Annotated in this window: 54 protein-coding genes, 1 tRNA gene and 1 riboswitch (2 of these 56 only partly in view); of the genes, 30 read left to right on the forward strand and 25 right to left on the reverse strand. The window is 66.1% G+C overall.

Annotated features, from left to right (window positions below):
- Positions 1-198, forward strand: partial view of a TonB-dependent receptor gene (locus HBF26_RS02365; RefSeq protein WP_167122672.1) — the 3' portion only. 2,817 nt of this gene lie to the left of the window's left edge; the window shows 198 of its 3,015 coding nt (coding positions 2,818-3,015); the start codon falls outside the window, past its left edge; the stop codon is at positions 196-198.
- Positions 199-217: 19 nt separating this feature from the next.
- A complete protein-coding gene (locus HBF26_RS02370) occupies positions 218-2,152 on the forward strand; it encodes a CocE/NonD family hydrolase (protein WP_425482962.1) in 1,935 nt (644 codons plus the stop codon).
- A 125-nt stretch (positions 2,153-2,277) separates the two neighbouring features.
- On the opposite strand, the gene HBF26_RS02375 is transcribed toward HBF26_RS02370, so the two are convergent.
- A complete protein-coding gene (locus tag HBF26_RS02375; protein WP_167122676.1) occupies positions 2,278-2,577 on the reverse strand; it encodes a hypothetical protein in 300 nt (99 codons plus the stop codon).
- Positions 2,578-2,936: 359 nt separating this feature from the next.
- On the opposite strand from HBF26_RS02375, the gene HBF26_RS02380 reads away from it, so the two are divergent.
- The gene (locus HBF26_RS02380) at positions 2,937-3,365 is read left to right on the forward strand and encodes a DUF4879 domain-containing protein (RefSeq protein ID WP_167122678.1); all 429 of its coding nucleotides are present in this window, start codon (positions 2,937-2,939) and stop codon (positions 3,363-3,365) included.
- 57 nt (positions 3,366-3,422) lie between these two features.
- Here the strand turns inward: HBF26_RS02380 and HBF26_RS02385 are convergent, their stop codons facing one another.
- The 3 genes from HBF26_RS02385 to HBF26_RS02395 all read right to left on the reverse strand — a co-directional run bounded on the left by HBF26_RS02385 (position 3,423) and on the right by HBF26_RS02395 (position 5,023).
- The gene (locus HBF26_RS02385; protein WP_167122680.1) at positions 3,423-3,983 is read right to left on the reverse strand and encodes a hypothetical protein; all 561 of its coding nucleotides are present in this window, start codon (positions 3,981-3,983) and stop codon (positions 3,423-3,425) included.
- Positions 3,984-4,053: 70 nt separating this feature from the next.
- Positions 4,054-4,281 (reverse strand): tautomerase family protein, encoded by a 228-nt coding sequence (locus HBF26_RS02390; RefSeq protein WP_167122682.1) that lies wholly within the window; start codon positions 4,279-4,281, stop codon positions 4,054-4,056.
- A 7-nt stretch (positions 4,282-4,288) separates the two neighbouring features.
- A complete protein-coding gene (locus tag HBF26_RS02395) occupies positions 4,289-5,023 on the reverse strand; it encodes an SDR family NAD(P)-dependent oxidoreductase (RefSeq protein WP_167122684.1) in 735 nt (244 codons plus the stop codon).
- 122 nt (positions 5,024-5,145) lie between these two features.
- Between HBF26_RS02395 and HBF26_RS02400 the strand changes: the two genes are divergently transcribed.
- The 3 genes from HBF26_RS02400 to HBF26_RS02410 all read left to right on the forward strand — a co-directional run bounded on the left by HBF26_RS02400 (position 5,146) and on the right by HBF26_RS02410 (position 7,565).
- The gene (locus HBF26_RS02400; RefSeq protein ID WP_167122686.1) at positions 5,146-6,063 is read left to right on the forward strand and encodes a LysR family transcriptional regulator; all 918 of its coding nucleotides are present in this window, start codon (positions 5,146-5,148) and stop codon (positions 6,061-6,063) included.
- Between the two features lie 66 nt (positions 6,064-6,129).
- The gene (gene asd / locus HBF26_RS02405) at positions 6,130-6,987 is read left to right on the forward strand and encodes an archaetidylserine decarboxylase (RefSeq protein WP_167122688.1); all 858 of its coding nucleotides are present in this window, start codon (positions 6,130-6,132) and stop codon (positions 6,985-6,987) included.
- Between the two features lie 131 nt (positions 6,988-7,118).
- The gene (locus tag HBF26_RS02410; RefSeq protein WP_193569729.1) at positions 7,119-7,565 is read left to right on the forward strand and encodes a hypothetical protein; all 447 of its coding nucleotides are present in this window, start codon (positions 7,119-7,121) and stop codon (positions 7,563-7,565) included.
- 3 nt (positions 7,566-7,568) lie between these two features.
- On the opposite strand, the gene HBF26_RS02415 is transcribed toward HBF26_RS02410, so the two are convergent.
- The gene (locus HBF26_RS02415) at positions 7,569-9,098 is read right to left on the reverse strand and encodes a transglycosylase SLT domain-containing protein (RefSeq protein ID WP_167122690.1); all 1,530 of its coding nucleotides are present in this window, start codon (positions 9,096-9,098) and stop codon (positions 7,569-7,571) included.
- 138 nt (positions 9,099-9,236) lie between these two features.
- On the opposite strand from HBF26_RS02415, the gene HBF26_RS02420 reads away from it, so the two are divergent.
- From HBF26_RS02420 to greB, 3 genes are read left to right on the forward strand one after another with little or no spacing between them, the layout of a single operon-like run.
- Positions 9,237-10,733 carry a helicase HerA-like domain-containing protein gene (locus HBF26_RS02420; RefSeq protein ID WP_167122692.1) on the forward strand — a complete coding sequence of 499 codons (1,497 nt, stop codon included), beginning with the start codon at positions 9,237-9,239 and terminating at the stop codon, positions 10,731-10,733.
- 2 nt (positions 10,734-10,735) lie between these two features.
- A complete protein-coding gene (locus HBF26_RS02425) occupies positions 10,736-11,998 on the forward strand; it encodes a tetratricopeptide repeat protein (protein ID WP_167122694.1) in 1,263 nt (420 codons plus the stop codon).
- Positions 11,995-12,495 carry a transcription elongation factor GreB gene (greB, locus tag HBF26_RS02430; RefSeq protein ID WP_167026330.1) on the forward strand — a complete coding sequence of 167 codons (501 nt, stop codon included), beginning with the start codon at positions 11,995-11,997 and terminating at the stop codon, positions 12,493-12,495. Before HBF26_RS02425 ends, greB begins: the two co-directional genes overlap by 4 nt.
- Here the strand turns inward: greB and HBF26_RS02435 are convergent.
- Positions 12,486-16,046, reverse strand: a complete 3,561-nt coding sequence (locus HBF26_RS02435; RefSeq protein ID WP_167122696.1) for an ATP-binding protein — start codon at positions 16,044-16,046, stop codon at positions 12,486-12,488. The genes greB and HBF26_RS02435 overlap by 10 nt on opposite strands.
- A gap of 85 nt (positions 16,047-16,131) precedes the next feature.
- Here HBF26_RS02435 and HBF26_RS02440 point away from each other — a divergent pair, with 85 nt between their 5' ends.
- Positions 16,132-16,767, forward strand: a complete 636-nt coding sequence (locus HBF26_RS02440; RefSeq protein WP_167122698.1) for a response regulator — start codon at positions 16,132-16,134, stop codon at positions 16,765-16,767.
- Between the two features lie 119 nt (positions 16,768-16,886).
- Here HBF26_RS02440 and HBF26_RS02445 read toward each other — a convergent pair whose 3' ends face one another.
- Positions 16,887-17,678 (reverse strand): DUF3025 domain-containing protein, encoded by a 792-nt coding sequence (locus HBF26_RS02445; protein WP_167122700.1) that lies wholly within the window; start codon positions 17,676-17,678, stop codon positions 16,887-16,889.
- Positions 17,679-17,682: 4 nt separating this feature from the next.
- Positions 17,683-19,005, reverse strand: coding sequence for a 30S ribosomal protein S12 methylthiotransferase RimO (rimO, locus tag HBF26_RS02450; RefSeq protein WP_167122702.1), 1,323 nt, complete (start codon positions 19,003-19,005; stop codon positions 17,683-17,685).
- Between the two features lie 136 nt (positions 19,006-19,141).
- On the opposite strand from rimO, the gene HBF26_RS02455 reads away from it, so the two are divergent.
- A complete protein-coding gene (locus tag HBF26_RS02455) occupies positions 19,142-19,822 on the forward strand; it encodes a dienelactone hydrolase family protein (RefSeq protein ID WP_167122704.1) in 681 nt (226 codons plus the stop codon).
- Between the two features lies 1 nt (position 19,823).
- Positions 19,824-20,237 (forward strand): HIT domain-containing protein, encoded by a 414-nt coding sequence (locus tag HBF26_RS02460; RefSeq protein ID WP_167122706.1) that lies wholly within the window; start codon positions 19,824-19,826, stop codon positions 20,235-20,237.
- A gap of 115 nt (positions 20,238-20,352) precedes the next feature.
- Here HBF26_RS02460 and HBF26_RS02465 read toward each other — a convergent pair whose 3' ends face one another.
- The 3 genes from HBF26_RS02465 to apbC form a co-directional block, all read right to left on the reverse strand.
- Positions 20,353-20,844, reverse strand: a complete 492-nt coding sequence (locus HBF26_RS02465; protein ID WP_167122708.1) for a hypothetical protein — start codon at positions 20,842-20,844, stop codon at positions 20,353-20,355.
- Positions 20,845-21,013: 169 nt separating this feature from the next.
- Positions 21,014-21,580: a dCTP deaminase gene (dcd, locus tag HBF26_RS02470; protein ID WP_089973877.1), complete on the reverse strand. Its 567-nt coding sequence runs from the start codon at positions 21,578-21,580 to the stop codon at positions 21,014-21,016.
- 67 nt (positions 21,581-21,647) lie between these two features.
- On the reverse strand, positions 21,648-22,733 hold the full coding sequence (gene apbC, locus HBF26_RS02475) for an iron-sulfur cluster carrier protein ApbC (protein ID WP_167122710.1): 1,086 nt from the start codon (positions 22,731-22,733) through the stop codon (positions 21,648-21,650).
- A 170-nt stretch (positions 22,734-22,903) separates the two neighbouring features.
- Here apbC and HBF26_RS02480 point away from each other — a divergent pair, with 170 nt between their 5' ends.
- From HBF26_RS02480 to nth, 4 genes are all read left to right on the forward strand, one after another.
- Positions 22,904-23,350, forward strand: coding sequence for a DUF2147 domain-containing protein (locus HBF26_RS02480; RefSeq protein WP_167122712.1), 447 nt, complete (start codon positions 22,904-22,906; stop codon positions 23,348-23,350).
- 273 nt (positions 23,351-23,623) lie between these two features.
- Entirely contained in the window at positions 23,624-25,723 is a 2,100-nt protein-coding gene (gene metG / locus HBF26_RS02485) for a methionine--tRNA ligase (protein WP_167122714.1), read from the forward strand.
- 23 nt (positions 25,724-25,746) lie between these two features.
- The gene (gene rsxB / locus HBF26_RS02490) at positions 25,747-26,355 is read left to right on the forward strand and encodes an electron transport complex subunit RsxB (RefSeq protein ID WP_167122716.1); all 609 of its coding nucleotides are present in this window, start codon (positions 25,747-25,749) and stop codon (positions 26,353-26,355) included.
- Positions 26,352-26,987: an endonuclease III gene (nth, locus tag HBF26_RS02495; RefSeq protein ID WP_167122719.1), complete on the forward strand. Its 636-nt coding sequence runs from the start codon at positions 26,352-26,354 to the stop codon at positions 26,985-26,987. The genes rsxB and nth overlap by 4 nt, the downstream gene beginning before the upstream one ends.
- Positions 26,988-27,077: 90 nt before the next feature.
- Here the strand turns inward: nth and HBF26_RS02500 are convergent, their stop codons facing one another.
- From HBF26_RS02500 to HBF26_RS02515, 4 genes are all read right to left on the reverse strand, one after another.
- Complete coding sequence (locus HBF26_RS02500) at positions 27,078-28,595, reverse strand: SulP family inorganic anion transporter (protein WP_167122721.1); 1,518 nt, start codon at positions 28,593-28,595, stop codon at positions 27,078-27,080.
- 9 nt (positions 28,596-28,604) lie between these two features.
- On the reverse strand, positions 28,605-29,294 hold the full coding sequence (locus tag HBF26_RS02505; protein ID WP_167122723.1) for a carbonic anhydrase: 690 nt from the start codon (positions 29,292-29,294) through the stop codon (positions 28,605-28,607).
- 120 nt (positions 29,295-29,414) lie between these two features.
- A complete protein-coding gene (locus HBF26_RS02510; protein WP_167122725.1) occupies positions 29,415-29,780 on the reverse strand; it encodes a hypothetical protein in 366 nt (121 codons plus the stop codon).
- Positions 29,781-30,040: 260 nt separating this feature from the next.
- Entirely contained in the window at positions 30,041-31,414 is a 1,374-nt protein-coding gene (locus tag HBF26_RS02515; protein ID WP_167122727.1) for a porin, read from the reverse strand.
- Positions 31,415-31,630: 216 nt separating this feature from the next.
- On the opposite strand from HBF26_RS02515, the gene rnt reads away from it, so the two are divergent.
- The 6 genes from rnt (at position 31,631) to phoU (ending at position 37,027) form a co-directional block, all read left to right on the forward strand.
- A complete protein-coding gene (gene rnt, locus HBF26_RS02520) occupies positions 31,631-32,290 on the forward strand; it encodes a ribonuclease T (protein WP_167122729.1) in 660 nt (219 codons plus the stop codon).
- Between the two features lie 147 nt (positions 32,291-32,437).
- Positions 32,438-33,454 carry a phosphate ABC transporter substrate-binding protein PstS gene (gene pstS, locus HBF26_RS02525; RefSeq protein ID WP_338039615.1) on the forward strand — a complete coding sequence of 339 codons (1,017 nt, stop codon included), beginning with the start codon at positions 32,438-32,440 and terminating at the stop codon, positions 33,452-33,454.
- Between the two features lie 116 nt (positions 33,455-33,570).
- Positions 33,571-34,599, forward strand: coding sequence for a phosphate ABC transporter permease subunit PstC (gene pstC / locus HBF26_RS02530; protein ID WP_167122733.1), 1,029 nt, complete (start codon positions 33,571-33,573; stop codon positions 34,597-34,599).
- Positions 34,599-35,465, forward strand: a complete 867-nt coding sequence (gene pstA, locus HBF26_RS02535) for a phosphate ABC transporter permease PstA (protein ID WP_167122735.1) — start codon at positions 34,599-34,601, stop codon at positions 35,463-35,465. Before pstC ends, pstA begins: the two co-directional genes overlap by 1 nt.
- A gap of 1 nt (position 35,466) precedes the next feature.
- Positions 35,467-36,291 (forward strand): phosphate ABC transporter ATP-binding protein PstB, encoded by an 825-nt coding sequence (gene pstB / locus HBF26_RS02540; RefSeq protein WP_205287588.1) that lies wholly within the window; start codon positions 35,467-35,469, stop codon positions 36,289-36,291.
- A gap of 22 nt (positions 36,292-36,313) precedes the next feature.
- A complete protein-coding gene (gene phoU, locus HBF26_RS02545; protein WP_167122738.1) occupies positions 36,314-37,027 on the forward strand; it encodes a phosphate signaling complex protein PhoU in 714 nt (237 codons plus the stop codon).
- Between the two features lie 111 nt (positions 37,028-37,138).
- Here phoU and sugE read toward each other — a convergent pair whose 3' ends face one another.
- The 4 genes from sugE to rnr form a co-directional block, all read right to left on the reverse strand.
- Positions 37,139-37,453 (reverse strand): quaternary ammonium compound efflux SMR transporter SugE, encoded by a 315-nt coding sequence (gene sugE, locus HBF26_RS02550; RefSeq protein ID WP_167122740.1) that lies wholly within the window; start codon positions 37,451-37,453, stop codon positions 37,139-37,141.
- A gap of 248 nt (positions 37,454-37,701) precedes the next feature.
- Complete coding sequence (locus tag HBF26_RS02555; protein WP_167122742.1) at positions 37,702-37,974, reverse strand: CBU_0592 family membrane protein; 273 nt, start codon at positions 37,972-37,974, stop codon at positions 37,702-37,704.
- The gene (gene rlmB, locus HBF26_RS02560) at positions 37,971-38,717 is read right to left on the reverse strand and encodes a 23S rRNA (guanosine(2251)-2'-O)-methyltransferase RlmB (RefSeq protein ID WP_167122745.1); all 747 of its coding nucleotides are present in this window, start codon (positions 38,715-38,717) and stop codon (positions 37,971-37,973) included. Before rlmB ends, HBF26_RS02555 begins: the two co-directional genes overlap by 4 nt.
- The gene (gene rnr / locus HBF26_RS02565) at positions 38,714-41,431 is read right to left on the reverse strand and encodes a ribonuclease R (protein ID WP_338039616.1); all 2,718 of its coding nucleotides are present in this window, start codon (positions 41,429-41,431) and stop codon (positions 38,714-38,716) included. Before rnr ends, rlmB begins: the two co-directional genes overlap by 4 nt.
- Positions 41,432-41,554: 123 nt before the next feature.
- Between rnr and HBF26_RS02570 the strand changes: the two genes are divergently transcribed.
- Together HBF26_RS02570 and HBF26_RS02575 are read left to right on the forward strand one after the other, a co-directional pair.
- A tRNA-Leu gene (locus HBF26_RS02570) sits at positions 41,555-41,639 on the forward strand.
- Positions 41,640-41,697: 58 nt separating this feature from the next.
- On the forward strand, positions 41,698-42,057 hold the full coding sequence (locus tag HBF26_RS02575) for a hypothetical protein (protein ID WP_167122747.1): 360 nt from the start codon (positions 41,698-41,700) through the stop codon (positions 42,055-42,057).
- 4 nt (positions 42,058-42,061) lie between these two features.
- Here the strand turns inward: HBF26_RS02575 and HBF26_RS02580 are convergent, their stop codons facing one another.
- The 4 genes from HBF26_RS02580 to HBF26_RS02595 all read right to left on the reverse strand — a co-directional run bounded on the left by HBF26_RS02580 (position 42,062) and on the right by HBF26_RS02595 (position 45,734).
- The gene (locus tag HBF26_RS02580; protein ID WP_167122749.1) at positions 42,062-42,604 is read right to left on the reverse strand and encodes a hypothetical protein; all 543 of its coding nucleotides are present in this window, start codon (positions 42,602-42,604) and stop codon (positions 42,062-42,064) included.
- Positions 42,605-42,704: 100 nt separating this feature from the next.
- Positions 42,705-42,938: a hypothetical protein gene (locus HBF26_RS02585; RefSeq protein WP_167122751.1), complete on the reverse strand. Its 234-nt coding sequence runs from the start codon at positions 42,936-42,938 to the stop codon at positions 42,705-42,707.
- 79 nt (positions 42,939-43,017) lie between these two features.
- Positions 43,018-43,605 carry a hypothetical protein gene (locus HBF26_RS02590; protein ID WP_167122753.1) on the reverse strand — a complete coding sequence of 196 codons (588 nt, stop codon included), beginning with the start codon at positions 43,603-43,605 and terminating at the stop codon, positions 43,018-43,020.
- Positions 43,606-43,787: 182 nt separating this feature from the next.
- Positions 43,788-45,734: a ricin-type beta-trefoil lectin domain protein gene (locus HBF26_RS02595; RefSeq protein WP_167122755.1), complete on the reverse strand. Its 1,947-nt coding sequence runs from the start codon at positions 45,732-45,734 to the stop codon at positions 43,788-43,790.
- A 380-nt stretch (positions 45,735-46,114) separates the two neighbouring features.
- A riboswitch (glycine riboswitch) is annotated at positions 46,115-46,209 on the forward strand.
- A 42-nt stretch (positions 46,210-46,251) separates the two neighbouring features.
- Here HBF26_RS02595 and gcvP point away from each other — a divergent pair.
- The 4 genes from gcvP to HBF26_RS02615 all read left to right on the forward strand — a co-directional run bounded on the left by gcvP (position 46,252) and on the right by HBF26_RS02615 (position 53,432).
- Positions 46,252-49,116, forward strand: coding sequence for an aminomethyl-transferring glycine dehydrogenase (gcvP, locus tag HBF26_RS02600; protein ID WP_167122757.1), 2,865 nt, complete (start codon positions 46,252-46,254; stop codon positions 49,114-49,116).
- A gap of 260 nt (positions 49,117-49,376) precedes the next feature.
- Entirely contained in the window at positions 49,377-50,042 is a 666-nt protein-coding gene (locus HBF26_RS02605; protein ID WP_167122759.1) for a carbonic anhydrase, read from the forward strand.
- Positions 50,039-50,914 (forward strand): bestrophin family protein, encoded by an 876-nt coding sequence (locus HBF26_RS02610; RefSeq protein ID WP_167122761.1) that lies wholly within the window; start codon positions 50,039-50,041, stop codon positions 50,912-50,914. The genes HBF26_RS02605 and HBF26_RS02610 overlap by 4 nt, the downstream gene beginning before the upstream one ends.
- Positions 50,915-51,026: 112 nt before the next feature.
- Positions 51,027-53,432 (forward strand): GH92 family glycosyl hydrolase, encoded by a 2,406-nt coding sequence (locus HBF26_RS02615; RefSeq protein ID WP_240151161.1) that lies wholly within the window; start codon positions 51,027-51,029, stop codon positions 53,430-53,432.
- Between the two features lie 39 nt (positions 53,433-53,471).
- On the opposite strand, the gene HBF26_RS02620 is transcribed toward HBF26_RS02615, so the two are convergent.
- The gene (locus HBF26_RS02620) at positions 53,472-55,646 is read right to left on the reverse strand and encodes a copper-transporting P-type ATPase (protein ID WP_167122763.1); all 2,175 of its coding nucleotides are present in this window, start codon (positions 55,644-55,646) and stop codon (positions 53,472-53,474) included.
- Complete coding sequence (locus HBF26_RS02625; protein WP_167122765.1) at positions 55,643-56,059, reverse strand: heavy metal-responsive transcriptional regulator; 417 nt, start codon at positions 56,057-56,059, stop codon at positions 55,643-55,645. Before HBF26_RS02625 ends, HBF26_RS02620 begins: the two co-directional genes overlap by 4 nt.
- A gap of 172 nt (positions 56,060-56,231) precedes the next feature.
- Here HBF26_RS02625 and HBF26_RS02630 point away from each other — a divergent pair, with 172 nt between their 5' ends.
- A complete protein-coding gene (locus HBF26_RS02630; RefSeq protein WP_167122767.1) occupies positions 56,232-56,963 on the forward strand; it encodes an ABC transporter ATP-binding protein in 732 nt (243 codons plus the stop codon).
- A gap of 2 nt (positions 56,964-56,965) precedes the next feature.
- Positions 56,966-57,078, forward strand: partial view of an ABC transporter permease gene (locus HBF26_RS02635; protein ID WP_193569730.1) — the beginning only. It continues 2,248 nt past the right edge of the window; 113 of the gene's 2,361 nt are visible here — the first part of the coding sequence; it begins with the start codon at positions 56,966-56,968; its stop codon lies off the right edge, out of view.

Genomic DNA, 57,078 nt, shown 5'->3' on the forward strand with positions numbered 1-57,078 from the left:
AACGTCGAATACCGTCCGTTGTGGGCCGACCGCAAGCTGGCCTTCAACGTGTCGGTGTTCAACCTGCTGAACCAGCAGCGGGCGGAATCGACCAATCCCGTGTCCGGCAGCAGCGGTTCCGTGAATGACGGTTACGGCCAGGTCAACAGCTACACGACACCTCGTTACGCGCGCCTCGGCGTCACCTACGACTTCTGACGGAGACGTCATGCATACACTGCTGCGACTGGGTTTCGTCGCACTCGCCGCCGGGGTCCTCGCGACCCCGGCGGCAGGTGGCGAACGCACCTACCAAGAGCTTCCTAGCGAAATTCCTGCCCATTTCGAGCCGACGAAGGCCGGCTTCGATTTCGAGCGGCGCACCGTCGACATCCCGATGCGCGACGGGGTGAAACTGCACACCGTCATCCTCGTTCCCAAAGGCGCCACGCACGCGGGCATCCTGCTTACCCGTACCCCATACGGTGCCGACGGCATGGGCCACCGTGGGGACAGCCCGCACCTCGGGCCGACCTTGCGCGGTTACGACAATCCGGCCGACATCGTCGTGCAGGACGGCTACATTCGGGTGATCCAGGACATCCGCGGGAAGCACGGTTCCGAAGGCGACTTCGTCATGAACCGTCCGCCGATCGGCCACGGCAATCCCACCGCCGTGGACGAATCGTCCGACATCTACGACACCGTCGACTGGCTGGTGAAGCACGTGCCGGAGTCCAACGGGAAGGTCGGGATCATCGGCATTTCCTACGATGGCTTCGAGGCGATGATCGCCACCATTCGCCCGCACCCCGCCCTCAAGGTGGCCGTGCCCATCAACCCCATGATCGACGGATGGATGGGGGACGACTGGTTCCACCGCGGGGCCTTCCGCCAGCAGATGATTCCGTACATCTACGGCATGGTGAATTCGCGCCGTAGCGACATCGGCTGGACCAGCGGTTATCGCGACGACTACGACCTCTACCTTCACTACGGGTCGGCCGGCGACGTCGGCCGCGCCTACGGCATGGAAGCGCTCGGCTTCTGGCAAAAGCTCCTGGCCCACCCCGCCTACGACAGCTTCTGGTCGGAACAGGCCCTGGACCGCATTGCCGCGAAGGAGCCCATGACGGTGCCCACGATGCTGGTGCACAGCCTGTGGGACCAGGAAGACAACTACGGCGACATGGCCGTGTATCGCGCTCTCGCCCCGCGCGACCCCGAACACAAGAAACTGTGGCTGGTGCTCGGCCCCTGGCGTCACGCGAAGACCTGGGAGCGAGGCGAGAGCATCGGTCCGATCAAACTCGAAAGCGACACCGGCACCACGTTCCGGCAGCGGATCCTCCGTCCCTTCCTTGCGCAATACCTGAAGGACGGCGCACCGCAGGCGGACATCGCACCGGTGAATGCGTTCGTCACCGGCGAGAACGTCTGGCGCAAACTCGACACCTGGCCGTCCGCCTGCCGGAAGGGATGCGCCCCCACGATGCAGCGCTGGTACGTGGAAGCCGACGGTGGCTTCGGAGAGGCGGTGCCGGCAAGCGGTGCCGACGAGTATGTGTCGGACCCGGCCAAGCCGGTGCCGTATCGTGTCCGTCCGATCCAGCCGTGGTCGCACGGCGTGCCCGATCAGGTCGACAGCTGGCCGGAATGGCTGGTGGACGACCAGCGCCAGTTCGCCACGCGCACCGACGTGCTGACCTACGTATCACCCGTGCTCGATCGGCCCATGAGCGTGGCCGGCGAACCCCTGGTGCACCTGCTGGCTTCCACCAGCGGCACGGACAGCGACTGGGTGGTGAAGCTGATCGACGTCTACCCCGACGAGGTGGAAGAACAGCCCTCGATGGGCGGCTACCAGTTGCCCATCGCCATGGAAATCTTTCGTGGCCGCTACCGCGAAGGCTACGACACACCCAAGGCGCTCGTGCCGGACAAGCCGCTCGAATACCGTTTCCCGTTGCCCACGGTGAACCACGTCTTCCAGCCCGGCCATCGCGTGATGGTGCAGATCCAATCGAGTTGGTTCCCGCTTTACGACCGCAATCCGCAAACCTTCGTGCCGAACATCTTCAATGCGAAGGCCGGGGACTATCGCAAGGCGACGCAACGCGTGCTGCGCGACGGCCAGAACGGTACCTACCTGGAACTCCCCATAACGAAATGACAGCACTGTAGGAGCGCGCCCTGCGCGCGACAGTTTTTCGCCTCTGTCCGCAAGCTGGCGCGCCAGCTCCGGGTCACAGCCTCAAAACCTGTCGCGCGCAGGGCGCGCTCCTACAGCCAACGCACCTAGGCGACTACCGAAAGGTGCACCGACCTCGCCTCCATGAGTTTCATTCGCTCCAGCAGCCCGGCGTAGAAGACCGCCAGAGCGTCAAAGCCGTTATCCCGGTCGAACTCGATCATGCCTTCGATCTGACAGGTCAAATCGATAGGGGTGTCTGGATCTCGCTCGAATATTCCCGAGGGGAGGGAATTACCGATGGCCGACGCGTCTTCAAACTCCTGCTTTCCGCCCGTGAAAATCAATTCATCGCATAGCGCCTGAACCTGGCGCGGAGTGATCCTGGAGAAGTCGATATTCTTCAACCGCGGCGAAGCCATGGCCTGCACTGATTCGTCGACCTTCGGATCTCTCGACCGAGGGAGTGTTTGCTTCAAAGGACGGGGAAATAGCATTGCCACAGGTGCGACTCGCATAAGTGGGTCTCCTCTTGGTGTCGCTCAACAAGAACAGAATTCGCCCCCACATTCCGGCACCCTCGCACGACGAAGGTTACGCACCTACTTGTTTTACGGACGCCACCTACTACTTTGCGGCGGGTGGATTTCGCCGCACCTACAACAAGGTTCTACGCCTTCGGTAGATTGCGCACTCTCCGGGCGGAACTGAAGCGATCGGAGTGCCATGCTGGTCCGCGATCAATCGCACCACATAGGAGCATCCCATGAAAAACCTAGTCATCGCAGCACTTGCTCTCAGCGCCTCAATTACAGCGGGGGCGTCGCTAGCAACTAACCTGTCCAGGGTTTCCGTTTACTCCGTCGAATCGTCTCAAGGAGGAAGGGAAATTCTTTCCCCACGGAGCGGCTCGACGTCGCGCGATCATGGCGGTGCGATGATGCGCATTACGACTGAAGAAATTGGATACGGAAACAACGCTCAGGCTCGTTTGCTTGGATTTTCCCTGCGAGAAGTCGGAACTATTCCGCTCTGCAATGTCCGCGGCCACGCGACTCCATGCGCTGGCCGCGGCACGATCATCGGCTATCGCCGCACCTGGGATGCCAGCGGTCGCGACGGGGGCAACTTCGAATACATGGTGATTCCGAACGGCATCGGCGGCGTGCAACGGGTGAGCCTGCAAGTGCGGTAATCGAAAACGGCCGGCCGGAGCGGTCGGCCGGTTTCGGATTGCCGACTGTCCGCTCGCTCAGTCCTTCGCCAGCGCGCTGCCCATGTGGATCACGAGGTTGTCGATGCGCAGGATGCCGCCTTCGAAGGTCGTGTTCAGGTGTATCTCGCGGATCGTCGCGCCGGGCGGCGCGTGGCAGCTGTAGTTGCCGGCGTGCACCGTCGCACCGGACCAAGATGCGGTTTCGGGGCCGCTGCTGAAGACGCAGCCGAGTTGCACGGCCTGTTCGCCGGGCGTCTGGATCCAGTAATCGAAGGACGCGTCGCTGCCGCGAAGTTCGGGTGCCAGCACGATACTGGTCAGGTTCGCGCTCTTGCCCACGCCCGGGCGTATCGCGAGATAGCGTCCTGCCAGCGGGCGCATGCCCGACTCGGCTCGCTCGCCGTAAAGAAACGGACCGCGTTTCGAAGCGGCAAGGGTGAACAGGCCGCCCGGATCCTTGAACGGCGTGATGATGCCGCCGCCGGGTAGGCTGTCGAAGCCGATCGCCCGCGCGGCGCCGGGCGACATGACCTCCTGTGCTCCCGCCGGAGCGAGAACACAGAAGAAGAGGAACGTTCCGGCAAGGTGCGTGCGCATGGCGACACACATCGCCTTCCGCGCGTGAAGAAACCGTACAGAATGCGCGACCTTGCCGAAACGGACTGCCTCAACGCTTCACGCCGCCGGTTGGCCCAGGATCCGGCCCCCGCAATTGCGACGTCGGAACACCCCGGTAACCCCAATCCTCCATGGCGACCTCCTCGATCACCACGTGGGTCACCTCGGGTGACTTCCCGAGTACCCGCTCCAGCGTTTCGGTTATTTCGGCGATCACCTGCGCCTTCTGCGCAGGTGTGTTGCCTTCACGCGTGATACGAACATGGACGAAGGGCATGACGGCGTTACCAGCGACCGGTGCTCGCGCCGCCGTCCACCGGCAGCACCACACCATTGGTGAAGGAACTGCGCACCAGATAGACCACCGCCTCCGCGATGTCTTCCGGGCGGCCCAGCCGGTTCATCGGATTCAGACCGCTGAGGAACGCGTGGGTCTCCGGCGAATGCATCGGCGTGTCGATGATACCCGGGGCGACCGCGCTTACGCGCACGTTGTGCGGCGAGAGCTCGAGTGCCAGGGCACGGGTGACATCGTTCAGCCCGCCCTTGATCAGCACGGCCATCGCCGCGGTCACGTTGCGATCCGGCTGGAGGCCGAGGTTCGCGGTGATGTTGACGATATGGCCCGACTTGCGCGCCGCCATGTGCCGCGCGGCGACCTGGGACGGGTAGACGACGCCGCGCAGGTTGGTGTCGATCATCGCGTCGATGTCCTGCACGGTGTAATCGGCGAACGGCTTGGCAATGAAGATGCCGGCGTTGTTGACCAGCACGTCCACCGAACCGAATGCCTCGATGGCGTGGTCGAACAGACGCTCGGCCGTTTCGGGCAGCGCGATGTCGCCTGCGACGGCGAGGAAGCGGTCGCTGTTGCCGAGCGCCTTGGCGGCCTCGTCCAGTCGAGCCTGACTGCGACCGTTGCCCACGACGTTGTAGCCGAGGTCGAGGAATGCCTTCGCGACGGCAAAGCCGAGGCCGCTGGAGGCGCCGGTGACGATGACGGTGTTACGAGTGCTCATGGGTTGCTCCGGAAATAGGGATGGATGCCGGCACATCGGCCGGGCCTGACGCACAATCTATTGATGCGCAGGGCGGCAATAAATATGATCCGAAGCAAATAACCTATTACATGGTGTAACTCATGCATCGCCAGTTCGACGACCTGATGCTCGGCAGCATCGAGCTGTTCTGCCTGGCCGGCGAGCTGGGCGGCTTCACCGCGGCAGCCACCGCCGCAGGCGTCACGCCGGCGGCGGTCAGCCGGTCGGTGGCGAGGCTCGAGGCCCGGCTGGGCGTACGGCTGTTCGTGCGCAGCACACGCCAGATCCGCCTTACGGACGCCGGACGCGTCTACATGGAGCAGTGCCGCCAGGCGTTGACGCAGTTCGCCGACGCGGAGCGCATGGCCAGCGGACAGGAGGCGCAACTCTCGGGACGCCTGAGGATCAGTGCACCCACCACCTACGCGCACTACCGTCTGCTGCCCGCCCTGCCCGCGTTCCATCGCGAACATCCGGGCATCCGCCTGGACCTGCACATCAGCAATCGCAACATCGGCTTCGCCGACGAAGCCTTCGACCTCGCGATCCGCGTTCGCGCACCTGTCGATTCGTCCCTGATCGTGCGTCACCTCGAGGACAGCGCACTTGTCGTGGTTGCCGCGCCCGCGTACCTCGCCGCGCACGGCGTTCCCCGCACACTCGCCGACCTCGCCGGGCACGAGTGCATCCAGTTCGATCTACCCAGCAGTGGCCGGCGCATCCCCTGGCTCTTCCGCCAGGACGGCGCGGACGTGGAGTTCGAGGCCGAGAGCAGCTACACGGTTTCGGAAGACGTGCTCGGCGGCGTCACGCTCGCGCGGGCCGGCGCCGGCCTGTTCCAGGCGTACCGGTTCGTGGTGCAGGAGTATCTGGAAAGCGGCTCGCTGGTCGAAGTGCTCGCCGACTTCGGCGGCCGGTCCCGCCCCTACAACCTCCTCTATCCGCACAGCCGTTTCGTGCCGCCGCGCGTGCGCGCCTTCATCGATTTCCTTACTGCCCGCGTGGCTGCGACGCCGTGAAGGCCCGCGCCGGGGGGCCACCCGGGCGGGTGGGTGCTTTCCGCCCCGTCCCCTATACTCCCGCGCATGAAGCCCAACGTCCTGCTGCAGTACATCCTCCCGCACCGCTTCCTCTCGCGCATCGTCTACTGGGCGACCCGGTGGGAGTGGACCCCGTGGAAGAACTTCCTCATCCGGGAGATCGTGAAGCGCTACGACGTGGACATGAGCCAGGCGGCGCAGCCCGATCCGTTCGCGTACCAGCACTTCAATGCCTTCTTCACCCGCAAGCTGAAGGCCGATGCGCGCCGGGCCGACCCCGATCCCGACGCGATCGTGTCCCCCGCGGACGGCCGCATCAGCCAGTCCGGGCGCATCCGCGACGGCCGTATCTTCCAGGCCAAGGGGCAGGAATACACGGCCGCCGAGCTGCTCGGCGACGAAGCCGCGGCAGCGCCTTTCCGCAACGGCAGCTTCGTGACGATCTATCTCTCGCCGCGGGACTACCACCGCGTGCACATGCCGCTGGAAGGCGAGCTCACCGGCACCACGCACGTGCCTGGCCGCATCTTCAGCGTGGCGCCCTTCGCGGTGGAAGCCATTCCTCGCGTCTTCGCCCGCAACGAGCGGCTGGTGTGTCATTTCCAGGGCGCGCATGGCCCCTTCGTGTCGGTGATGGTCGGTGCGATCCTTGTGTCCAGCGTCGCCACCGTGTGGGACGGCCTGGCCATTCCGCCCTACGCTTCAGACATTCGCCGCCACGATTGCCGAGACCGGCACGTGAAGCTGGAGCGTTTTGCCGAGATGGCGCGCTTCAACATGGGCTCGACCGTCATCCTGCTGCTGCCCGAGGGCTACGTGCTGGACGATCTTCAGCCACAACAACAGGTTATCGTCGGCCAGCGGCTGGGGCACTGGGCCGGAAGCGCCACTTCGAACGCATGACGAACCGCGTCACAATGTGACGAAAACGTCTTACATTTGACGCATCGCCGGGGTATTCTCCCCGGACCGCTGCCTCCATCGGGGGAGAGGCACGGGACAACAAGAAGCATCCGTACTAGGGGAAGTCGTCCATGCGTCTGGTCACCCATCTCATCGCGGTCAACCGCGAAATTCGCCTTCGCCGGCAGCTCGCCGATATCGAACGCGTGGTACTCGCCTTGCCGGTGCGCGCACATGTCGACCTCCAGCAACTGGTAAGGCGCGAGATGGAGCAAGCCGCGGCCTGCGATTTCCCCCACCTGTACGGCACGCCGCCGGAAGAACGCTACAGCACTTACGGCCATGGGCCGGATATCGGCCTTGGCAAGGCACGATCGGAAAACCCGTTGATTGCCACACGCGGTGTGGCCCTGTGGATTGCCGCCGTGTACCACGAGACCCTCGATTCGCGCCGTCCCGCGATGGAAGACCTGCATCGGCAGATCCTCCGGTTGATGCGGCAGATCAAGGAGCTTTCCGCCTCGGAACGACGTGAGCCCACCGCGAGCTGGATGAGCGGCCCGCAAGCGGTGGCGTAAAGCTCAGCGGCAGACCGGCACGCGGATCGCCTGCCCCACCGTCAGGTGGTGCCCCTTCAGCCCGTTCAAGCGCGCGATGTCTTCCACATCGGCGCAGCTGCTCTTGCGCGCGATGCCCACGAGCGTGTCGCCACGGCGCACGGTGTATTGCCTTGACGCGCGGGACGGCGACTTAGCGGCCGACGGCGACGGGCCGTTCGCCAGGGCGGCCGACGTGGCCGCCGGCGGCGGAGGCGCCACGATCTTCACCGCGTTGTGCAGGTCGCTGGCGAGGATCGGCCAGGGGCCGTCGGTGCAGGTGGCGGCATACGCTTTCTCGAGCTGTCTGGGCACGTCGAGCCGTGTCCCGACCGGTTGGCTCATCTGCGGATCGAGACGCGGATTGAGGTTTCGCAACGTGCGGAACCAGCCCTCCGACATGCCCTGCGCGGAGCCGAGGCAGACGGTGAGCTCGGCAAGCGACGCCGGGCGCTTCAAGACGATCTGCCCCGGCTGGCCGTCGATCTTCGGCCAGTTCAGGTGGTAGCTGTCGGGGTGCAGGAACAGCCAGGCGGCGGCCAGCACCATCGGCACGTAGTCGCGCGTCTCGGCCGACATCTGCCCATAGATCTGCGGATCGTAGAAGCCCGCGCCCGGATTCGCCGCGGCAAGGCGGCGCATGCGTCCCTCGCCGGCGTTGTACGCGGCAAGCGTCAGTTCGAGGTTGTTGTTGAACACCCCCAACTGCTCGTCGATGTATTCGGCGTTGGCCATCGCCGCCATGGCGGGATCGAAGCGCTGGTCGAAGCCGTCGGTGTTGGAAAGACCGAAGCGCAGGCCGGTGGCGTACATGAACTGGAGCGGCCCCGATGCCCCGGAGCGCGACACGGCATGCACCTTGCCGCCGGATTCCTTGGCCATGATGCCGAAGAGCAGCGCTTCGGGCAGGTCGGCCTTCTTGTAGGCCGGCCACATCTTGTAGCGGAGCATCTGGTAGTTGACGTAGGCATCCATCAGGTTCGGACGCAGCTGGGTCAGCCACATTTCCAGCGCCGCCTTCACCGGGCCGTTCATCACCATGAGGTCGGAAAACTGCTGGCCCTTGAGCATCGTGACGCTGCGCTGCGCCTGCGGCAGCGCGCCGACCACGAGCGACTTCGAGGCATCGCCCGGCTGAGCGCCCACTTCGGCCTCCTGCTCGGTGTCGTCCGCGTCCTCGCCCTCGATGAAGCTGCCGTCCTTGAGCCGCAGCAGCCGGTCGAACACGGCGGCGAAACGTTGCTGGTCGCAGCCGAGCGTGAGGGCACAGCGCGCCGAAGCGTCCTTCAGCTGGTCGAGCGCCTGCTTGCGCGAGCGGGCGGCTTCCGGGGTATCGCCGCGTCGGGCCTGGTCGATCGACGCCTCATACCCCTTGCTCGCCTGGTTCATCCGGTCGTACAAGGCATTTACCTCGGGAGTGGCCTTGCCGGAGGAACGTGGGGCGCCGCTCGATGCGCAGCCGGCAAGGATCGCGAGCGGCAGGATCAGGAAAGGTCGCGGGATACGGACGGACATGCACAGGCTCGGGGGTAAGGCATTGCCGGCAACGTTACCCCCGGGGGCCGCGAGACTCAAGCACCGAAGCCCGAAAAATCGCCGTAAACACCTGCCGTTGCGTAAACTTGCTCAGGTCACGCTTAAGAAGGACGAACCATGACGACGATCCTCATTGGCCGCGGCGACGAGGCCACGGTGTCCCTCGATTCCCGCTACGGCAACCGCCACGGCATGATCGCGGGGGCTACGGGCACCGGCAAGTCGGTGAGCCTGATGCTCCTGGCGGAGGGCTTCTCGCGCATGGGCGTGCCCTGCTTCCTCGCCGATGCCAAGGGCGACCTCGCCGGCTTGGCGCTAGCCGCCGGGGCACCCTCGGAGAAGCTGGCCGCGCGGCTGCAGAAACTCGGCCTGGCGGACTGGAAGCCGCAGGCCAATCCCGTGGTGTTCTGGGACGTCTACGGCAAGTCCGGACACCCCGTGCGAGCCACGGTGTCGGAAATGGGCCCTACCCTGCTTTCCCGCATCCTGGAACTCAACGACACCCAGGAAGGCGTGATGGAAGTGATCTTCCGGGTCGCCGACGACGAAGGCCTGCTCTTGCTCGATCTCGCCGACCTGCGGGCGATGCTTGGCTTCGCGGCCGAAAACGCGAAGGACATATCGGCCCGCTACGGACTGATAAGCGCGCAGAGCGTGGCCGCCATCCAGCGCGCCCTGCTCAAGCTCGAGCAGGACGGCGCGGATGTGTTCTTCGGCGAGCCGGCGCTGGAACTGTCCGACCTGATGCGCCAGGACATGAGCGGCCGCGGCGTCATCAGTGTGCTCGCCGCCGACACGCTGATCCTGAAGCCCCGGCTCTACTCCACGTTCCTGCTCTGGCTGCTGTCGGAACTCTTCGAACAGTTGCCCGAAGTGGGCGACCTGGACCAGCCGAAGCTCGTGTTCTTCTTCGACGAGGCGCACCTGCTGTTCGACGACGCGCCCGCCGCGCTGCGCCAGCGTGTGGAGCAGGTGGTTCGCCTCATCCGTTCTAAGGGCGTGGGCGTGTACTTCTGTTCGCAGAACCCGGACGACGTGCCTGGCGAGATACTCGGACAGTTGGGCAACCGCGTGCAGCATGCGCTGCGCGCGTTCACACCGCGCGACCAGAAAGCCGTGAAAGCGGCTGCCGAAACCTTTGCGCGCAATCCGAAGCTCGACGTCGTGGAAACGATCGGCACGCTCGGCACGGGCGAGGCACTCGCCTCCATGCTGGGCGACGGCGGTGTGCCGTCGCCCGTGCAGAAGGTGCTGGTGTCCACGCCGGAGTGCCGCATCGGCGCCATCACCCCGGAAGAACGGGCAACAGTGCGTTCGCGCTCGCCGGTAGGTGCCAAGTACGACACGCCGGTGAACCGCGAATCCGCGCAGGAACGCCTCACCGCTCGCGCCAGCGAGAAGAACGCCGCGGACGCGCCGCCGGTGAAGACACAGAAGGATGACGGCGGCGATTCCACCTGGGGCGACGCAGTTCGCGACGCGGTGTTCGGCACGAAGCGTCGCCAGGGAATGATCGAGACCATGGCGAAGTCGATGGTGCGCACCGCGGGTTCGCGCGCCGGACAGCAGATCGTGCGCGGGATCCTCGGCAGCATCTTCGGCGGACGTCGCTGACCATGCAGCGTCATGAGCTGGCCGACGCGAGCACGCCCTTCGCCGAGCGTGTCCGCACCGGGTGGCGCTATCCCATGCGGGGCGCCGCGCCGATCACGATCGGCGCCGTCACGCTGTTCGAATCGCTAGCCTTCCTTCCCATCACGGGGTTCCGGCTGCTGGTGGTGGTACTGGGGTGGATCGCCATCTACACGTATGCTTTCGAGTGCCTGCGCCGGAGCGCCGACGGTTATGCCGATCCGCCGGAGATTGCGGTCCATGCCGAGGACAAGACCAGCGTTGCGCTCATCCTCATCCAGCTGACCGGCAACGCCATCGGCGTGCTGGCGCCGATCTTCCTGGGCGTGCCCGGCCTGCTCGTCTCGCTGGCATTCGCTTTCGTGTTGCCGGTGATGACGATGTCCCTGACCTTCGACGGCGTGGGCGCGGCGCTGAACCCCGCGACATGGGTGGCGGCGATCGGCCGTTTCGGCGGCGCGTACTTCGTGCTGTTCGCCGTGATGCTCGCCAGCAGCCTGCTGCAAGCGGCCGCCCAATACGCCATGAAGGATCACGGCCCCACGTTCTTCGGCACCATCGGTTATTACCTCGTCGCGAACTATCTCACTGTGTACAACTTTCACCTCATGGGCGCCCTCATCCACCATCGGCACGAGGCGCTGGGCTATCGGCCGGAGTCGGAGGCGATCGCCGAAGCCATCGAGCCCGACGACGACATGGCGCTGCTTGCGCACGTGAACCTCATCGCACGCGAGGACGTGCCGGCCGCCACGGATATCCTCACCGAGCGCCTGCGCGAAGGGCTGGCCCCCGCGGCGCTGCACACGCGCTATCGGGAACTGCTGCGCGCGCAAAGTCGCATGCCGGAACTTCTTGTGCACGGCCAGATATGGATCGCGGCCCTCGTGGCAGGCAGGGAACCGCGGCGCGCGCTCGGCGTGGTGCAGGACTGTCTCGACGTGGACCCTTCGTTCCTGCCGGACGACACGCTCATCTGCGGCCCGCTGGCCGATACCGCGGCACATGGCGGCATGACCCGGCTGGCCCTGCATCTCGCGCTCGGCTACCTGCGCACGTGGCCCGCGGACATGGGCGCGCCCCATTACGGGCTGCTCGCCCTGCGCATGCACGAACGACTGGGACAGGTGGCGGAAGCGGCGGCACTGGGCCGGCGTCTTCTCGCGGACCATCCGGAGCACCCGTTGGCCGCCGACATCGAAGCGCTGCTGGCCTCGCTCGCCGTCGCGCGGAGGGTTCGCCCATGAGCCGCTGGCGTCCACCCTCGCCCTCGTCCACGGCGATCATCACGCGCGACGGCTTCGAACGGCTGAAGGCCGAACTCGACCATCTGTGGCACACCGTGCGCCCCGAGGTGGTAAAGGCGCTCGCCGCTGCCGCGGCCGAAGGCGATCGCTCCGAGAACGCGGAATACACCTATCGCAAGAAGCAGCTCGGCGAGATCGACCGGCGCGCCCGTTACCTCAGCAAGCGCATACCGGTGCTGAAGGTCGTGGAAGCATCGCCCACGCAACGCGACGCGGTGTTCTTCGGCGCCACGATGGAACTGGAAAACGTGGAAACGGGGGAAACGGTGCGCTATCGCATCGTGGGGCCCGACGAGACCGACGCGCGCAAAGGCTGGATCAGCGTGGATTCGCCACTGGCGCGTGCCGTGCTGAAGAAGCGCATCGACGACGAATTCGACGCCGAGCTACCCGGCGGCCGCACGCGCTTCGCCGTGCTCTCCGTCGCCTACGACTGACCGGCGTTCGCGGACAGCGATTCGGCGCACCGCTCCAATCCGTCGGCGAAGCGCGCCACGTCGGCCGCGAACGCATCGAGGGCCACCGGATCGACCTCGCCGCCTTCGCGCAAGGCGAACTCCATCTGCTCGCCGCGCTCGCCCACCGCGAAATTCCCGAAGACGTTCACGCCGCCCAGCACATGGTGCAGCCAGCCCGCCACCTCCTCCGCGTCGCCGTGCTCCAGCAGGGACGACAAACGGCGAAGGGCATCGCGGGTGGTGGCGACACCGGCACGGAGCACCATCGCCACCTTGTCGTCGGTACCGAACACACGCCGCATGCGCGCCATGTCGAGTTCGGGCGATGCGTCGGCAGGCGGTGCGAGCCATCGCTCGATGGCGGCATGAAAGGCATCCAGCCTGATGGGCTTGCGCAGCAGGTCGTCCATGCCCGCGGCGAGACAACGCTCGCGCTGGTCGGAACGCGCGTCTGCCGTCATCGCGACAATGGGCAGGTGCCGCCCGGAGCCTTCCTCGCGACGGCGGACTTCCCGCGCCAGTTCGTAGCCGTCCATGCGCGGCATGTGGCAGTCCACCAGCAACAGGTCATAGGGCGCGGCATCCAGCGCGGCCAGTGCCGCGACGCCGTCTTCCACCACGTCGCAGACATGCCCACGCATCGCGAGTTGCACGCGCACCAGTTCCTGGTTCACGGGATGATCCTCGGCGAGCAGGATGCGCGCTTCGCGCTGCGCGGAAGACATCGCGGGCGCCGGGACGGCGGATGCGTCGCCCGGCGGCGGGGGCGCCTTCGCCACCGGCAAGGCCAGGGTCACGGTCACCGTCGTGCCGCGCGCGGGCTCGCTTTCGATGGCGATATGCCCGCCCATGCGTTCGATCAGCCGGCGCGAGATGCTCAGCCCCAGGCCCGTGCCGCCGAAACGACGATTGGTGGACGAGTCGGCCTGACTGAAAGGGGCGAAGACATGGCGCAGTTTCGCCGCATGGATGCCGATGCCGGTGTCCGACACGACGATACGCACACCCTGCTGCGCACCTTGCCGGCCGTCCGCATGTACTTCCACACGCACTTCGCCGCGCTCCGTGAATTTGATGGCGTTGCCCAGCAGGTTGAGCAGCACCTGGCGAAGCCGGCCGTCGTCCACCACGAGGTAGGGCGCCAGCGCATCGTCGATGCTGGAACGTAGCAGCAGCCCCTTGGCCTCCGCCTGTGCGGCGAGGATGGCGATGGCGCCCTCGACGATGGCCCGCACGTCGGCCGGCCGCGGATCGAGGTCCAGGTGCCCTGCCTCGATCTTGGAGAAGTCGAGCACGTCGTCGAGGATGTGCAGCAACGCTTCGGCCGAGTGCTCAATGGTGGACACCATGCTGCGCTGCGATGCGTCGAGGCGCGTCCGTTCCAGCACGTCGAGCAGACCGATCACGCCATTCATGGGCGTGCGAATTTCGTGGCTGATGGTGGCCAGGAAGTCGCTCTTGGCACGCGTGGCGGCCTCCGCCTCGTCGCGTGCGCGCGCCACGCCCTTCGCCGCCAGTTCCTGCGCGGTCACGTCCACCCAGTAGCCGTTCCAGCGCACGGTGCCGTCGGCCGCCGCCAGCGGCACGGCATCGGAACTCAGGTAACGCATGCGCCCGTCCACCTGCGCCCGGACGGTGACATGCAACGGCTGCAGCTCGCGCGCGGACCGCTCGAACGCCGCGCGCAGCTTTTCCCGGTCATCGTCCGGGATGCCGGCGAGCATCGTCACCTCGCCGGCCAGCAGTTCGGTGGGTTCCATGCCGAGGATGCTCTGCGGATCGCCGCCGACATAGGTCATGGCGTAGGTTCCGTCCGTGCCGCGCACGGCTTCGTAAACCACCGCCGGCACGTGCGCCGTCACTTCGGCGAGGCGGCGCTCCGTGCGCTCGCGCCGCCGCGTTTCGCGGCGCAGGTTGAGGTACGCATAGCTGATCGCGACCAGTGAGATCAGCAGGACCGCGACGAACGGCAGCACGCGGCTGGCGATCTCGTGCCATGTGGGGCCGACGATGTAATGCGAGGCGAACCATGTGTTGCGGATCTCCTGCTGTCGATGCACGGGCAGGTTCACGAGCGCGCGATTGACCAGCGGCAGCAGCGGTGCAAGATCGCGACTGACGCCGATCGCTATGGCCTCGCTGTCGCCGGTGGGTGCGGCGACCTTCAACTGTCCGAGGAACGCATCGCGGATGTGGTAATCGACGGAAGCGAGGTTGCCGACGAAGGCGTCGCCCTCCCCTGCGGCGAGACGGCGCATGCCTTCCCGCTCGGTGTCCACCGGCATCGCCTGTACGTTCGGAATGCCTTCGAGCAGACGGCGGATGGGTTCACGCGTGACGTTGCCCAGCACACGTTTTCCGGCGAGGTCGTCCACGCCTGCGATCGTCGGTGCGCCCTCGCGCGTGACGATCATGATGGGAAAATCCAGGTACGGCACGCTGGGCTCCAGGTGCGGGAACGTGGCGCTCTGCGGGTTGATCGCCGCGACCAGGTCCACCTCACCGTTGCGCACCTTCTGCACGGTATCCGCCCAGTTCTCGCTCGGCACCTGGGTGAGCCGGATGCCCAGTTCCGCGGCCACCTCCCGCACATAGTCCAGCGCGAGCCCTTCCGCCTCGCCTCTTCCCGAGAGGAGGCTGAAAGGCGCATAGCTCGGGTCCACCCCCAGGCGAAGCGCCGGCAGAGCCTTCAACCACGCCTTCTCCTTCGCACTGAGCGGAATGCCGGCCTGCTGCGGACGGGGCGCGATGTCCCTGCCGATCCACCGGGCGCGCAGGCGCCCATGGTCGGCCGCCGTGAGCTCGGCCAGTGCGTCGTCGATGGCCCGCCCCAGGGGCGCGCGGTCAGCCGGTACCGCAAAGGCAAGCGCGCTGATCGGCAGTGCCAGCGGTGCGCCCACGCGCAGTTGGGACTCCAGCCCCAGGCGTGAGACGAATTCCCGTGCGGAATAGGGATTGTCGAGATAGGCGGTGACCTCGCCCGACCGCACGAGCGCCAGCGCTTCGGCCGTCGACCGCGTTTCCACGAGCGTGGTTTCGGGAAGTTCGCGGCGCAGCGCCGTCAGGTCGAAATAACCCGTGTGCACGGCGAGCCGCTTCCCGCGCAGGTCGTCCGGGCGATGGACGACGGGGGCGTCCGCGCGCTCGACCAGCGCGGGCAGCGATTCGAAATAGGTGGCGCCGATGCGGATGCCCGGCATGCCCTTTTCCACCGGCGTGACCGAGGTGGCGACATCGATCTCGCCCCGTGCCAGCGCACCGAGCAATTCCGGCCAGCTGGAAAAGGTCCGCGTCTGCAGCGTGACACCCAGTTCCTTCGCAATCTGGCGAAGGTAGTCGGGCCCCAGGCCCTCCAGTTCGCCGTCCCGCAATTCCTCGAACGGCGGGTAGCCCTCCTGGTAGGCGCCCACCGTAAGCACCGGGTGGTGGCGCAGCCATTCCGCGTCCTGGCGCGACGATGGGGCATCGGCAGACGCCTTCGCCGTCAGGGCAAGCACGACCAGGATTAACAGGAGCAGGCGTCGGATCACTTGGCGGGGTTCGTTGCGGGCACGTTCGTGGGCATAATCGGTCCGAAGTCGGCAGTACCGCAATGCAGTAAGGAGAACACGAGGCATGTCACTCAAGGTCATTCTGGCAGACGACCACCCCCTGGTTCTCGTTGGTGGCGCCTTGGCGCTGAGGACCGCGCATATCGACGTGGTGGGTGAAGCTCAGTCCGCGGACGAGCTCCTGTCCATGCTCGGCGACCGCGCATGTGACGTCGTGATTACGGATTTTCTCATGCCGAGCGACCGACAGGACGACGGTTTCCCCCTGATCGAAAGGATCGTGAAGGAGCATCCGCGGGTTGCGGTGGTGGTTCTCACCATGATCAATCGGCCCGCAGCGTTGATGTCGATGCTCAATCGCGGCGTGCTGGGCATCGTCGACAAGCGCGCGCCCATGGACGAATTGCCGGTTGCCGCGCGGGCGGTGGCAAACGGCGAAACCTATCTCAGCGAAACGCTCCTGGAGATCCTCAACGAGACGGACGAAGTATCCGACGCCATGCCCGGCGCGCCACTGTCGCCGCGCGAAACGGAGGTGATCAAGGCCTTCGTCGCCGGTATGTCGCTCCAGCAGATCGCGGATCGCGAAGGCAAATCGGTGAAGACCATCAGCAGGCAGAAGCGCGACGCGATGCGCAAGCTGGGCGTGCACCACGACGGCCTGCTCCTCGACTACGTGCGCGATCACGGGCTGGTGTAGGCACTGGACGATCCCATAGCGGACGGTCGTAGGAGCGCGCCCTGCGCGACATCTTTTGAGGCCGTGAGAAGCAGGTCCTGCTACTTCTCGCGAAAAGATGTCGCGCGCAAGGCGCGCTCCTACGACAGCGGCGCCGGATAAACGCGGCCAGCCCGCAGCGGCTGGAAACAAGGCGCGGAGCGGTAGAACGATTCGCTATCCGTGTCGGCATGCCACCCCGGCACGCCGGACACCGGCAACGGCCGTAATTCCAGCGGATCGACCAGCACCGCGCCGGAAGCGATCGCTTCCGCGCAACGATGGGCGGCGTCGTTCCCGCCGAGGACGACCAGCGCCTTGCCGACCAGCAATTTGCCGGGCGTCAGCGCATGTTCCAGCAGCGCGTGGCCGAACACATCCACGCCCGCCTCGCCGCCGAGCCAGGCGTCGCGAAAGGTCCAGAACAGGCGATGCCAGTCGTGCGCATCCCACGCGTCGAGCATGCGGCCGTCCGTCAGCGTCACGATGACACCGGCCTCGTCGAAGTGGGTGAGCGCGTACTGCGGGCGCGAGCGTTCGCGCGGGCCCATGATGGCGATCTCCGCCATCTGTCGCGCATTCAGTGTCTGCTTGATCGCGCCGTAACGCAGCCACACCAGCGCGTTGAAAAGGTCGTGCCAGTTCGCCGGGCGCGTCGCGATGGCGCCGTGCCGTGCGATGCGTTCCTCATAGTGCAGGCCGTCGGCAAGCAGGGCCTTGTCCTGCAACACGAACCGGTGGCGTGCCCCTTCCGGCCACAGCGCATTCAGTTCGACGATGGAAGGCCATGCCTCGGCGCGCAGAAGTGACGCAAAGCATGACCATGCCGACAACGGCGGCGCCGCGAGCACGCTCCGGTCGAGCGCCTCCCGCGTTGGCGCCACGTACCGCACTGGCTCAGGCCAGGCGGCCGTACAGATCGTGCGCGTCGGCCTCTTCGACCACCACGTCGACGAACTGGCCCGGCTTCAGCAGTTGCCCGTCGTCGATCCGCACGGCACCGTCGATCTCCGGCGCGTCGGCACTGGAACGACCCCAGGCACCCTCGGCGTCGATCTCGTCGACCAGCACCTTGATCGTCTTCCCCACCTTGCGCTGCAGCTTCGCCGCGGAAATTTCAGCCTGCACCGCCATGAACTGCTCGAGGCGGTCTTCCTTCAGTTCCTCGTCGACCTGGCCGGGCAGATCGTTGGCCTTCGCGCCATCCACCGGCGAGTAGGCGAACGCGCCCACGCGGTCGAGCTCCGCTTCGCGCAGGAAGTCGAGCAGCTCCTGGAACTCCGCATCGGTTTCGCCGGGAAACCCGACGATGAACGTGCTGCGGATGGTCAGCTCCGGTACCTGGCGACGCCAGTTCTGGATGCGCTCCAGGGTCTTGTCCACGTTGCCGGGGCGCTTCATCAGCTTGAGGATGCGCGGGCTGGCGTGCTGGAACGGGATGTCGAGGTACGGGAGGATCTTGCCGTCCGCCATCAACGGCATGACCTCGTCCACGTGCGGGTACGGATAGACGTAGTGCAGGCGCGTCCAGATACCGAGTTCGGAAAGGCCTTCGCAGAGTTCCGTCATGCGCGTGCGGTACGACTTGCCGCGCCATTCGCGCTCCGCGTAACGAACGTCCACACCGTAGGCACTGGTGTCCTGCGAGACGACCAGCAATTCCTTCACCCCACCCTTCGCGAGCTTCTCGGCCTCGATCAGCACCTGATCCACGGGCCGGCTGACGAGGTCGCCGCGCATCGACGGAATGATGCAAAAGCTGCAACGGTGATTGCAGCCTTCCGATATCTTCAGGTACGCATAGTGCTTCGGCGTGAGCTTCACGCCGGTGTCCGGCACGAGGTCGAGGAACTTGTTCCGCGTGGGCGGCAGCGCCTGGTGCACCGCACTCATCACCGACGCGTAATCCTGCGGCCCCGTGATCGCCAGGACGTCGGGATAGCTCTCGCGGATCAGTTCCTGACGCTTGCCCAGGCAGCCGGTGACGATCACCTTGCCGTTCTCGTGCAGTGCCTCGCCGATGGCGTCGAGCGATTCCTGCACGGCCGAATCGATGAAACCGCACGTGTTCACCACCACCGCGTCGGCGGCGGAATACGTGGGCACGATCTCGTACCCCTCGACTTTCAACTGGGTGAGGATGCGTTCGGAATCGACGAGGGCCTTCGGGCAGCCGAGGCTGACGAAACCGATCTTCTGGGTCTGGGCGGCCTGGGACATGCCGTGGGTACCGGGGGGAGGAAACCGCGCATTATAGCGGGTCCTGCCGAAAGCCGTTTCCCGTCAATCCCCGTCGACAGTCTTGCGGCTAAGATGCCCGGTCTGCTCCCTTCCCCGAACCGACGGAGATCCAGCCATGGGCCACACCCTGATCCTTGACACCTCCCGCCCGCATGAAAGCATGGACGCCTACGTGGCCGAGCCCTCTGGCACACCCCGGGGCGGCATCGTCGTCATCCAGGAGATTTTTGGCGTCAATGCGCACATACGCAGCGTGGCCGATCGCTTCGCCGAAGAAGGCTACGTCGCCATTGCACCGGCGCTTTTCGATCCCGTGGAGAAAGGCGCCGAACTCGGCTACGACCAGGAGGGCGTGCAGAAAGGCCTTAAGATGGTGGCGGAGCTTGGCCTGCTGCGCCCGATGCAGGATGTGGGCATTGCCGCCGCGCTGATCGCGGATCGCTACAAGGTCAAGGTCGGTTCCGTGGGTTATTGCTGGGGCGGCACCGTGGCGATGCTCGCCGGCTTCCGCCTGGGCCTGCCTTCGGCAAGTTATTACGGCGCGCGCAACGTGCCCTTTCTCACCGAGCCTGCCAAGGCCAACGTGATCTTCCACTTCGGCGAGCGCGACCATTCCATTCCGCCCGAGATGGTGGAGAAGCACCGCGAACTGAAGCCGGAGATGGACACCTGGGTGTATCCGGCGGATCACGGGTTCAATCGCGAGGTCGGGTCCAGTTACGACGAGCCCAGTGCGAAACTCGCCATGGAGCGCACCCTGGCTTTCTTCGCGCGCGAACTCGCACCGCAGGGCTGACGTGGACGCCGCTTTCGAACTGGATGCCCGCCTCGCCGCCGACACCCTTCCCGTCGGCGACCTTCCGCTGTGCCGCGTGCTCCTGATGCGGGACAGTCGCTACGCCTGGCTCGTGCTCGTTCCGCGGCGCGCGGACATGGTGGAGGTATCGGACCTGGACGAGAGCGAGCGTGCGACGCTGTGGCGCGAAGTGGATCGCGCGGCAGCCGCGCTGCGGGCTGCCGCGCCTTGCGACAAGGTGAACATCGGCGCCCTCGGCAACATCGTGCGCCAGTTGCACGTGCACGTGCTGGCGCGTGTGGAGGGCGATGCGGCGTGGCCGGGGCCCGTCTGGGGGCACGGTGCCGCGGTGCCGTACGACGGTGGCGAGGCGGAGCGGCTGGTGGGGGCGCTTCGGGGACTTCTCGAGGTCTAGGCGCGAAGCGAGTGCAGGAAACAAACGAGGCGCCGCAGGAAGTACCTGGGCGCCTCGCGAGAATCTGTCGCGAGCAGGGCTCGCTCCTACAACAACGACGGGGCGAGCCTGCGGCTTACTGCTGCGTCTGCGGGTCGTATGCGCCGCTGGACGCGTCCTTGCCCTGCATGCGGTCGGGCAGCGCCGCCTTGTGCGGGGTGTCCTCGAGCTGGCGGGCCTTCTCTTCCACGGCGTTCAGGCGAACCAGTTCGCCCTTCTTGTCGTAGTAGACGGTGAAGCCGTAGTCGAGCTGCATGCGCGCGAGGAAGCCGAGATGGGCGTCGCGAATCTTGGAATCGTCGCTGGGCAGCACCAGCACCGTCTTCGGCAGCTTGCCCTGGTCTTTCAGGTAAGCGAAATGGCTACCCGTGTCGGCCGCGGACAGCACGGCGCCGTCGACGAGGAACTGGCCGCTCTTGTACGCCTTGATGGTGTAGTCGAACTGCCCCTGCTCCGCCGCGACGTGGTCGGACTTGGACGCGCCACGATGGCAGCCGGCAAGCACCAGCATGCTGGCGAGGAAGATCGCCGCGGCGGCGCGGGCCATCAGGGTGGGAAGTCGGATCATGCGGTGTCTCCGTGGATCGGGTATGGCGGTGAAAGGCCCAAGTCTACCGCGCGCGCGGTGTACGGGGGCAAACCGGGGTCTCGGCGGGGCGGTTCTTCGCGACACCGCGCTTCATGGCTTCGCCGCTTCGTTGGCTTTTCGCCGCTGAAGCGGCTCCCACGGGGGGGTGTCAGGTGCTCGGCAGGGTCACGCCGCGCTGGCCCTGGTACTTGCCGCCGCGGTCTGCGTACGACACTTCGCATTCCTCGTCGGATTCCAGGAACAGCATCTGCGCCACGCCCTCGTTGGCATAGATCTTGGCGGGCAGCGGTGTGGTGTTCGAAAACTCCAGAGTGACGTGGCCTTCCCACTCGGGTTCGAGCGGCGTCACGTTCACGATGATGCCGCAGCGCGCATAGGTGCTCTTGCCCAGGCAGATCGTGAGCACCTTGCGCGGTATGCGGAAGTACTCGACGGTGCGCGCAAGCGCGAACGAATTCGGCGGAATGATGCACACGTCCGATTTGATGTCGACGAAGCTGCGCTCGTCGAACGCCTTCGGGTCCACGATCGTCGAATTGATGTTCGTGAACACCTTGAACTCATCGGCGCAACGAACGTCGTAGCCGTAGCTCGACGTGCCGTACGACACCAGACGGTGGCCGTCGCGCTCCTTGACCTGGCCGGGGGCGAACGGCTCGATCATGCCGTGCTCCGCGGCCATGCGGCGGATCCACTTGTCGGACTTGATGCTCAATGCTGTCTCTCCCTCGCTGGAGCCGGAAAGGTAAAGGAACGTGCCCGAACGCGCCAGCAGGCGCGTTTCAGGTGTTCTGGATGACGATCTTCGGGAAACCGATGGCCTTGTTCCGCGCCTGCAGCGAAAGCCTCGCCGCCGTGCTGCGGGCAATGGCCCTGTAGCGCATGGCCAGGTCGGAGTCCGGGATGGCGGCGACCGTGGGCCGCCCTTCGTCGGCCTGCTCGCGGATGCGGATGTCCAGCGGCAGGTCGCCCAGGTAGGGGATACCGGCCTCCCCCGCCATGCGCGCGCCGCCGCCATGGCCGAAGATGTGCTCCTCGTGGCCGCAGTTCGAACAGATGTGGGTCGCCATGTTCTCCACCACACCGAGGACCGGGACCTCCACCTTGCGGAACATGCCCAGCGCCTTGCGGGCGTCCAGCAGCGCGATGTCCTGCGGGGTGGTGACGATCACGGCGCCGGAAACCGGCACCTTCTGCGACAGCGTGAGCTGGATATCGCCGGTGCCCGGCGGGAGGTCGATGAACAGGTAATCGAGATCGTCCCAGCGTGTATCGGTAAGCAGTTGCATCAGCGCCTGGGTGACCATCGGACCACGCCAGATCATGGGCGTATCCTCGTCGATCAGCACCCCGATGGACATGGCCTGCAAGCCGTGCGCCCGCATGGGCTCGATGCTCTTGCCGTCCGGCGAGGTGGGCTTGCCGCTCAGGCCGAGCATCCGGGGCTGGCTGGGGCCGTAGATGTCGGCATCGAGGATGCCCACCTTCGCGCCTTCGGCCACCAGGGCGAGTGCCAGGTTCACCGACACGGTGGACTTGCCGACGCCGCCCTTGCCCGACGCCACGGCCACGACGTTCTTCACACCCGGCAATGGCGCGAGCTGGCCCTGCACCTTGTGGGCGTGCACACGCCAGCCTACCGAGACCGCCGCGGACGCGATGGCCGGATCCGCCTCCAGGGCCGCCTTCGCCTCCGCCGTGGCCTGCTCGACGTAACCCGCGGCGGGGTAGCCCAGTTGGATATCGACGGAGACGCGGTCGCCGTCCACGCCGACGGCACGGACGGACGCGCCCAGCCCTTGCCCGGAGTGGGGGTCGACGAGGCGGTCGAGGATGCCGCGGACGAGGGTTTCGCTGGCCTGGGTCATTTTGGCGTGGGGAAATTCGGAGACCTCCCATTATGTAGGAGCGCGCCCTGCGCGCGACAGCTTTTCGCCCCGGCCCACGGCCGGCCGCCTCTGGCGCGATGCAGCTTGACGGCAGCGCCGGGGCTCGTCAGGCTCGCCCATACCTGACCGTATGGGGAGCCCGCAAGCCTATGCATCGTCCTATCCGCACCGCCCTCGCCTTCGCCCTCGCGGCGACCGCCCTCCCCGCCCTCGCCGCGAACGATAGCCCAGTGGGCAAGTGGAAGACCATCGACGACAAGACCCACGAGGTGAAGTCGATCGTCGAGATCACCGAAAACGGCGGCCTGCTGGAAGGCAAGGTGCTGCAGGTGCTGAAGTCCGAGCACGGCCCGCACCCGGTCTGCTCCGAGTGCAGCGGCGAACGCAAGAACAAGCCCATCGAAGGCATGACCATCATGTGGGGCCTGAAGAAGGACGGCGACGAGTGGTCCGGCGGCCAGATCCTCGACCCGGCCAAGGGCAAGATCTACAAGGTCACGCTGAAGCTGGAAGACGGCGGCCGGAAGCTCGACGTGCACGGCTACATCGGCTTCTCGCTGATCGGCCGCAGCCAGGAGTGGGTGCGCGCGGAGTAATTGCCGGTGCCACCATCGGGGTCATCCGTCGCTGTACCGGGCGCGACTCGATCGTTGCCCAGGACGGTAGGCAGTGTAGGAGTGCGCCCTGCGCGCGACATCTTTTGAGGCCGTGACTTTGAGCTGGCGCGCCAGCTTGGGAACTGGCCCGAGAAGATGTCGCGCGCAGGGCGCGCTCCTACGGCCCTCGCGACGCCCCCACGCCCCACCTCCCCGACCCCCGCTTACCCGCGCATGCCATAATCCACGGTCCTACAGCCGACCGTGCGAATCATGGCCCGCCGCATCCTCGTCACCAACGCCCTTCCCTATGCCAATGGCCCGCTCCACCTGGGCCACATGCTCGGCTACATCCAGGCCGACATCTGGGCGCGGGCGCAGCGCATGCAGGGCCACGAAGTCTGGTACGTGGCCGGCGAGGACGCCCACGGCACGCCGATCATGCTCGCGGCCGAGAAGGCCGGAAAGTCACCTGAAGCCTACATCGCGGACATTCGCGCGGGGCACGAAGCCGACTTCACCGACTTCCACTTCAGCTACGACCAGTACCACACGACGCATTCGCCGGAGAACCAGGCGCTCGCGAACACGATCTACACGCGGCTGCGCGAAGGCGGCTACATCGCCCGGCGCGACATCCACCAGTTGTACGACCCCGAGCGTGACATGTTCCTGCCCGACCGCTACATCAAGGGCACCTGCCCGGTGTGCGGCACGCCCGACCAATACGGCGACAACTGCGAGAACTGCGGCGCCACCTACGCGCCAACGGAGCTTCGCAATCCCTATTCGGTGATGTCAGGCGCTACGCCGATCCTGCGCGATTCCGAACACTACTTCTTCGAACTCGGCAAGTTCGAAACCCTGCTGCGCGACTGGTTCGCCGGCCGCTTCACCGACGGCAAGGCCGTGGCCAACGCCGGCGTGGCCGCCAAGCTGGCCGAATGGCTGGACGGCGGCCTGCGCGACTGGGACATTTCCCGCGACGCCCCGTATTTCGGCTTCCCGATTCCGGATGCACCGGGCAAGTTCTTCTATGTGTGGCTCGACGCCCCCGTGGGGTATCTGGCGTCGTTCAAGGCACTGTGCGAGCGCACCGGCCTGCGTTTCGACGACTTCCTCGGGAAGGACAGCCAGGCCGAGATGCACCATTTCATCGGCAAGGACATCATCAACTTCCACGGCCTGTTCTGGCCGGCGATGCTGCACGGCGCGCAGATGCGCACGCCCACCGCGCTGCACGTGAACGGTTACCTGACCGTCAACGGCGCGAAGATGTCCAAGTCCCGCGGCACCTTCATCCAGGCACGCACGTATCTCGACAGCGGCCTCGATCCGGAAGCGCTGCGTTACTACTTCGCCACGATGCTCACCGAAAACCCGGTGGACGTGGACCTCGACCTGAAATCGTTCGAGGAACGCGTCAATTCGCATCTCGTGGGCAAGTGGGTGAACATCGCCAGCCGCACCGCCGGTTTCCTGCACTCGCACTTCGATGGAAAGCTGGCCGACCGTTTCGAGGAACCGGTTTCCGCGTGGTGGCCGAACTTCGTGGCCGCCTATGACGAGACCGTGGCGCTCTACGAGAGCGGCGACCTCGCCGAAGTGTGCCGGCGCTTCGTGGCCCTGGCCGACGACGCCAATGGCTACATCGCCGCCATCGCGCCCTGGAAGCTGGCGAAGGACGAAACCCGGCGGAACGAGCTGCACCAGATCTGCAGCCTCGCCATCCACGTGTTCCGCCTGCTCACCGGGCTGGTCAAGCCCATCCTGCCGAAGACGGCGGCGCTGGCCGAAGACTTCCTCGGCCTGCCCACGGCGCATTTCGCCGACGCGCGTCAGGAGATGTTCGGTCACACGGTGAACGCGTTCACTCCGCTCTTCGGACGCCTCGACCCCAAGAAGATCGAGGCGATGGTCGAAGCATCGAAAGAATCTCTGTCACCCGCCGAGCAGGCCAGGTCCGCCGCCGCGGAAGCTAAGCCCGCCAAGAAAACCAAAGAAGCACCGAAGCCCATGACCGACGCCGCCACCGAAACCGCCACCATTTCCATCGACGACTTCGCCAAGCTCGACCTCCGCGTCGGCAAGGTCACGGCGTGCGAATTCGTCGAAGGTTCGGACAAGCTCCTGCGCTTCGAGCTCGACGCCGGCCCGCTCGGGAAGCGGCAGATCTTCTCCGGCATCCGCGCCGCCTATGGCGAGCCGGAAAAGCTTATCGGCCGCAACGTGGTGTTCATCGCCAACCTCGCCCCGCGCAAGATGCGCTTCGGCCTGTCGGAGGGCATGATCCTTTCGGCCGGCGACGGCGGCGCGGACCTCTTCCTGCTCGATGCCGACCAGGGCGCCGCGCCGGGCGCCACCGTCCGCTGACAGCACTCCCGGCTGCGCCAGCCATGACGCCAACGCTTGCCGATCGCATAGACGACCTGCTGCCGCAGACGCAGTGCGAACAATGCGGATTCCACGGCTGCCGGCCGTATGCCGAGGCGATGGCCGCGGGCGAGGCATCGATCGATCGTTGCCCGCCCGGGGGCGCCGCCGGCATAGTCCGGCTGGCCGCCCTGCTGAACCGCCCCGTGCTGCCGTTGGACACCTCCCGCGGCGTGGAGAAACCGCGCACGCTCGCACGCATCGTGGAAGCGGACTGCATCGGTTGCACGAAGTGCATCCAGGTGTGCCCCGTCGACGCCATCGTCGGTTCGTCGAAGCAGATGCATACGGTCGTCGCCGACCTCTGCACAGGTTGCGAACTCTGCGTGCCGGCCTGTCCCGTCGATTGCATTGCGCTCGACCCGATGCCGCAGGCGCAGGCGGACGACCGCGCTCACGCCGACGCCGCCCGCTGGCGGTTCCAACGCCGTGAGCGGCGCCTGGCACGGGAGCGCGAGGCGCGCGAACGCCAGCTCGCCGCCAGCAAGGTGGACGTTGCGGCGCCGGCAGCGCGCAACGCCGTGCTCGAAGCCCTCGCACGCGCGAAGGCCAGGAAGAAGGACAGCCCGTGAAGAAGGCCGATGTGGTCGAGATGTTCACCCGCCTGCGCGAGTTGAACCCGCATCCGAAGACGGAACTGGAATACACCACCCCGTTCGAACTGCTGGCCGCCGTGGCGCTCTCCGCGCAAGCGACCGATGTGGGCGTGAACAAGGCCACGCGCAAGCTCTTTCCCGTGGCGAACACGCCGCAGAAGATCCTGGATCTGGGTCTGGAGAAGCTGAAGGGCTACATCAGCACCATCGGCCTCTACAACAACAAGGCGAAGAATCTCATCGCCATGAGCCAGATCCTTGTCGACCGCTACGCGGGCGAGGTACCGACCACGCGCGAGGCTCTGGAAGATCTGCCGGGCGTCGGCCGCAAGACAGCGAACGTGGTGCTCAACACGGCGTTTGGCCAGCCCACCATCGCCGTGGACACGCACATCTTTCGCGTGGCCAATCGCACGGGCCTGGCCCCCGGGCCCGACGTGCGCAAGGTCGAGGACAAGCTGGAAAAGGTGATCCCGAAGGAATTCATCCAGGATGCACACCATTGGCTGATCCTGCACGGCCGCTACGTGTGCAAGGCGCGCAAACCCGAATGCCCGCGTTGCGCCATCGTGGATCTGTGCGCGTACAAGCACAAGACGAAAGCGTGACGTTGTGGGAGCCGGCTCTGCCGGCGATCCCGCGACAGCGGGACAGGCTGCCGGCGGCAGCCCATCGCCGCTGAAGCGGCTCCCACATGGCTATGCCGTGCTTCTGGCGCCTTCCACGCGCCTTCCCAGTTCCGTCCAGTCCACCACCAGTTCGCAACCGCGCTTCGAGGCATTCCGGCCCCACTCGCGCAGCAGTTCAAGCGACGCCTGATCGATATGGTGCAGGCGGTCGAGCATGACCGAGAGGCGCGTGTTCGGCGGAATGCGCTCCAGCGTGCGTGCCATGGTCGGCACCTTCAGGAAGGTGGCCGAACCTTCCAGGTGAAGGGTGGCGGCGCCCGGTTCATCGTGGTGCGTCACGTCCATCTTCAGCCTGGACGACAGCAGGGCAAGACGCAGCAGCGACATGCCGAAGCCGATGATCACGCCGGTGAGCAAGTCGGTGGCGACGATGGCGACCGTGGTGGCCACGTAGACCGCCGCCGTGCCCTTGCCATAGACCGCGAGGTCCTTGATCTGCTTCGGGTTCACCATCTTCACGCCGGTGAAGACGAGGATGCCCGCGAGGCAGGACACCGGCGTCATCCGCATCAGCCACGGCAGGAGCATCACGAAGCCCAGCAACCACGCGCCGTGCATGATCGCCGCCATGCGCGTGGCGGAGCCCGCCTGCACATTGGCCGCGCTGCGCACGATCACGCCGGTCATCGGCAGCGCGCCGAGGAAGCCGCAGATGAGGTTGCCCACACCCTGGGCCGTCAGCTCGCGGTCGAAGTTGGTCCGCACCCCGTCATGCATCCGATCCACTGCCGCCGCCGAGAGCAGCGTCTCCGCACTGGCGATGAAGGCAAACGTGGCGGCGGCCACGAGCAGCGTGGCGTCGAACACGCCAAAGAGGCTCCCGACGGTCGGCAGATTCACGGCGGAGAAGAGGTTGGACGGCACGTCCACCCGCTTCACGTCGAGCGCGCCGAACTGCGCCACGAGCGTCATTGCCACCACGGCTAGCAACGCGCCCGGGACGAAACGCAGCTTCGCGGGGCGAAGCTTCTCCCAGCCGAGCATGATGGCGATGGTGCCGAGGCCGACCATGAGCGCTGCGGGAGCTTGCCCCTCGCCCGCCCCGGTGATCGATTCCCAGGCCGCCGCCGGCAGTGCGGCGAAGTTTTCCAGGCCGCGCGCTTTCGGAATGGCGTCCAGCAACACGTGCGACTGCGAGGCCACGATGAGAATGCCGATACCCGACAGCATGCCGGCCACCACGGCCGGCGACGTCATGCGGAACCAGACGCCGACACGGCACAGCCCGGCCACCACCTGGATCAGGCCGGCAAGCAGCACGACGGGACCAAGCGCGGCCACGCCGTGCTCGCGCACCAGTTCGAACACCAGGACGGCCAGACCCGCCGCCGGCCCGCTGACCTGCAGCGGGGAACCGGCGATGGCGCCGACCACGATGCCGCCGACGATGCCCGTGATGAGGCCCGCGCTCGGCGGCATGCCCGAGGCGATCGCTATGCCCATGCATAGCGGCAATGCGACAAGGAAGACGACCACCGATCCGAGGAGGTCGCGGCCGAACAGGCCTTGAGAGAAATAGGCGCGCATGGCGAATCCTTAAGCGGCGGAAGCAACGGGCGTCGGCGTGGAGAACCGCGCATGCGGCGTCGCGTCGGGCACGTTGTTGTCGCCGGCGATCAGGGGGCGGAAACGCCCCTCGGCCGGGTCGAAGGCGGTGATCTCCGTCTTCGCGATGTCGTAGATCCAGCCATGGATACGCAGGCTTCCGTTCGCCATCGCGGCGGCCACTGCCGGCAGGGTGCGCAAGTGTTCCAACTGGCCGACCACGTTCTCCTCGGTAAGGTAGCGAAGGCCTTCCTCGCCCTGGATCGTCGGGCGGTTCTCAGCCACCACGTAGCGGGCGACGTCCGCGTGCTTCAGCCACTGCTCCACGGACGGCTTGCCCTTGAGCGCCGCCGGATTCTGCAGCGCCTTCATGGCGCCGCAGTCGGAGTGGCCGCAGATGACGATGTGCTGCACCTTCAGCGCCGTAACCGCGTATTCAATGGCAGCCACCACGCCGCTGACGTGTTGCGCATAAGGCGGGACGATGTTGCCCACGTTGCGATACACGAAGATGTCGCCCGGCTGCGCCGAGAAGATCAGCTCGGGCATGATGCGCGAATCGGCGCAGGTGATGAACATGGTGTGCGGGGTCTGGCCCGAGGCAAGGCGGGCGAATAGCGCGCGCTGCTCGTCGGTCATGTGGCGGCGGAAATGGTCGAAACCTTCGATGAGACGTTCCATGACGTGTTCCTCGTTGAGAGCGTGGGGGTGGCGGGCGCACACGCGTCCGCCTGCGCCCGGCAAAGCCGCAGGCGCGTGGGGAAAGGAGTCGCGGGGTATGGGCGCGGACGCGCCCGGGGATCAGGCGATCGGAGGGCGGAGTTCGGAACCGCGGTGGTGCGCGTACGCCGTGGGCACGTGGCCGGCAGGCTGGCCCGCATGACGGCGCGATACGGCGACCACGTGTTCCGGCGGCAGGTCGAAGGTGTCGTCGAGGCTGCCGTTGTTGTCTTCGAGCGACGTGACGATGTCTTCGTCGCCCGGATCGGCGACATCGCCGGCCGCGGCATCGAGGTCGAGGATCAGCGGAGCGTGCAATGCATCCGCGGTGCCGTCGGCCACGTGGCACGGCATGGCATGAACCCCGGCGCACACGACGAAAAGCGCAAGCAACGCGATGAGCGTGCCTGCGAGGCGTCGTACGGTCTGGGCCGGAGAAGGGTTCATGCAGCCGAACCTACGTAGCGAATGTGACAGATGCAAGAGGTATCCGTGCCGGATTCAGCCTCGATGCGCATTTCGTGCGAAAAACTCGTAACAGCGCACGGTTTCGCGATATGTCGGCAGGCACGAACGCGATCTTGTTCAGCCTTCGCGTGTGAAAGAGAGCACTCGATGCTTGAGACGATTCGCAATGTCGAAAAGAAAACGGCGGGCTTTCGCCCGCCGTCGGTTCGTCCTTGAGTCGAACTCCCTTCCGATAACGGTCAGAAGCTGAGCATGCCCCAGAAGCCGACTTCGTCGGTCTTGTAGTGGTACGGGGTGGCGTACGGACCATCGAGACGGTTGTGCTTGTACACGAGGGCGAGCTTCAGGTTCTTCAGCACGTCGTACGAGACACCAGCGTTGTAGTACTTGTCCTTCAGCTCGCGCTCGGTGTCGGCGATCGTCGTGTACTTGTAGCTGACGCGATCGTAGCGGGCGAACACAGCCCACTGCGGATCGAAGTGCCAGTCGGCCCAGAGCGAATAACCGTCGGCCTTGTCCTTGACGGAAAGCGGCGCGGTGCCAGTACCCTGATACTTCAGGATGTCGTCCCAGTTCTCGGAGTGGAAATATTCCGCACCGACGCCGAAGGTCTTGTCGCGCCATGCCACGAGGGCATCGCCGCGGCTGGCGGTACGCGTCGGCGCGCCGTTCTCGACATCGTTGCCACGCTTGCCCGTGTAACCACCGACCGCGATCACCATCTGCTCGATCGGCGAATAGCCGAAGCGGGCTTCCGCGTCCACGCTCTTCGAACGGCTCAGGTTGCGGTAGCCGCGGCCATTGACGACGGACAACTGGTAGTTGATCGAATTGTCGCCCGTGGTGGCACCGAGGGCATGCAGACCCCAGTCGGACGAATTGCCGAAGGCGCCCACGCCGCCTGCGGTGGCCGTGGAGCCGCTGCGGCCGCCCTCGAACGAGCGGTCGGTGATGGTGTTCTCGACGTAGCGGTAGCCGTACCACTTCTCGACGAACGGAATCCAGGGCATGTCGGCTGCACCGAAGCGGACGGTGAAGAGCGGATCGAACTTGCCCTGCACGTAGGCCTTCTTCACGAACAGGCTGGTCTGCGACAGCGTCGACTGATAGTTGAAGTCGGTGGTGAGGTTGGCCGACCAGATGTCGTCGAAGGTGTGATCCACGACCAGGTAGAAGCGCTTCACGTCGAAGCCGGTGCCGTTGGTGGCGCCGTGGCCGTCCTTCTTCACGTTCGGGCCGTTGCCGACCTTCTCCTTGTGATCCATGTCGGTCAGGTCGAAGAACATGGTGCCGCCGATGTGGGTGTTGTCCACGATCTTGGCCAGCTTCTCGACCTTCTTGGACAGGTCGTCGGTCGGCTTGGTGGCGGCGACCTGCACGTCGTTCACGGCCTTGGCCGTTTCGATCTGTGCGTCGGCCTGGGCTTCCTGCTTGCTCTCGAGGTCGGCCACCTTGGCCTGGAGGGCGGCAAGCTGCGCCTGCAGCTGCTGGAGGGTGGCGGCGTCGACCGTGACCCGGGCCGGCTGCTGCGACTTCGGCGTCGCGGCAAGGGCCGAGAAGCTGGTCACGCCCAGACCGGCGGCAATGGCCACCGTGAGCAACTTGGAACGCATGGGATGTCTCCGCTGTAGAAAAGGAATGGCGATTGGCTATGAACCCCTGTGTCCCCTTGAGTTTTTTCGGTACGAAAATGCTCAAAGAGGCCAACGCCGCGAAGAATGGGCCGCGGGGTTTACCGTTCCATGCCTTTTTTGTTACAGATCGACGACACGCGCACATCCGCTTAACGGTCGCACCCCCGCGCAGGCCCGGGCTGATATCCTTTGTGGATGGATACGACGAGCAACAGCACCGCTTCGACCATGGCCGGGCGGTTCAGGGGATTCCTGCCGGTCATCGTGGACGTGGAAACCGGCGGATTCGAGTCGGAGCGCGACGCCCTGCTCGAAATTGCCGTCGTGCCCGTGGCCATGGAGCCTTCCGGGTTCCTGGTTCCCCAGCCGGCGGTGGCGGCCAACGTCGAGCCGTTCCCGGGCGCCAACATCGACCCTCGGTCGCTGGAGATCACCGGAATCGACCCGGACCACCCGTTTCGCGGCGCCCTGCCCGAGCGGCAGGCGCTCGATCATGTGTTCAACACCGTCCGCGAGGCCGTCAAGGCGGCAGGATGCCAGCGTGCCGTGCTGGTGGGCCATAACGCGGCCTTCGACCTGGCGTTCCTGAACGCGGCGGTGCGCCGCGTCGGCCATAAGCGGAACCCGTTCCACCCGTTCAGCTGCTTCGACACCGCCACCCTCGGCGGGCTGGCCTATGGGCAGACGGTGCTGAGCAAGGCGGTACTCGCCGCGGGGCTCGCCTTCGACACCCGCGAGGCCCACTCGGCCATCTACGACGCCGAGCGCACGGCCGAACTCTTCTGCGAAATCGTCAACCGCTGGCGGCGGCTCGAACTCGCCGAACGCGAGCAGACCGCTCCCGTCATCGCTTGAGCCTTTTCGTAAGTTCCTAATATGACACCAGAATGGCTGGTGTCATCTGTTTGCAACATTCAGTACGTCTCATTGCAACACGGCAGGGCTGGAATACGGCCCCGGGCGGGCTTCGCCCGACATCTTTTCCATCGAGGGGATCTCTCCGTGTTCACACGCAAACTCCGCATCGCCGCGCTGGTCGCCGCTTCGCTCTTCGGCATGTCCGCCGTGCAGGCCACCGACATCACGGGCGCCGGCTCCAGCTTCGTCTACCCGGTTCTTTCCAAGTGGTCCGCGAAGTACGCGGAATCGACCGGTAACAAGATCAACTACCAGTCCGTGGGCTCGGGCGCGGGTATCGCGCAGATCAAGGAAGGCACCATCGACTTCGGCGCCTCCGACGCCCCGATGAGCAGCGAAGACCTGACCAAGTTCGGCCTCGGCCAGTTCCCGAGCGTCGTGGGTGGCATCGTGCCGGTGGTGAACTTCGGCGCCGGCTTCAGCGGCCAGCTCAAGCTCACCGGCCCCGTCCTCGCCGACATCTTCCTCGGCAAGATCACCTCGTGGGACGATCCGGCCATCATGGCGCTGAACCCGGGCCTCAAGGTGCCCGCCAAGAAGATCACGGTGGTGCACCGCTCGGACGGTTCGGGCACCTCGTTCAACTTCACGAACTACCTGTCGAAGGTCAGCCCGGAGTGGGCGTCGAAGGTGAAGTTCGGCACCGCCGTGGAATGGCCGGCCGGTGTGGGTGGCAAGGGTAACGAGGGCGTTTCGCAGTACGTCCGCCAGATCCCCGGTTCGATCGGCTACGTCGAATACGCCTACGCGAAGAAGAACAAGATCTCGTTCGCGGAGATGCAGAATGCTGCCGGTAAGTGGGTGCAGCCGAATGCCGACACCTTCGCCGCCGCGGCCGCCACGGCCGATTGGGCTTCCGCGAAGGACTTCAACCTGATCATGACGAATGCTTCGGGCGACGAGGCGTGGCCGATCACTGCCACCACCTGGATCATCATGTACAAGAAGTCGAAGAACCCGTCGCACACCAAGGTGGCGTTCGACTTCTTCAAGTACGCCTTCGAGAAGGGCCAGGCCGACGCCGCATCGCTCGACTACGTCGCGCTGCCGGCCACGCTCACCCAGAAGATCCAGGCCTACTGGGGCTCGGACTTCAAGTAAGCAACGAGCCGTCCGACCGGTGACACACTTCCGGTCCAGACTGTCGTTCAAGGGGGTCGCCGTCCCGTAAGGGGCGGCGACCCAACGTTTGCAAAGGCCCGGGAAACAGCATTCCTATGCATGCCACCGCCAGCAACGCCGCGACCGCCCCCGGCCACACCGGGGCCAGGCGCACGTCGACGGACTCACGCAACGACCTCATCTTCGGATGGGTGTTGAAAGCCTGCGCGCTGCTTGTCCTCCTTTCGCTGATCGGCGCAGCGGGCTCCACGCTCTGGCTGGGCCAGGACGCCTTCCGCACCTTCGGCTGGGGCTTCCTCACCAGCGCCGCCTGGGATCCCAGCAACGACCAGTACGGTGCGCTGGTACCCATCATGGGCACCGTCGGGACGGCCATGATCGCACTCGTGGTCGCGGTACCCATCAGTTTCGGCATCGCCCTCTTCCTCACCGAGATCGCGCCGCAATGGCTGCGCGGTCCGGTCGCCTCGGCCATCGAATTGCTGGCCGGCATTCCGTCCATCATCTACGGCATGTGGGGCCTCTTCATCTTCGCCCCGTTCGTTGCCGAGCACATCAAGCCGTGGCTGATGAACAACTTCAGCAGCGAACCGCCCGACGGGCAGGTGTCGTGGCTGGTGCAGCACGTGCCGTGGATCGCGAAGTTCTTCTCCAGCGAATATCCCTTCTTCGGTGCCGGCGTGCTCACCGCGGGCCTCGTGCTGGCGGTGATGATCATCCCGTTCATTTCCTCGGTGATGCGCGAGGTCTTCCAGACGGTGCCCACGCGCCTGAAGGAATCGGCATACGCGCTGGGTTCCAGCACGTGGGAAGTAGTGTGGGACATCGTGGTGCCCTACACCCGCACCGCGGTCATCGGCGGCGTGTTCCTTGGCCTCGGCCGCGCGCTCGGCGAGACCATGGCCGTGGCCTTCGTGCTCGGCAACACCTTCAAGTTCTCCTGGTCCTTCCTCGAAACGGGCAGCTCCATCGCCTCCACCATCGCCAATCAGTTCGGCGAGGCGCAGGGCCTGCAGCGCTCCGCGCTGATGGCTCTCGCCTTCCTTCTGTTCGTGGTGACCTTCATCGTGCTGCTGATCGCCCGCCTCATGCTTCGCCGGCTGGCCACGAAGGAGGGCAACTGATGTCCGCGTCGCTCTACACCACACGCCGCATCAAGAACGTCGTGGCCATGGTGCTCAGCGTGATCGCCACCGGCCTGGGCCTGTTCTTCCTCGCCTGGATCCTCTGGGAAACCCTGAGCCAGGGCGCCTCGGCGCTGAAGCCGCAGTTGTTCACCAAGATCACGGCCTACCGCGAGGAAGGCGGCCTGGCCAACGCGATGATCGGCAGCCTGATCCTGAACTTCCTCGGCATCCTCATCGCCACGCCGATCGGCGTGGCTGCCGGCACCTGGCTCGCGGAGTATTCGCGCCGCTCGCGCCTGGGTCCCGCCATCCGCTTCCTCAACGACATCCTGCTGTCCGCGCCGTCGATCGTGCTGGGCCTGTTCGTCTACACGATCGTGGTGCTCCCGTCGAAGTACCTGTCCAACGGCAACGTGACCTTCTCCGGCATCGCCGGTGGCATCGCACTGGCCCTGATCGCCCTGCCCGTCATCGTGCGCACCACCGACGAGATGCTGCGCCTGGTGCCGGGTACCCTGCGCGAAGCCGCGCTGTCGCTCGGCGTGCCGCAATGGAAGCTCACCACGCAGATCCTGATCCGCTCAGCGCGGTCGGGCATCGTCACCGGCGTGCTGCTGGCCCTGGCCCGCATCAGCGGCGAAACGGCGCCACTGCTGTTCACGGCCTTCGGCAATACGTTCACGAGCCTCAACCCGCTGACCCCGATGGCCAGCCTGCCGCAGATCATCTACGAATACACGAAAGACCCAAGTCCAGACATCAACACCATCGCCTGGGCCGGCGCCTTCGTGCTTACCATGTTTGTGCTCGCGCTCAGCCTGATCGCCCGTTTCGCTTTCCGCTCCAAGGTGTCCCATGACTAACATGAACGAAGTGGCCTCCCAACCCGGGTTCGGCACGTCGCCCCATGCCGCGGGCGTGGACCTTGGCCAGGTGCCAGCGAAGATGACCGTTCGCGACGTGAACTTCCATTACGGCGATTTCCACGCGATCAAGAACATCGCCATGGACGTGCCGGAGAAGCAGGTCACGGCCATCATCGGCCCTTCCGGCTGCGGCAAGTCCACGCTGCTGCGCATCTTCAACCGCATCTATGCCATCTACCCGGGCCTGCGCGCCACGGGCGAGATCATCCTCGACGGGGAAAACATCCTCGATCCGAAGTACCCGCTCAACCGCCTGCGCAGCAAGGTGGGCATGGTGTTCCAGAAACCCGTGCCGTTCCCCATGACCATTTTCGAGAACGTGGCTTACGGCATCCGCCACCACGAGAAGCTGTCGCGCTCGGAAATGGAGAACCGCGTCGAGCAGGCCCTGCGCGGCGCGGCGCTGTGGGACGAAGTGAAGGACAAGCTGAAACAGAGCGCCCTGGGCCTCTCCGGCGGCCAGCAGCAGCGTCTGTGCATTGCCCGCGGCATCGCCCTGAAACCCGAGGTGCTGTTGCTCGACGAGCCCACATCGGCGCTCGATCCCATCGCCACGAGCCGCATCGAGCAGCTGGTGGAAGAACTGAAGCGCGACTTCACCATCGTGATCGTCACCCACAACATGCAGCAGGCCGCCCGCTGTTCGGACATGACCGCCTTCATGTACATGGGCGAGCTGATCGAGTTCGACCGTACGGAGAAGATCTTCACCAAGCCGGACAAGAAGCAGACGGAAGACTACATCACCGGCCGTTTCGGCTAAGCACCCGCCTTCGAGGTTAGCGATGAACACCACGCACCAGCACATCATCAAGAGCTACGACGACGAACTGAAGCGCCTCACCGGCGAAATCGTCAAGATGGGCGAACTTGCCGTCGCGCAGCTCGAAGCCGCCATCGACGTGGTGGAACGCCGCGACGAGCGCGCGGCCCAGCGCGTGGTCGACAACGACGACGCCCTCGACGCGCTCGAACAGGAAATCAGCCAGGACGTGGTCCGCCTGCTCGCCCTGCGCGCACCGATCGCCGGCGATCTCCGCAACGTGTTCGCCGCCCTCCGCATCGCCGCCGACATCGAGCGCATCGGGGATTACGCGGCGAACGTGGCCAAGCGCTCCATCCCGCTGAGCCGCGTGGCTCCGATCACCGCCGCGGGCGGCCTGGCCAACCTTGCCGAGCTCGCGGCCGACCAGCTCCGCAACGTGCTCAAGGCGTACAACGACCAGGACGCCGAGGCGGCCTATGAGGTATGGAAGTCGGATGCGGACCTCGACGAGGCCTATACGGTGGTGTTCCGCGCCCTGCTCACGTACATGATGGAAGATCCGCGCAACATCACGCCGTGCACGCACCTGCTGTTCATGGCGAAGAACATCGAGCGCATCGGCGACCACGCCACCAACATCGCGGAGAACGTCTGGTTCGTGGTGCACGGCGAGCCGCTGGTGGCACCGCGCACGAAGCGTGACAACACGGCGAATCCGGATTTCGGGAAGTAAGTGCTGCTTTGTGTGGGAGCCGCTTCAGCGGCGATTGGGCGCTGGCGACAAGCTTGCCCGCTACCGCGGGATCGCCGGCATAGCCGGCTCCCACACAGAGCTCGCCATCCCTCAGCCCGCGAGCTTCAAGCCCACGATCCCGGCCAGGATCAACCCGACGCACAGCAGCCGCCACGGCTGCGCCGATTCGCCGAACAGCACGATGCCGAGCGTCACGGCACCTACCGCCCCGATACCCGTCCACACCGCATAGGCGGTACCCAGCGGAAGTTTCTTCGTGGCGATGGCGAGCAGCACTATGCTGATCACCATGGCAACCACGGTAAGCACGCTGGGCAACAGGCGGCTGAAACCCTCGGTGTATTTCAGGCCGACAGCCCAGGCGATCTCGAAGAGACCGGCAAGTACGAGAACAGTCCAGTACATGGGAAAGCTCCGCAAGAGCGGGGTCGTCCCCGCGGAGATGATGCGCGTCGTGGGGCCGTCCCCGCGAGCGGACCGGCTTTGCGCCGAACCGCTAACATCCTACATCACGTGCGCCCCCGCTGACCGGCAGCACAGACCGCGCGGGGAGCAGACTGTGGGAGCCGGCTATGCCGGCGATCCCGCGTCAGCGGGCAAGCTCGCAGCGAGCACCCATCGCCGCTGAAGCGGCTCCCACATCTTGGCCGCAACTACTGAAGCGGACCCACTGCAGCCTTCTTCAACTTCACGCCCCGCACGATCCCGTAAACGCTGATGAGGAACCACGCCATCTCCTGCAGAAAGGCGGAGAGGTTGAAGGTGCCGAAGATCAGCGACAGCAGGATGCCGAAGGCGCCGACCAGGTTCATGACCTGGTACGGGTAGCCCTGCCCCGAGAGCTTGTGCGCCTGGAGCAGGAAGAACGCCACGAGCACCAGCGTCACGCCGATCAGGCCGGCCCAGTCGTGCCAGAACAGGTTCATCGCTTGCTCCCTCGCTGACGCAGTGCCTCGAACAGCACGATGCCCGTGGCCACCGAGACATTCAGGCTCTCCATGCTGCCTGGCATGGGGATCTTCGCCACGAAATCGCAGGTTTCGCGCGTGAGCCGGCGCATGCCGTCGCCCTCGCTGCCCATCACGAGGGCGATGGGGCCCTTCAGGTCGATGTCGTAGATCGACTGGTCGGTGTCGCCATCCAGACCGGTGATCCATACGCCGGCATCTTTCAGCAAACGCAGCGCACGGGCGAGGTTGGTGGCGGCGATGACCGGTACCAGGTCCGCACCGCCGGCCGAGGCACGGCGCACCGTGGGCGTGATACCCACCGCGCGATCCTTCGGTACGACCACCGCGGTGACTTTCGCGGCGGCCGCACTGCGCAGGCAGGCGCCCAGGTTGTGCGGATCGGTAACGCCGTCGAGCACGAGCACCAGGGCGTCCGCACCGGCGGCGTCGAGCAGTGCCGGCAGATCGTTCTCGCCCCGCAGCGGCGGGGTTTCGTAGCGCGCGATCACGCCCTGATGGCGAGCCTCGCCGCCCAGCTTCTCCAGTTGTTCCTTGCCCACAGTCTTCAGCGGCAGGCCAAGCCGACGCGCCTGCGCGGCGATCTCGTTCACGCGCGCGTTCTTCGAATTCTGCTCGATCACTACTTCACGGATCCGATCCGGATCGTTGGCGAGGGCGCCTTCGACCGGATTGATGCCGACGATCCAGGTTTCACTCATGACTTCGGGTTGCTCCTGGGTTTACGCGGCGACTTCTTCGTCGCGGTTTTCTTGGCGGCAGCGCGCTTTGCCGGCACGCCCTTCGCGGACGTGGCCGGGGCCTTCGAACCAGCGGCCGGCTTCTTCCCGCCGGCATCGCCGGACGCACGACGCCTCGACGCCGCCTTCGGCGCCACGGAAGCCTCCCTTTCCGTGTGGGAAGCGCGCTTGCGCGCGAACGGCATGGCCTCCGTTTCCGCCGCCGCCCGCCGTGCGGGTCGCGCATGATGCTCCGTCACCGGCTCGGCGGCAACCGGCGCCTTCGCCTTGGTGCCGAAGATGCGCCCGACCGCCTTCTTCGCGGCCTTGCCGATGGCCTTGCCCGCGGCCGCCATGCCGCCGCTCTTCTTGCGCGACGCGACAGGCGCCGGAACCACCGGCGCAGCCGGCTTCGGCAGCGCGGCCAACCGCGCGACGAGGCGGAAATCGATCTTGCGGTCTTCCAGGCTCGCCCGCAGCACCTGCACGCTCACATAGTCGCCCAGGCGATAGCTCGCGCCGGTGCGCTCGCCCGACAGAAGGTGCCGCACCGGATCGAACTTGTAGTAGTCGTTCGGAAGCTGGGACACGTGGACCAGGCCCGACACGCGCGACGCCGCCAGTTCCACGAACAGGCCGAACGACGTGACGCCCGTGATGGTGCCTGCGAATTCCTCCCCAACGTGTTTTTCCATCCACGCGCACTTGAAGCGCTCGTCGACGTCGCGCTCGGCCTCCTCGGCACGGCGCTCGCGCTGCGAGCAATGCACGGCCATGGAGGCCATTTCCGATTCGCTGTACGTGTAACCGGCCGGCCTGCCCTTGGTGAGCGCATAGCGGATCGCGCGATGGACCAGCAGGTCCGGGTAGCGGCGAATCGGCGAGGTGAAGTGCGCGTAGGCGTCCAGTGCCAGGCCGAAGTGGCCCTGGTTCTCCGGATGGTAGACGGCCATGCTTTGCGCGCGCAGCAACACCGACTGGATCAGTTCCGCCTCGGGCCGGTCGTGCACCTTCTTCAGCAGCGCTGAGAAGTCGGCGGGCGTCACCTCGTCAGCCGGCGGCATCTTCAGCTTGAACTCGCGCAGGAACTGCAACAGGTCGTCGTACTTCTCCGCCGGCGGCGGCGCGTGCACGCGGTAGAGCGCCGGAATCTTCCGCTTCGAGAGGTACCGCGCCGCCTGCACGTTCGCGGCGATCATGCATTCTTCGATGAGCTTGTGCGCGTCGTTGCGATCGGTGGCGCCCATGGACACCACGTCGCCCGAGGGTGCAAGACGGAACTTCACTTCCGGGGTTTCGAAGTCGATGGCGCCGCGCCGCTTGCGTGCCTTGGCCATGGCCTTGTAGAGGCGATGCAGGGTTTCGACCTGCGGCAGTACGTCGGCGATCTCGTCGCGCACGTCGGCGTCGCGCTCGCCCACCGCCTGCCACACCTTGTTATAGGTGAGCCGCGCGTGCGAATGCATCACCGCTTCGTAGAACTTCGAGTGGAGGACTTCGCCGTCTTCGTCGATCTCCATGTCGCACACCATGCACAGGCGGTCGACCTTCGGATTCAGCGAGCAGATGCCGTTGGAGAGGGTTTCCGGCAGCATCGGCACGACGAAGCCGGGGAAATACGTGGACGTGCTGCGCTCGTAGGCTTCGGCGTCCAGCGCGGTGCCCACCGGCACGTAATGCGAGACGTCGGCAATGGCGACGATAAGACGGAAGCCGCCGCCCTTCAGCGCCTCGGCGTACACGGCATCGTCGAAGTCGCGCGCATCCTCGCCGTCGATGGTCACCAGCGGAAGCTTGCGGATATCCACTCTGCCCTTGCGCTCGTCCGCACCGACCTTCGGCTCCACTTCCTCCGCCTGGCGCAGTACCTGCGGCGGCCACTCGTGCGGCAGGTCGTGACTGGCGATGGCCATTTCCACCACCAGCGAGGGCTGCAGCCGCTCGCCGAGCACGGCGCGAATGGTGCCCAGGGGGCCACGGTGCGGCGTGGGCGGATCGGTGATCTCGGCCACGACGATCTCGCCCGAGCGGGCACCCGCGTCGCGACCGGCCGGGATCATGATGTTCTGATGCAGGCGCCGGTCGTCCGGCTCCACCAGGGTCACGCCGTTTTCGATCACCACCCGGCCCACGAGACGGGGCGAGCGCCGCTCCAGCACTTCCACAATGGCGCCCTGGCGGCGGCCGCGGCGATCGATGCCCACCACACTGGCGAGCACGCGGTCGCCGTGCAGCACGCTGCGCATCTGCGAGGGGGACAGGTAGAGGTCTTCCCCGCCCTCGTCGGGCCGCAGGAAGCCGTAACCCTCGGCATTGGCAATGACACGACCGGGGATGAGGCTGAGCTTCTGGGCGGGCGCGTAGCCGCCGCGGCGGTTCCGCAGCAGCTGGCCGTCCCGGATCATCGCCCCGAGGCGCTTGCCCAGAGCATTGATCTCGTAATCGGTGAACAGGCGCAGCGCCCGCGCGATGTCCTCGGCCATCAGCAGCTCGCCGCGCTCCTCGAGCAGCGCGAGGATGGCCTCGCGGCTGGGAATGGGCTGGTCGTAGCGCTGGGCCTCGCGGTCGGCGTGCGGGTCGACCACCGCCGGCGGCGGCAGACGGTCGCGGTATTTGGCCAGGGCCTTGCCCGGCCGGGTGGCGTTCGCCTTGCGGGGGCCGCGATCCGCGCCCGAGCCTTTCTTTTTCTTCGTCACTTATGAACCTTTGGATGGGGACGCGAAATAGTTTCACATCCGGGATACGAAATCGTTGACAAGTTTCCTCGACCTACCTAATCTACGCGGCTCACGGGGCGGCGACGCTGCTTCGAGACACCTGCCCAGGTGGCGGAATTGGTAGACGCACTAGTTTCAGGTACTAGCGGGTAAAACCGTGGAGGTTCGAGTCCTCTCTTGGGCACCAATTATAGACGAAGCCCCGCAGCGATGCGGGGCTTCGTTGTTTTCGGGCTTTGAAACCCATGACCAGTCATCCGCTTCCCTCAGCTGCCGACCTCTCTCCGGAAGCCATCGCACTCCTGGAGAAGGCGAGGATGTCCCGTGCGGCCATGGACGATGCGGCACGCGATACCGCGACTGCCTCGGACGAGCTTCGCCGTTACGCGAAGTTCTCGCGACCGGGCCAGCCTTCGGCCCATATCGTGCAACTCCGGCAACGGCAAGCGACGGCCCGGATGGACTCCGCACGGTCGAAGCAGGCGTTCCTGCAAGCAGCACAGGGGTTCGTGCGTGCGGCGGGGCTGGTCGTGCCGGCGCGCGTGTCGCTGGAATCGTTCGTGCTGGGTTGGATCTCCGCTACATCCGATCGCCATACCGCATAAGCACTTAAGCCGTACCACCAGCGCGAGCGGCGTAGTCTTCCAGCCAGTGTCTTGCGATCCAGTAGTCCTTCGCGAATGGGCGAAGCTGCGCCACGGCGTCCGAATCGGAGAGGGTGACTGCCCAATCGGCGTACCGAAGAAAGGCGGCAAGCCGGATGTTCAGGTCGTCGCGAACGGTCGCCGCGTCGAGATCTTCAAATGTGTATTGGCCGTAGCGAAGGTTCATGAGCCTGGCTGGGTCAAACCGCCAATGCTTGTGCGTGCTTGCAGGCAGCAATTCCAGATCGAATACCCACGGGTAATGCTCGGGGAAACCAGGAGGTTGGACAGGAACCCGGCTCTCCTTGTCGCGGAGAAAGGCGTGCCGGAAGCACACGCAGTGAGCGACGCTCCCTGGCGAGGCGAACCGCCCGCCTCCGCGAACCCACCCGATCTGCACGCCCTGGATCTCGGCGAAGTGAGACTTCCCGCGTCGAACGAATCCCCGGCCGAGCAACGGTCCGGACACCACCTCGTCAAAGGAGCTCTCAAAAGCTGCTTTATCCACAGGGACGCTACCTTTTCTTTCAACCGCGCGAATCGCTCCCACTCGGCGGGCTCGAACTCGACGGTGGCGATCTGACGGACTGAGCACCCATCGAACCGCGTCAGGTTCGTTTCGACGAGTCGAACTTCGCGAGCATGATGGCGAGCAGAACGACGGTGAGGAGCACCTTCGTCGCCACGTCCCACACACGATGCGCGGTAAGGAAGTCCATCTTCGTCGTGGAGATCATGAGGGCGCAATAGACAGCGATGCTCGCCCAGCCCTGCCAACTCGTTGGACTGATGCCCCAACCGAAGCGCTTGCGACCGAACCAGTAACCTCGTCCTTTCGTCATGTCCGCACTCCGAGGGGCGTCCGGCGATTGTACGCCCCCTCCGTGCGCGAAAGACGCGAGCACGCTGCCTGCAGCATCGTTACTTCTTGCACCCGTGGGCAGTGTACGCATCGGCTATCTGCACCACATTCAACTGCCCTGGGCGATTACGGGCCATTTCGATCATGCTGCAGCTCATGTAGTCGCCGATCGATTTCACTCGGTCCCTGAGGCTCTTCGGACTCACCACGCGCAACGTGCCCGACAGCTTGGTATCCGTTCCACCGGGCAACCGAGGCCTCACCGCCGAAGGGCTGCCGACCAATGCATTGCGAATCGACGGATCGCCGAACGCATCCGCTTCCTCCGCCCGGGACGTAACGGCCGGTGCCGGTACGCCGGGCACAGGCTCCGGTCCCGATGGCGGCATGGGCTGAGTCTGGGACTCTGAGGGGCGCTTCTTGGCGTACACCGCGGGTCGAAGCGTGGCGAGGGCTCCGGCACGAGGCCCGGCCGGGCGCGCGTGACTCAAGGAGCGCGCAACGGACCGACGCTGGATCAAGCGCACATGTAGAACGATGTCGTCGCTGCCCTCCCGATGTGCATCGCTACGGGAAAGGCGCGGGTTCATGGACATCAGGACAACAAACAGTACCAAGTGCAGCCAGGACACCACGCCGATGAGCACGCCATTCCTGACGATACGCCGCCATGGGAGGTGGGCAAATGCGGCTGCCGTCCCTGATGGCACCATGTTCTCCCCAAGCGACCATTCACTTGCAGACCGTGATCGCCAGGGCAAGTTCCTTTGGCTGCTCGCATGCGAGCCTCATCGCGAGGCCGTCCCGCGACGAGGCTCCATGGCGTCGCCTAAAGCCCCTGCCGAATGACCTCCAGGTGCCAGCGCTGCTCGGCGTCCACCGGCCGGAACGTCGTTCCCCAGGTATCGGGGATCGCGATCGGCCTGTTCCCTGCCGGCGCGGGTTGCTGATCGATGCCGGGACGCGGCGCGCTCGGGTAATTGGTCCATGGTTCGAGTGGCGAGCCATAGGGATTCACCGGATAGTCCTGGAATCGCCCTTCCGCGGCGTAGTAGTGCACTCGTCCGCCTTCCACGTAAAGCCTGTATTTCGCGTGGTCGATGAACGAATGCAGGCGGTCTGCGCGCCACTCCCATTGCTGCTCGAACGTCAGGCCGCAGGGCCGCGTCACCACGCCGCGCGAGGTCGTGTCGGCGGTGAGGCAGCGCCCGGTGCCGCGATTCACGTAGCGGTTCGACGCGTCCAGGCCCCACATCTGCTTGCGGTCCATGACGTTGCATGCGGCCAGCACGACATCGCCGTCGTCCTGCAGGCAGGCACCGGTACCCACCGCCGAGCGAATGAGCACGGTGATTTCCGAAGTAAGGTGCGGATCGGACATATCCACGACGAACGATGCCGGTACGTCGCGTGTGGCCCAGGTTCGTGCGCGCTCGACCTGCGTGCGCTGCCACCACCATTCGGTGCGCTCGAGTTCGTAGCCAGCCGACACGGTCACGGTCGCCAGCCCCTCATAGGCGCCGGGCAGAACCCATTCCGACAATGTGTTCAAGGTGATGGCGCGCATCGTCGGCGTCATCTTTTCCTCGCTGAGCTCCGGCGTGCTCGCCGTGCCCCGCTTCACGAGCACGCCCTTGAGGGACTCGTTGAGCAACGCCTTCCATTCCACCGAATCCGGCGCCTTGGGCACGGCCAGGATCGCGTAGTCCTTGAAGGTGGAACTCAAGCTCGACTGCTGCGAGTACTCATAACCCAGGGCCACGTTGAACGGCAGCTTGGCAGCGAGCACATCGTCCGGTTTGCCGGAGGCGCTCAACTCCGTACCCGTCGATCCGCCGATGCTGAATCCGCGCGTTTTCGTCTCGTTCCTCGTGTAGTCGGTGCGCTCGTCCGTTTCGGGGAAATGAGAAAGGTAGCGAGGCTGGACGCCGTCGGCGGTCAGCTTCTGACTGAGCCGATACTCGATGGGAAGATACGTTCCCCAGAGATTCTTTCCCGTCCGTCCGCCGTCGACCACGCCATTCTCCGACGTCCTGACGGTCACACGCGAAACGATGTTGACGACCTTGGCATCGGAACTGTTCGTCCGGCTGCGCACCACTTCAATGATGTTGGCTCCCGATACCTCGCCCATGTCGTCGACGAAGTTCACGCTGAAGCGCCGGGTCGGTGCCAGCGGCATCGCGGCGCCGCCGCCCACGGGGTCGATGCGGCGCCTGGCGGTCGCGGACGGGGTCGGCGCCTTGGCCGCCGCCGCGACAAGCAGATCGCCCAGTGAGGTCGCGTCGCCTTCCGCTGCGTAAATCTGCGGAGTACCGTCGGCGCCCCGTACGACGACGACATCGCCCGTCGTTGCGGGCGCGATACCGAAAAGCTTCGAAACGCGGGCCAGTTCCTCGTCGCTGTCGTCGTCCATGTGCAGCAGGACGGGTATCCCTCCCTCGTAGAGCCTGCTCAGGGACACGGCATCGCCACTGGAAAGCGGCAGGTCCCTCGACGAGAGGGAAACAAGCACCCTGCCCGAGCGGGCCGCTGCGAGCGCGGCGATCGCGTCGCTCCCGAGGGTGGCGGCGGGCACGATGGTGGTGCCTGTATCGTCCGGCGACACGGCCGGAGAGTCGCCTTTCCCGAAGACGACGAGGACGTCCGCCAGGGGGTCGGGCGAAATTGCCGTCGGGCTGAGCAACGGCGGCAACGCTTCGGCGGATACGGCATGAGCCAGGCCGAAGCCCAGGGCTATTGTCAGGGCATTGAGGACGAGCGTGGGGGCTTTCATGGGGGGTACCTCCTTGGGGTGCCCCTAACCTAGTCCTGGGACGTCGGCCCCCAAATGAGAGTGTTCTCACGCAAAAACCCCTGCCGGGGGGCGACGTTGCGACGGTGTTTGCGGGCGTTTGGCTCATGATGCCTGACGATGCTGCCGAGCCCACGCCGCGGCCGGGCATGGCCCTTCCCGACCGTCAGGCCTCCCCGACGCGTTTTCCCATCGGCCGCCGACCCCGGTAAGGGGGCGGCGCCTGGCGGCACCCCGGCATGGCCGACATCCGCGCCCGCCGCTCTGTATAATCGGCAACGTAAAGCTCGGTGGGAGAAGCGGAAGGAGCCGCTGCCGAAGGCGCAACGCCCGTAATCGCTCAGGCACCCATACCACCGCGCGGTCATCACTCTGGAGAGACCGGTTCGATCCGGCGCCGAAGGTGCAAGAGGCTCCACGCCTCCAAACTCTCAGGCAAAAGGACAGAGGGGCGCCCCACGTGCCGGCACGGCGCGTTACTCCGGATGCCCCCAAAGCCATGAGCCAGAAAACTTCGCTGCGCGACCTCGAAAACCACGGCGCCTTCATCGAGCGCCACATCGGCCCGAACGACACCGAGATCGCCGAGATGCTGCGCGTGGTGGGCCACACGTCGCTCGACGCCCTCACCGACGCCATCGTTCCCGGCTCGATCAAGTCCCCCGCCCCGCTGGCCCTGCCCCGCGCGGTCACGGAAGAGGAAGCGCTGGCGAAGATCCGCGCCATCGCCGATCGCAACACCGTGTTCCGCAGCTTCATCGGCCAGGGCTACTACGGCACCCTCACGCCGAACGTCATCCTGCGTAACGTGCTGGAAAACCCGGCCTGGTACACGGCCTATACGCCGTATCAGGCGGAGATCTCCCAGGGCCGCATGGAAGCCCTGATCAACTTCCAGACGATGGTCGCCGACCTCACCGGCATGGACATCTCCAACGCCTCGCTGCTCGACGAGGGCACCGCGGCCGCCGAGGCCATGGCGCTGGCCAAGCGTTCCGCCAAGTCGAAGTCGAACGTGTTCTTCGTGTCGAAGGACGTGCATCCGCAGACGCTGGAAGTGCTGCGCACGCGCGCCGACGGCATCGGCATCGAACTGCACGTGGGCGACGATGGCGACGCGGCGAACGTCGAAAGCTTCGGCGTGCTGCTCCAGTACCCGAACACCTACGGCCGCATCAACGATTACAAGGCTCTCGCCGATGCCACGCATGCACGCGGCGGTATCGTCTGCGTCGCCACCGACCTGCTCGCCCTGACGCTCATCGCCGCGCCGGGCACCTGGGGTGCCGACATCGTGGTGGGCAATACGCAGCGCTTCGGCGTGCCCTACGGTTTCGGCGGCCCGCATGCTGCCTACCTCGCCTGCCGCGATGCGTACAAGCGCTCGATGCCGGGCCGCCTGATCGGCGTGTCCGTGGACACCGAAGGCAAGCCTGCCTACCGCCTCACCCTGCAGACCCGCGAGCAGCACATCCGCCGCGAGAAGGCCACCTCGAACATCTGCACCGCGCAGGTGCTGCTGGCCGTCATGGCGAGCATGTACGCCGTCTACCACGGCCCCGAGGGCCTGGTTCGCATCGCGCGCCGCACCCATCGTCTCGCCACCATCCTGGCCGTCGCGCTGCGTCGCGCCGGCGTTGCCGTGGGCGATGACTTCTTCGACACCTTGCACGTGACCGGCATCGACGCGAAGGCCATCCACACGAAGGCTGCCACCGCTGGCGTCAACCTGCGTGCGATCGACGCCTCGAGCGTGGGCATCAGCCTCGACGAAACCACCACGCGCGCGGACGTGGTCGCCCTCGCCGGCCTCTTCGGTGCCGCCATTGCCGACATCGACGCGCTGGACGGCGAAGTGCACGATGCCCTGCCGCGCCAGCTGCTGCGCGACATGGACTTCCTCCAGCATCCGGTGTTCAACACGCACCACAGCGAGCACGAACTGCTGCGTTACCTGCGCGGCCTCGCCGACAAGGACCTGGCGCTCGACCGCACCATGATCCCGCTCGGCTCATGCACCATGAAGCTCAATGCCACCGCGGAAATGATCCCGGTGACATGGCCGGAGTTCGCCAACATCCATCCGCTGGCGCCCGCCGACCAGGCGCAGGGCTACAAGCAGCTCATCGACGAGCTGGAAGCCATGCTGGTGGAATGCACCGGCTACGACGCCGTCAGCCTGCAGCCCAACTCGGGCGCGCAGGGCGAGTACGCCGGTCTGCTGGCCATCCGCGCCTACCACCGCTCGCGCGGCGAAGGCCATCGCGACATCTGCCTAATTCCGGAATCCGCGCACGGCACCAATCCGGCGTCCGCGCAGATGTGCGGCATGACGGTGGTCGTCACGCGCTGCGACGCCAACGGCAACGTGGACGTGGACGACATCCGCGAGAAGGCGGAGAAGTACGCCGACCGCCTCGCCGCCATCATGATCACCTACCCCTCCACGCACGGCGTGTTCGAGGAAGACGTGGTCGCCATCTGCGAAGCCGTGCACAAGCATGGCGGCCAGGTGTACACCGACGGCGCGAACATGAACGCGCTGGTTGGCGTGGCGAAGCCCGGCAAGTGGGGCTCGGACGTCTCCCACCTCAACCTGCACAAGACCTTCTGCATTCCGCACGGCGGCGGCGGCCCGGGCGTGGGGCCCTGCGCGGTGAAGTCGCACCTCGCTCCGTTCCTGCCGCGCGCTTTCGGCGGCGAGGGCGACGTGGGCATGGTCAGCGCGGCCACCTTCGGCTCCGCGTCGATCCTGCCGATCTCGTGGATGTACATCACGCTGATGGGCACGGAAGGACTGCGCAAGGCGACCCAGGTGGCCCTGCTCAACGCCAACTACATCGCCAGGCGCCTCGCGCCGCACTTCAAGACGCTTTACACCGGCCGCAACGGCCTCGTGGCGCACGAGTGCATCCTCGACCTGCGTCCGCTCAAGGACGCCACGGGCGTGGGTGCCGAAGATGTGGCCAAGCGCCTGATCGACTTCGGCTTCCATGCGCCGACGCTGTCGTTCCCCGTCGCCGGCACGCTCATGGTCGAGCCGACCGAGAGCGAGTCGCTGCACGAGCTCGACCGCTTCATCGACGCCATGATCCAGATCCGCGAGGAAATCCGCGCGGTGGAAGACGGCCGCCTCGACCGCGAGGACAACCCGCTGCGCAACGCCCCGCACACGGCCACCATGGTCACGGGCAGCGAGTGGACGCACGCCTATCCGCGAGAACTTGCGGCCTTCCCGCTGCCGTCGCTGAAGCTGTCCAAGTACTGGCCGCCGGTGTCGCGCGTGGACAACGTGTACGGCGACAAGAACGTGATGTGCGCCTGCATCCCGATCGACGCCTATAAGGAAGACGTGGAGGCTTGAAGCCTCCGCAAGGGCCAGACTGGGCCGTCCTGCCAACGCAGGGCGGCCTTTTTTTGATTCTTCACGCGGTCGAGGCCCCATGTGGGAGCCGGCTCTGCCGGCGATCCCGCGGCAGCGGGCACTCTCGCGAAGACGTATCGCCGCTGAAGCGGCTCCCACAGGCTGGGCGCCATACTCCCGCGAATCCCCTGCGCGCCGCTTTGGCATAAACTTCGCCGGTTGCCGCGCCCTCGCGCGGCCCGATCTGCCGAGGTGAACGCATGACCCAGGATACCCCCCGCGACGACAGCCTCCTTGGCCTGCTCAAAGGCGTCGAGGACTTCAGCCACAAGGTCTTCCCCGAGCGCGAGCAGCTCTTCAGCGAACTGGCCGAAGGCCAGAGCCCCCACACCCTGTTCATCACCTGCGCCGATTCCCGCGTGGTACCGGAGATGATCACCCAGACCCAGCCGGGCGAGCTTTTCGTCTGCCGCAATATCGGCAACATCGTGCCGGGCTACGGCGAGATGCTGGGCGGCGTGTCGGCGGTGGTGGAGTTCGCCGTCATGGTGCTGCGTGTCCGCCACGTCGTGATCTGCGGCCACACCGACTGCGGTGCCATGAAGGGCCTGCTGAACCCCGATTCCACGCGCGACCTGCCCACCGTCGAGGCATGGCTGCGCAACGCCCAGGCCGCCAAGAGCGCCGTGTTCGCGCGCAAGCTCGAAGGCGCGGCCGCCATGAACGCCCTGATCGAAGAAAACGTTCGCCTGCAACTCGCGCACCTGCGCACCCATCCGGCCGTCGCAGCGGCACGGGCCAATGACGCCATCAGCCTGCAAGGCTGGGTATACGACATCGGCGACGGCACTGTCTCCGTGCTCGACGGTGCCACCGACCGCTTCATTCCCCTGGCGGAAGCGATCCGTCGCGAGAACGGCGTGTGATCCTGCCTGGACGCGCCCATCTCGGGCACATCCTGCACTACGTCGGCAAACCGTTGGTGTGGCTGCTGGCGTGGGACATCGCCGTCACCGCGTTCTGGTACCTCGTGCAGCCGGTGTGGATCGAGTTTCCCAGCCTCCCCATTACGCTGCTGGGCTCCGCGGTCGCCGTCTATCTGAGTTTCCGCAACACCACCGCCTATGCGCGCTGGTGGGAGGCTCGCACGCTGTGGGGCGCGATGGTGAACGCATCGCGCACCCTCGCACGCGACGCGCTTACGCTGCTGGCGGATCGGCAGGTCGCGGCACGTGTGGTCCATCGCCAGATCGCCTACGTGCATGCGCTGCGCATGCACCTGCGCCGGCAGACGCCGTGGGACGAACTGGAAGGCCGTCTTCCCGCCGACGAAGTCGAACGCCTGCACGGCGTGCTCAACGTGCCCAATGCCATTCATTCGCGCACGGCTGCGACCATCGCCGACACGGGAACGGATCCCATCCTGCTCGCCACTTTCGCGCGCACGCTGGCCGACATCTCGAACGCGCAGGGCGGCATGGAGCGCATCAAGAACACACCGCTGCCCCAGCAATACGCCGTCTATCCGGCCATCTTCACGCACGGCTTCTGTCTCCTGCTGCCCCTGGGCCTGGTCGAAACCCTCGGCCTCTATACGCCGCTCGGTTCCACCGTGGCGGGCTTTCTCTTCCTCGCCCTGCTGCAGATCGGCAACGACATGCAGAACCCGTTCGAAAACAAGGAAGACGATGTGCCGCTGACCGCCCTCACGCGCGGCATCGAGATCGACCTGCGCGACGGGCTCGGCGAAGCGCATGGCCTGCAACCCGTACAGCCGGTCGACGGCATTCTCTGGTAGCTCGATCGGGCCACGGTCGCGCCGCCCGCCACCGTTGCCTGGCCCCGCGGCACGCGATCCCTGATATAACGGGATTTCAATCGAGATAAATCGATAGCTGCCGGAGGTTACCTTGCGCACCATTCGTCCCCTCGCCGTTGTTGCCGCCCTGCTCCCTGCCCTCGCGGCGGCGGCCTCCGGCCCCGCCGAGCTGGTGAATCCGCTCATCGGCACCACCAATGGCGGCAACGTCTTTCCGGGTGCCGTCGTGCCTTTCGGCATGCTGCAATTCAGTCCCGAGGCCTCGCCGTTGCCGGGCAAGAAGGCGCCCATCGCGGCGCCGGGCGGCTACGAATATCGCGCCGATGCCATCCGGGGTTTCAGCCTCACCAACGTCGAAGGCTGGGGCTGCGCCGGCGCGTCGGGCGACGTGCCCCTCATGCCGATCACGCAGGACGTGACCACGTCGCCCTCCAGCGACTTCCGCCACGCGTACGCATCGAAGTTCTCGCACGCGAACGAAACCGCGAAGGCCGGGCACTACCGCGTGGCGCTGGACAACGGCGTGGAAGTGGACCTCACCGCCGCCCTGCATAGCGGCGCGGCCCGATTCGCCTTCCCCGCCGGCAAGCCGGCGAACGTGCTTGTGCGCGTATCGGATTCGGAAGTGGGTTCGGAAGAGGCGAAGGTCGCCGTCGACACGGCGCATGCCAGGGTCTCGGGTGAAGTCACCAGCGGCAACTTCTGCGGTTACATCAACGAAGCCGATCGCCGCAGCTATTACACGCTCTATTTCGTGGCGGAGTTCGACCAGCCGTTCGCCGCCACCGGTGCCTGGCATGACGGAACGGTCGAAAAAGGCGGCACGCACGCCCAGGGCGGCACGGGGTACGGACCGAAGGGCTTCCCCGAGGCAGGCAAGGGGTCGGGCGCCTGGGTCGGCTTCGCCAAGGGCACGCGCGATGTGAACGTGCGAATCGGCATTTCCTATGTGAGCTCCGCGAACGCGCAAGCCAACCTGGACGCCGAGATTCCGAAGGGCACCCGCTTCGAGTCCGTGCGCGACAAGGCCGTGGCCGCGTGGAACGAACGCCTCTCGCATATCGACGTGCAGGGCGGCACGCCGGACCAGCGCACCGTGTTCTATACGGCGCTGTACCACGCGCTGATGCACCCCAACGTCTTCAGCGACGTGAACGGCGAATACCGTGGCTTCGACGGCAAGACCCATCGCGTCGCGGGAAACCAGAAAGCCCAGTACGCGAACTTCTCCGGCTGGGACGTCTATCGCTCGCAGTTGCCGCTCGTCGCATGGCTGGAACCCAAGACCGCCGGCGACATCGCACAGAGCCTCTATAACCAGGCGCAACAGAACGGCGGCGTGTGGGATCGCTGGACGCACAACAACGGCGGCACGCACGTCATGAACGGCGACCCCGCCGCGCCATCCGTCGCAGGCATCTACGCCTTCGGTGCGCGCGATTTCGACGCAAAGGGGGCCCTCGCCTCCCTGGTGCACGCGGCCGACCATCCCACGGCGCTGGATACCTCGCACGACGGCTGCGAAGTGGAATGCGTGGGGCAGCGCCCGGGCCTCGACGCGTGGCTGAAGCTGCACTACATCCCGGTCGGTGCGCCGGCCTGGGGCCCGGCCGCCGACACGCTCGAAACCGTGGCTGCCGAATTCGGCATCAGTGCGCTTGCCGGGCGTCTGGGCGACAAGGACACCGCTGCCCGCTTCCTCGAGCGCGCGCAGTACTGGCGCAACCTGTTCGACCCCAAGGCCACGCCGGAAGGCGGTTACATCCGCAACCGCAATGCCGACGGCAGCTGGGCCCTGATAAAGGACGACGAGAAGGAAGCACCGCACGCCTTCACACCGTCGACGGAGGACGGTTTCGTGGAGGGCAGCGCTGCCCAGTACGTGTGGATGGTGCCCTTCAACGTCGGTGGCCTGTTCGACGCCATGGGCGGGCGGGAGAAGGCGCGCAAGCGGCTCGACGCGTTCTTCTATCAGCCCGACGGCAGCTTCGCGGTCACGAAGTCCGGCCCCCTGCACGCCGAACTCGACAACGAGCCGTCCATCGGCACGCCCTGGCTCTACAACTACGCCGGGCAGCCGTGGAAAACGCAGGAGCTGGTCCGCCGCGTGCTCGATACCATCTGGCTGAACGCCCCGAACGGCATTCCGGGCAACGACGATCTCGGCGAGATGTCGTCGTGGTATGTCTTCGCCGCGCTCGGCGTCTATCCGGCCATTCCCGGCCGCGCCGAACTGGTGGTGGGCAGCCCCCTCTTCACGCACGCCGTGGTGCACAGGCCGGAAGGCGACGTGATCATCGATGCGCCGAACGCCGGCGCCGGCAAACCGTATGTCACCGCATTGAAGGTGAACGGCAAGGCATCCTCGCGCGCCTGGTTGCCGGAGTCGTTCGCATTGAAGGGCGGCACGCTGGAACTCGACCTCTCGGACAAGCCGAACAAGGCGTGGGCCACGAAGGAAGCGGACGCCCCGCCCTCCTTCGACGCGAAGCGCTGACGAACGTCCGCACGTTCGGCAGCGGGAAGCGCGCCGGGGTCAGGTACCCCGGCGCAACCTCAAGGCGTTTCCTACCACCGACACCGAACTGAGGCTCATCGCCAGCGCCGCGATCATGGGCGACAGGGTGATGCCGAAGAACGGATAAAGCACACCGGCCGCCACCGGTACGCCCACCGCGTTGTACACGAAGGCGAAGAACAGGTTCTGGCGGATATTCTTCACCGTTTCCCGCGACAGCGCCCGCGCCCGCGCGATACCGGCAAGGTCGCCCTTCAGGAGCGTGACCGACGCGCTCTGGATGGCGATGTCGCTGCCGTTGCCCATGCCGATGCCCACGTCGGCGGCAGCCAGTGCCGGAGCATCGTTCACGCCGTCGCCCGCCATCGCCACCGTGGCGCCCCCGCGCTTCAATTCGGCGACGAGATGCGCTTTGTCTTCCGGCGAGATGCCTGCGTGCACCTCATCGATGGGCAAGGACGATGCCACCGCCTTCGCCGTCGCCTCGTTATCGCCCGTGGCCATAACCAGGCGCACGCCGGCCGCGTGCAGCGCATCCAGCGCAGGCTGCGAGGAGGGCTTCACGGCGTCGGCGAGGGACAGCAGCGCCGCGAGACGGCCATCCACGGCGAGATACATCGCGGTCGCACCGCCGGCACGTGCCGCGTCGGCCGCTGCCTCGGCGGCGCGCGCGTCGACGTGCCGTTCATTCATGAGGCCGATGTTTCCCAGCGCCACGTCGTGCCCGCCGACCCGCCCGGTCACGCCGCGACCCACGGTGGACTGGAATCCCGACACGTCGTCGGTGCGAATGCCCTCGCCCTCCGCCGCCGCCACGATTGCCGCGGCAAGCGGATGCTCGCTGGGACGCTCCACGGCCGCTGCCAGCGCAAGCGCTTCCGCGCGCTCCATGCCGAAGGGCTGGATGTCCACAAGCGCGGGCTTCCCTTCGGTGAGGGTGCCTGTCTTGTCGAACACCAGGGTGTCCACATCGCGCAGCCGCTCGATCGCCGCCGCGTCCCGAAAGAGCACGCCGCCGCGGGCGCCGCGGCCGCTCGCCACCATGATGGACATCGGCGTGGCGAGGCCCAGCGCGCAGGGACAGGCAACGATGAGCACGCTCACCGCCGCGACGAGCGCATGCGCCAGCGCAGGCGCCGGCCCCACGAACCACCACACGGCGAAGGCCAGCAGCGCTACCGCTACCACGGCGGGCACGAACCACGCGGCAACCTTGTCCGCCACGCGCTGCAACGGTGCGCGCGAGCGTTGCGCCTCGGCCACCATTGTCACGATGCGCGAGAGCACCGTGTCGTTGCCCACGTGCTCCACGCGCATGAGCAAGGCACCATGCTGGTTCTGCGTGCCGCCGGTGAGCCTTTCGCCCGGCCGCTTCGCGACAGGCACGGCTTCGCCCGTAAGCATCGATTCGTCCACATGGCTCTCTCCCTCGAGCACGCTTCCATCGGCCGGCACCTTCTCGCCGGGCCGCACCCGCAGGCGATCGCCCACCCGGAGGCTGTCCAGCGGCACATCCTCTTCCGTGCCGTCGCCTCCCAGCCGCCGCGCCGTCTTGGGCACCAGTCCCAACAGCCCGCGAAGCGCCTCGCCGGTGCGCCGGCGGGCGCGCCCTTCGAGGAAATCGCCGAGGGTCACCAGCGTGACGATCACCGCGGCCGATTCGAAATAGACGTCCACATGCCCATGCATGCCGCGCATGGCGGGCGGGAAAAGCGACGGCGCCAGGAAGGCCACCGCGCTGTAAAGCCACGCCACACCCGTGCCCAGCGCGATCAGCGTGTACATGTTCGGCGACCAGGGAACCAGCGAACGCCAGCCCCGGACGAAGAACGGTGCACCGCCCCACAGCACCACCACGGTGGCCAGCACCGCCTCGCTCCACCGGGCGACCGTGGCCCATGGCTCAGGCCACATCCAGCCGAACAGGTGCGGCCCCATCGCCACCGCCACGACTGGGATCGTCAGGACGGCGAGAATCGCAAGGCGCCTCGCGAGCGCGCGGGCCTCGCCGTCATCGACGTCGAGCGTAGGCTGGGCCGGTTCGAGCGCCATGCCGCACTTCGGGCAGGCGCCGGGGCCTTCCTGGCGCACCTCCGGATGCATGGGGCAGGTATAAATCGTTCCCGCCGGGGCCGGCGCCACGTTTTTCTGCGGCGTCGCGGCGGCGCCGTGCGAACAGCAGCTGTGGCTCATGCGCCCGGCTCCGCCAGTGCCTTGAGGATCGGACAGTCTTCCGGGGCGCCGTGCCCGGGACAGGCCTCGACGAGTTCCGCCAGGCCGTCCCGAACGCGCTGCAGTTCGGCAATTCGCGCCTCGATGGCGTGCAACCTGGCAGCGGCGCGCTCGCGCACGCCTTCCACGCCGCCGTGCCGGTCGGCAGACAAGGCAAGGAGCTCGCGAACCTCCTCGAGCGTGAACCCCAGATCCTTCGCACGGCGGATGAAGCGCAGCCGCGCGACGGTGCCGGAGTCGTATTCGCGGTAACCGGAGGGGCGGCGCCTCGGCTCGGGAAGCAGCCCTTCCCGCTCGTAGAACCGGATCGTATCGATGGCGACGCCGGCGCTCTGCGCGACGCGGCCGATGGTGAGGGCGGTTTGTGTGGTCATGGGGCAAGTCTAGACCCTTGATGTAGGTCTAGAGTCAACAGGCCCGTCGAGAGGCCCGTCCGGAGCCCGAACCCGTCTTCACGATCCATTTGCTTGCGCTGGATCACCAGCCCCCCGTGCCGTGCGCACTAGCGTCTGTCGTCATCCGCAGGCAAGTAGCGAGCGTGCCCGCATGTCACCGTCCCCGTTGCCGTCACAACCTGCCCCGGTCTTCCGCGCGCGGGGCCTCACCAAGGTGTACCGGATGGGCGAGGTGGAAGTACACGCGCTGCGCGGGGTCGACCTGGACCTGTTTCCCGGCGAGTTCGTCGTGCTGCTGGGACCATCGGGCAGCGGCAAATCCACGCTTCTCAATATCCTTGGTGGACTCGATGCGCCGACGGGGGGCGAGGTCTGGTACGTCGACCATTGCCTTACCGGAGCCGACGACCGGGCGCTCACCCAGTTCCGCCGCGAGCATGTGGGCTTCGTCTTCCAGTTCTACAACCTGATACCCAGCCTGACCGCGCGCGAAAACGTGGCCATCGTGACCGATCTGGCCGAGCGCCCCATGCGGCCGGAAGAGGCGCTGGATCGCGTCGGACTGGGTGACCGTCTCGATCATTTTCCCGCGCAGATGTCCGGCGGCGAACAACAACGCGTGGCGATCGCCCGTGCGATCGCGAAACGCCCGGCCGTCCTTCTCTGCGACGAACCCACCGGCGCCCTCGATTCGAGCACCGGCATTCGTGTGCTTGAAACACTGGAACAAGTGAATGCGGAGCTCGGTACCACGACCGTCGTGATTACCCACAATGCCGGCATCGGGGCCATGGCCCATCGGGTCCTGTACCTCGCCGACGGGCGCATCGTGCGCGAGGTGAGGCCGCCACGGCGAACACCCGCAAGGGAGCTCAACTGGTGAGCATGCTCACGCGCAAAGGCCTCCGCGACCTGTGGCACGTGCGCACGCAGGCGCTGGCCATCGCCTGTGTCATCGCGGGCGGCGTGGCCACGCTGGTGATGTCTCGCTCCACGCT

This window comes from Luteibacter jiangsuensis (assembly GCF_011742555.1).
Lineage (GTDB): Bacteria > Pseudomonadota > Gammaproteobacteria > Xanthomonadales > Rhodanobacteraceae > Luteibacter > Luteibacter jiangsuensis.

Bases quoted from the DNA above. Each gene is read 5' to 3' on its own strand.
- asd (WP_167122688.1), top strand. From the start codon at position 6,130: ATGAAGCCCAACGTCCTGCTGCAGTACATCCTCCCGCACCGCTTCCTC.
- HBF26_RS02515 (WP_167122727.1), bottom strand. From the start codon at position 31,414: ATGCGTTCCAAGTTGCTCACGGTGGCCATTGCCGCCGGTCTGGGCGTG.
- HBF26_RS02585 (WP_167122751.1), bottom strand. From the start codon at position 42,938: ATGACGAAAGGACGAGGTTACTGGTTCGGTCGCAAGCGCTTCGGTTGG.
- pstC (WP_167122733.1), top strand. From the start codon at position 33,571: ATGCATGCCACCGCCAGCAACGCCGCGACCGCCCCCGGCCACACCGGG.
- HBF26_RS02380 (WP_167122678.1), top strand. From the start codon at position 2,937: ATGAAAAACCTAGTCATCGCAGCACTTGCTCTCAGCGCCTCAATTACA.
- HBF26_RS02385 (WP_167122680.1), bottom strand. From the start codon at position 3,983: ATGCGCACGCACCTTGCCGGAACGTTCCTCTTCTTCTGTGTTCTCGCT.
- HBF26_RS02390 (WP_167122682.1), bottom strand. From the start codon at position 4,281: ATGCCCTTCGTCCATGTTCGTATCACGCGTGAAGGCAACACACCTGCG.
- HBF26_RS02510 (WP_167122725.1), bottom strand. From the start codon at position 29,780: ATGAACCCTTCTCCGGCCCAGACCGTACGACGCCTCGCAGGCACGCTC.
- HBF26_RS02480 (WP_167122712.1), top strand. From the start codon at position 22,904: ATGCATCGTCCTATCCGCACCGCCCTCGCCTTCGCCCTCGCGGCGACC.
- HBF26_RS02575 (WP_167122747.1), top strand. From the start codon at position 41,698: ATGACCAGTCATCCGCTTCCCTCAGCTGCCGACCTCTCTCCGGAAGCC.
- HBF26_RS02400 (WP_167122686.1), top strand. From the start codon at position 5,146: ATGCATCGCCAGTTCGACGACCTGATGCTCGGCAGCATCGAGCTGTTC.
- HBF26_RS02505 (WP_167122723.1), bottom strand. From the start codon at position 29,294: ATGGAACGTCTCATCGAAGGTTTCGACCATTTCCGCCGCCACATGACC.
- metG (WP_167122714.1), top strand. From the start codon at position 23,624: ATGGCCCGCCGCATCCTCGTCACCAACGCCCTTCCCTATGCCAATGGC.
- greB (WP_167026330.1), top strand. From the start codon at position 11,995: ATGAGCCGCTGGCGTCCACCCTCGCCCTCGTCCACGGCGATCATCACG.
- HBF26_RS02395 (WP_167122684.1), bottom strand. From the start codon at position 5,023: ATGAGCACTCGTAACACCGTCATCGTCACCGGCGCCTCCAGCGGCCTC.
- HBF26_RS02440 (WP_167122698.1), top strand. From the start codon at position 16,132: ATGTCACTCAAGGTCATTCTGGCAGACGACCACCCCCTGGTTCTCGTT.
- HBF26_RS02425 (WP_167122694.1), top strand. From the start codon at position 10,736: ATGCAGCGTCATGAGCTGGCCGACGCGAGCACGCCCTTCGCCGAGCGT.
- rimO (WP_167122702.1), bottom strand. From the start codon at position 19,005: ATGTCCCAGGCCGCCCAGACCCAGAAGATCGGTTTCGTCAGCCTCGGC.
- phoU (WP_167122738.1), top strand. From the start codon at position 36,314: ATGAACACCACGCACCAGCACATCATCAAGAGCTACGACGACGAACTG.
- HBF26_RS02500 (WP_167122721.1), bottom strand. From the start codon at position 28,595: ATGCGCGCCTATTTCTCTCAAGGCCTGTTCGGCCGCGACCTCCTCGGA.
- HBF26_RS02595 (WP_167122755.1), bottom strand. From the start codon at position 45,734: ATGAAAGCCCCCACGCTCGTCCTCAATGCCCTGACAATAGCCCTGGGC.
- rnt (WP_167122729.1), top strand. From the start codon at position 31,631: ATGGATACGACGAGCAACAGCACCGCTTCGACCATGGCCGGGCGGTTC.
- HBF26_RS02625 (WP_167122765.1), bottom strand. From the start codon at position 56,059: ATGACCACACAAACCGCCCTCACCATCGGCCGCGTCGCGCAGAGCGCC.
- pstA (WP_167122735.1), top strand. From the start codon at position 34,599: ATGTCCGCGTCGCTCTACACCACACGCCGCATCAAGAACGTCGTGGCC.
- HBF26_RS02620 (WP_167122763.1), bottom strand. From the start codon at position 55,646: ATGAGCCACAGCTGCTGTTCGCACGGCGCCGCCGCGACGCCGCAGAAA.
- HBF26_RS02630 (WP_167122767.1), top strand. From the start codon at position 56,232: ATGTCACCGTCCCCGTTGCCGTCACAACCTGCCCCGGTCTTCCGCGCG.
- HBF26_RS02465 (WP_167122708.1), bottom strand. From the start codon at position 20,844: ATGATCCGACTTCCCACCCTGATGGCCCGCGCCGCCGCGGCGATCTTC.
- HBF26_RS02555 (WP_167122742.1), bottom strand. From the start codon at position 37,974: ATGAACCTGTTCTGGCACGACTGGGCCGGCCTGATCGGCGTGACGCTG.
- HBF26_RS02455 (WP_167122704.1), top strand. From the start codon at position 19,142: ATGGGCCACACCCTGATCCTTGACACCTCCCGCCCGCATGAAAGCATG.
- HBF26_RS02605 (WP_167122759.1), top strand. From the start codon at position 49,377: ATGACCCAGGATACCCCCCGCGACGACAGCCTCCTTGGCCTGCTCAAA.
- gcvP (WP_167122757.1), top strand. From the start codon at position 46,252: ATGAGCCAGAAAACTTCGCTGCGCGACCTCGAAAACCACGGCGCCTTC.
- HBF26_RS02420 (WP_167122692.1), top strand. From the start codon at position 9,237: ATGACGACGATCCTCATTGGCCGCGGCGACGAGGCCACGGTGTCCCTC.
- HBF26_RS02415 (WP_167122690.1), bottom strand. From the start codon at position 9,098: ATGTCCGTCCGTATCCCGCGACCTTTCCTGATCCTGCCGCTCGCGATC.
- rsxB (WP_167122716.1), top strand. From the start codon at position 25,747: ATGACGCCAACGCTTGCCGATCGCATAGACGACCTGCTGCCGCAGACG.
- apbC (WP_167122710.1), bottom strand. From the start codon at position 22,733: ATGACCCAGGCCAGCGAAACCCTCGTCCGCGGCATCCTCGACCGCCTC.
- pstB (WP_205287588.1), top strand. From the start codon at position 35,467: ATGAACGAAGTGGCCTCCCAACCCGGGTTCGGCACGTCGCCCCATGCC.
- sugE (WP_167122740.1), bottom strand. From the start codon at position 37,453: ATGTACTGGACTGTTCTCGTACTTGCCGGTCTCTTCGAGATCGCCTGG.
- HBF26_RS02410 (WP_193569729.1), top strand. From the start codon at position 7,119: ATGCGTCTGGTCACCCATCTCATCGCGGTCAACCGCGAAATTCGCCTT.
- rlmB (WP_167122745.1), bottom strand. From the start codon at position 38,717: ATGAGTGAAACCTGGATCGTCGGCATCAATCCGGTCGAAGGCGCCCTC.